Origin of the sequence: Burkholderia cepacia, assembly GCF_001039005.1 — a bacterium.
Lineage (GTDB): Bacteria > Pseudomonadota > Gammaproteobacteria > Burkholderiales > Burkholderiaceae > Burkholderia > Burkholderia theae.
This window is the reverse complement of sequence record NZ_LDWR01000009.1, coordinates 57433-115103: the sequence shown is the minus strand read 5'-3', so window position 1 is coordinate 115103 and position 57671 is coordinate 57433. Positions and strand designations below refer to the sequence as shown.

At 65.9% G+C, this 57671-nt stretch carries 50 protein-coding genes and 2 pseudogenes (2 of these 52 only partly in view); 13 read left to right on the top strand and 39 right to left on the bottom strand.

The window, feature by feature from the left end; all coding sequences use genetic code 11:
• The 10 genes and pseudogenes from VL15_RS04455 to VL15_RS04410 all read right to left on the bottom strand — a co-directional run.
• A protein-coding gene (locus tag VL15_RS04455; protein ID WP_053077582.1) for a CsgG/HfaB family protein crosses the window boundary here: on the bottom strand, positions 1-54 show its 5' end (the start). The gene continues 885 nt to the left of window position 1, outside the view; 54 of the gene's 939 nt are visible here — the first part of the coding sequence; the start codon lies at positions 52-54; the stop codon falls past the left edge of the window.
• Between the two features lie 23 nt (positions 55-77).
• Complete coding sequence (locus VL15_RS04450; RefSeq protein ID WP_048243348.1) at positions 78-506, bottom strand: curli assembly protein CsgF; 429 nt, start codon at positions 504-506, stop codon at positions 78-80.
• A gap of 37 nt (positions 507-543) precedes the next feature.
• Positions 544-1098, bottom strand: coding sequence for a CsgE family curli-type amyloid fiber assembly protein (locus VL15_RS04445; RefSeq protein WP_053077581.1), 555 nt, complete (start codon positions 1096-1098; stop codon positions 544-546).
• A 548-nt stretch (positions 1099-1646) separates the two neighbouring features.
• Positions 1647-1844: pseudogene (locus tag VL15_RS04440) on the bottom strand (aldehyde dehydrogenase family protein); the annotation flags it as partial.
• 56 nt (positions 1845-1900) lie between these two features.
• Positions 1901-2416, bottom strand: a complete 516-nt coding sequence (locus VL15_RS04435; protein ID WP_155420112.1) for a c-type cytochrome — start codon at positions 2414-2416, stop codon at positions 1901-1903.
• A 32-nt stretch (positions 2417-2448) separates the two neighbouring features.
• Complete coding sequence (locus tag VL15_RS04430; protein WP_048243342.1) at positions 2449-2949, bottom strand: c-type cytochrome; 501 nt, start codon at positions 2947-2949, stop codon at positions 2449-2451.
• Positions 2946-3494, bottom strand: a complete 549-nt coding sequence (locus VL15_RS04425; RefSeq protein ID WP_048243340.1) for a methylamine dehydrogenase light chain — start codon at positions 3492-3494, stop codon at positions 2946-2948. Before VL15_RS04425 ends, VL15_RS04430 begins: the two co-directional genes overlap by 4 nt.
• 39 nt (positions 3495-3533) lie before the next feature.
• Positions 3534-4160 carry a methylamine dehydrogenase accessory protein MauD gene (mauD, locus tag VL15_RS04420; protein WP_048243338.1) on the bottom strand — a complete coding sequence of 209 codons (627 nt, stop codon included), beginning with the start codon at positions 4158-4160 and terminating at the stop codon, positions 3534-3536.
• Positions 4157-4711, bottom strand: a complete 555-nt coding sequence (locus VL15_RS04415; RefSeq protein ID WP_048243335.1) for a MauE/DoxX family redox-associated membrane protein — start codon at positions 4709-4711, stop codon at positions 4157-4159. The genes mauD and VL15_RS04415 overlap by 4 nt, the downstream gene beginning before the upstream one ends.
• A gap of 7 nt (positions 4712-4718) precedes the next feature.
• Positions 4719-5876, bottom strand: a complete 1158-nt coding sequence (locus tag VL15_RS04410) for an amine dehydrogenase large subunit (RefSeq protein WP_048243333.1) — start codon at positions 5874-5876, stop codon at positions 4719-4721.
• A gap of 244 nt (positions 5877-6120) precedes the next feature.
• On the opposite strand from VL15_RS04410, the gene VL15_RS04405 reads away from it, so the two are divergent.
• From VL15_RS04405 to VL15_RS04385, 5 genes are all read left to right on the top strand, one after another.
• A complete protein-coding gene (locus VL15_RS04405; RefSeq protein ID WP_048243331.1) occupies positions 6121-7083 on the top strand; it encodes a helix-turn-helix domain-containing protein in 963 nt (320 codons plus the stop codon).
• A gap of 125 nt (positions 7084-7208) precedes the next feature.
• Positions 7209-8153 (top strand): GlxA family transcriptional regulator, encoded by a 945-nt coding sequence (locus tag VL15_RS04400; protein WP_048243329.1) that lies wholly within the window; start codon positions 7209-7211, stop codon positions 8151-8153.
• Positions 8154-8627: 474 nt separating this feature from the next.
• Positions 8628-10340, top strand: a complete 1713-nt coding sequence (locus VL15_RS04395) for a M36 family metallopeptidase (RefSeq protein ID WP_048243327.1) — start codon at positions 8628-8630, stop codon at positions 10338-10340.
• A 79-nt stretch (positions 10341-10419) separates the two neighbouring features.
• Complete coding sequence (locus VL15_RS04390; RefSeq protein ID WP_048243325.1) at positions 10420-11673, top strand: M20/M25/M40 family metallo-hydrolase; 1254 nt, start codon at positions 10420-10422, stop codon at positions 11671-11673.
• Positions 11674-11921: 248 nt separating this feature from the next.
• The gene (locus tag VL15_RS04385; RefSeq protein WP_048243323.1) at positions 11922-12284 is read left to right on the top strand and encodes a YbjQ family protein; all 363 of its coding nucleotides are present in this window, start codon (positions 11922-11924) and stop codon (positions 12282-12284) included.
• Between the two features lie 6 nt (positions 12285-12290).
• Here the strand turns inward: VL15_RS04385 and VL15_RS04380 are convergent, their stop codons facing one another.
• From VL15_RS04380 to betC, 5 genes are all read right to left on the bottom strand, one after another.
• The gene (locus VL15_RS04380) at positions 12291-13541 is read right to left on the bottom strand and encodes an MFS transporter (protein WP_048243407.1); all 1251 of its coding nucleotides are present in this window, start codon (positions 13539-13541) and stop codon (positions 12291-12293) included.
• 250 nt (positions 13542-13791) lie between these two features.
• Positions 13792-15210 carry a cysteine--tRNA ligase gene (cysS, locus tag VL15_RS04375; RefSeq protein ID WP_048243322.1) on the bottom strand — a complete coding sequence of 473 codons (1419 nt, stop codon included), beginning with the start codon at positions 15208-15210 and terminating at the stop codon, positions 13792-13794.
• 388 nt (positions 15211-15598) lie between these two features.
• Positions 15599-16738, bottom strand: coding sequence for a porin (locus VL15_RS04370; protein WP_048243320.1), 1140 nt, complete (start codon positions 16736-16738; stop codon positions 15599-15601).
• 256 nt (positions 16739-16994) lie between these two features.
• Positions 16995-17960 (bottom strand): choline ABC transporter substrate-binding protein, encoded by a 966-nt coding sequence (gene choX / locus VL15_RS04365; RefSeq protein WP_048243318.1) that lies wholly within the window; start codon positions 17958-17960, stop codon positions 16995-16997.
• Between the two features lie 45 nt (positions 17961-18005).
• A complete protein-coding gene (gene betC / locus VL15_RS04360; protein ID WP_048243316.1) occupies positions 18006-19541 on the bottom strand; it encodes a choline-sulfatase in 1536 nt (511 codons plus the stop codon).
• A gap of 240 nt (positions 19542-19781) precedes the next feature.
• Here betC and VL15_RS04355 point away from each other — a divergent pair, with 240 nt between their 5' ends.
• Together VL15_RS04355 and purU are read left to right on the top strand one after the other, a co-directional pair.
• Positions 19782-20687 (top strand): choline sulfate utilization transcriptional regulator, encoded by a 906-nt coding sequence (locus VL15_RS04355; RefSeq protein WP_048243314.1) that lies wholly within the window; start codon positions 19782-19784, stop codon positions 20685-20687.
• Positions 20688-20860: 173 nt separating this feature from the next.
• Positions 20861-21745, top strand: coding sequence for a formyltetrahydrofolate deformylase (gene purU / locus VL15_RS04350; RefSeq protein ID WP_048243312.1), 885 nt, complete (start codon positions 20861-20863; stop codon positions 21743-21745).
• A gap of 32 nt (positions 21746-21777) precedes the next feature.
• Here purU and VL15_RS04345 read toward each other — a convergent pair whose 3' ends face one another.
• The 13 genes from VL15_RS04345 to VL15_RS04285 form a co-directional block, all read right to left on the bottom strand.
• Positions 21778-22770, bottom strand: coding sequence for a DMT family transporter (locus VL15_RS04345; protein ID WP_048243310.1), 993 nt, complete (start codon positions 22768-22770; stop codon positions 21778-21780).
• Positions 22771-22936: 166 nt separating this feature from the next.
• Positions 22937-23554 (bottom strand): TetR/AcrR family transcriptional regulator, encoded by a 618-nt coding sequence (locus tag VL15_RS04340; RefSeq protein ID WP_048243308.1) that lies wholly within the window; start codon positions 23552-23554, stop codon positions 22937-22939.
• A gap of 206 nt (positions 23555-23760) precedes the next feature.
• Positions 23761-25416 (bottom strand): APC family permease, encoded by a 1656-nt coding sequence (locus VL15_RS04335; RefSeq protein WP_048243307.1) that lies wholly within the window; start codon positions 25414-25416, stop codon positions 23761-23763.
• Positions 25417-25584: 168 nt separating this feature from the next.
• Positions 25585-26448, bottom strand: a complete 864-nt coding sequence (locus VL15_RS04330) for a glycine betaine ABC transporter substrate-binding protein (protein WP_048243305.1) — start codon at positions 26446-26448, stop codon at positions 25585-25587.
• A gap of 133 nt (positions 26449-26581) precedes the next feature.
• Entirely contained in the window at positions 26582-27730 is a 1149-nt protein-coding gene (locus VL15_RS04325) for a hybrid-cluster NAD(P)-dependent oxidoreductase (protein WP_048243303.1), read from the bottom strand.
• Between the two features lie 29 nt (positions 27731-27759).
• On the bottom strand, positions 27760-29001 hold the full coding sequence (locus VL15_RS04320; RefSeq protein WP_048243301.1) for an aromatic ring-hydroxylating oxygenase subunit alpha: 1242 nt from the start codon (positions 28999-29001) through the stop codon (positions 27760-27762).
• Positions 29002-29053: 52 nt separating this feature from the next.
• A complete protein-coding gene (locus VL15_RS04315) occupies positions 29054-29839 on the bottom strand; it encodes a drug:proton antiporter (RefSeq protein ID WP_048243299.1) in 786 nt (261 codons plus the stop codon).
• The gene (locus VL15_RS04310; RefSeq protein ID WP_048243297.1) at positions 29836-31002 is read right to left on the bottom strand and encodes an electron transfer flavoprotein subunit alpha/FixB family protein; all 1167 of its coding nucleotides are present in this window, start codon (positions 31000-31002) and stop codon (positions 29836-29838) included. The genes VL15_RS04315 and VL15_RS04310 overlap by 4 nt, the downstream gene beginning before the upstream one ends.
• 8 nt (positions 31003-31010) lie before the next feature.
• Complete coding sequence (locus VL15_RS04305; RefSeq protein ID WP_048243296.1) at positions 31011-32936, bottom strand: (Fe-S)-binding protein; 1926 nt, start codon at positions 32934-32936, stop codon at positions 31011-31013.
• Positions 32937-32938: 2 nt separating this feature from the next.
• A complete protein-coding gene (locus tag VL15_RS04300; RefSeq protein WP_048243294.1) occupies positions 32939-35002 on the bottom strand; it encodes an NADH:flavin oxidoreductase in 2064 nt (687 codons plus the stop codon).
• Between the two features lie 68 nt (positions 35003-35070).
• A complete protein-coding gene (locus VL15_RS04295) occupies positions 35071-35604 on the bottom strand; it encodes a DUF5943 domain-containing protein (protein ID WP_048243292.1) in 534 nt (177 codons plus the stop codon).
• A 139-nt stretch (positions 35605-35743) separates the two neighbouring features.
• Positions 35744-36715, bottom strand: a complete 972-nt coding sequence (locus tag VL15_RS04290; protein ID WP_048243290.1) for a dipeptidase — start codon at positions 36713-36715, stop codon at positions 35744-35746.
• Positions 36716-36755: 40 nt separating this feature from the next.
• Positions 36756-38030: a serine hydroxymethyltransferase gene (locus tag VL15_RS04285; protein ID WP_048243288.1), complete on the bottom strand. Its 1275-nt coding sequence runs from the start codon at positions 38028-38030 to the stop codon at positions 36756-36758.
• 445 nt (positions 38031-38475) lie between these two features.
• On the opposite strand from VL15_RS04285, the gene VL15_RS04280 reads away from it, so the two are divergent.
• A complete protein-coding gene (locus VL15_RS04280; protein ID WP_048243286.1) occupies positions 38476-39501 on the top strand; it encodes a GlxA family transcriptional regulator in 1026 nt (341 codons plus the stop codon).
• A 58-nt stretch (positions 39502-39559) separates the two neighbouring features.
• On the opposite strand, the gene VL15_RS04275 is transcribed toward VL15_RS04280, so the two are convergent.
• The gene (locus tag VL15_RS04275; RefSeq protein WP_048243284.1) at positions 39560-40972 is read right to left on the bottom strand and encodes a discoidin domain-containing protein; all 1413 of its coding nucleotides are present in this window, start codon (positions 40970-40972) and stop codon (positions 39560-39562) included.
• Between the two features lie 265 nt (positions 40973-41237).
• Here VL15_RS04275 and VL15_RS04270 point away from each other — a divergent pair, with 265 nt between their 5' ends.
• Together VL15_RS04270 and VL15_RS04265 are read left to right on the top strand one after the other, a co-directional pair.
• Complete coding sequence (locus VL15_RS04270; protein WP_048243283.1) at positions 41238-42659, top strand: PLP-dependent aminotransferase family protein; 1422 nt, start codon at positions 41238-41240, stop codon at positions 42657-42659.
• A gap of 262 nt (positions 42660-42921) precedes the next feature.
• Positions 42922-43680 (top strand): hypothetical protein, encoded by a 759-nt coding sequence (locus VL15_RS04265; RefSeq protein WP_048243282.1) that lies wholly within the window; start codon positions 42922-42924, stop codon positions 43678-43680.
• Between the two features lie 93 nt (positions 43681-43773).
• On the opposite strand, the gene fdhA is transcribed toward VL15_RS04265, so the two are convergent.
• From fdhA to VL15_RS43075, 3 genes and pseudogenes are all read right to left on the bottom strand, one after another.
• The gene (gene fdhA, locus VL15_RS04260; RefSeq protein ID WP_048243281.1) at positions 43774-44970 is read right to left on the bottom strand and encodes a formaldehyde dehydrogenase, glutathione-independent; all 1197 of its coding nucleotides are present in this window, start codon (positions 44968-44970) and stop codon (positions 43774-43776) included.
• A gap of 197 nt (positions 44971-45167) precedes the next feature.
• A complete protein-coding gene (locus tag VL15_RS04255; RefSeq protein WP_048243280.1) occupies positions 45168-45926 on the bottom strand; it encodes an SDR family NAD(P)-dependent oxidoreductase in 759 nt (252 codons plus the stop codon).
• Positions 45927-46100: 174 nt separating this feature from the next.
• Positions 46101-46286, bottom strand: a pseudogene (locus tag VL15_RS43075) (hemolysin secretion protein D); the annotation flags it as partial.
• A 91-nt stretch (positions 46287-46377) separates the two neighbouring features.
• Between VL15_RS43075 and VL15_RS04250 the strand changes: the two are divergent.
• Together VL15_RS04250 and VL15_RS04245 are read left to right on the top strand one after the other, a co-directional pair.
• A complete protein-coding gene (locus VL15_RS04250) occupies positions 46378-46935 on the top strand; it encodes a PAAR domain-containing protein (RefSeq protein WP_048243279.1) in 558 nt (185 codons plus the stop codon).
• Positions 46936-46937: 2 nt separating this feature from the next.
• Positions 46938-47558: a type VI secretion system amidase effector protein Tae4 gene (locus VL15_RS04245; protein WP_048243278.1), complete on the top strand. Its 621-nt coding sequence runs from the start codon at positions 46938-46940 to the stop codon at positions 47556-47558.
• 957 nt (positions 47559-48515) lie between these two features.
• Here VL15_RS04245 and VL15_RS04235 read toward each other — a convergent pair.
• From VL15_RS04235 to VL15_RS04205, 7 genes are read right to left on the bottom strand one after another with little or no spacing between them, the layout of a single operon-like run.
• Positions 48516-49706: an efflux RND transporter periplasmic adaptor subunit gene (locus VL15_RS04235; protein ID WP_048243276.1), complete on the bottom strand. Its 1191-nt coding sequence runs from the start codon at positions 49704-49706 to the stop codon at positions 48516-48518.
• A complete protein-coding gene (locus VL15_RS04230; protein ID WP_048243275.1) occupies positions 49706-51526 on the bottom strand; it encodes an efflux transporter outer membrane subunit in 1821 nt (606 codons plus the stop codon). The genes VL15_RS04235 and VL15_RS04230 overlap by 1 nt, the downstream gene beginning before the upstream one ends.
• An 8-nt stretch (positions 51527-51534) precedes the next feature.
• Positions 51535-52473: a glycosyltransferase family 2 protein gene (locus VL15_RS04225; protein ID WP_048243405.1), complete on the bottom strand. Its 939-nt coding sequence runs from the start codon at positions 52471-52473 to the stop codon at positions 51535-51537.
• 10 nt (positions 52474-52483) lie between these two features.
• Positions 52484-54079, bottom strand: a complete 1596-nt coding sequence (locus VL15_RS04220; RefSeq protein ID WP_048243274.1) for a DHA2 family efflux MFS transporter permease subunit — start codon at positions 54077-54079, stop codon at positions 52484-52486.
• On the bottom strand, positions 54076-55359 hold the full coding sequence (locus VL15_RS04215) for a glycosyltransferase (RefSeq protein ID WP_048243273.1): 1284 nt from the start codon (positions 55357-55359) through the stop codon (positions 54076-54078). Before VL15_RS04215 ends, VL15_RS04220 begins: the two co-directional genes overlap by 4 nt.
• Before the next feature lie 17 nt (positions 55360-55376).
• The gene (locus tag VL15_RS04210; RefSeq protein ID WP_011547084.1) at positions 55377-55946 is read right to left on the bottom strand and encodes a methyltransferase family protein; all 570 of its coding nucleotides are present in this window, start codon (positions 55944-55946) and stop codon (positions 55377-55379) included.
• 58 nt (positions 55947-56004) lie between these two features.
• Positions 56005-56904, bottom strand: a complete 900-nt coding sequence (locus VL15_RS04205) for an alpha/beta fold hydrolase (RefSeq protein WP_048243272.1) — start codon at positions 56902-56904, stop codon at positions 56005-56007.
• 721 nt (positions 56905-57625) lie between these two features.
• Between VL15_RS04205 and betI the strand changes: the two genes are divergently transcribed.
• Positions 57626-57671, top strand: the start of a protein-coding gene (gene betI, locus VL15_RS04200) for a transcriptional regulator BetI (RefSeq protein ID WP_048243403.1). Its footprint extends 539 nt past the window's final position; only the first 46 of its 585 coding nucleotides appear in the window; it begins with the start codon at positions 57626-57628; its stop codon lies off the right edge, out of view.

The following is a 57671-nucleotide window of genomic DNA, read 5'->3' as shown; positions in this document are numbered from 1 at the left end:
TGCGGCGCGCGTCATCCCCGTCGCGCCGCGCGCGATGTCGATCATTTTTTTCATGGTCTGCTCGGTTGCTTTTCGATTTATTGGCCGTTGCTTACGATGAACGTCGAGGTCGCCCCGGTCGTCTTGTCCGTCGTCGTCACCTGAAGGTTGCCGTTGCCGGCCTGGCTCACGACGATCGTGAAGTTGCCGGTGCTGATGGTCCCCGGCTTGAGCTCGCCGTTGGTCCCGACGATCGAGTTCGTCACCGAGCCGGCGACGCGTGACAGGATCGCCTGCTGCAACTGCGCGTTGAACTGATCCAGCGACGACTGGGACGTCGACGGAGACGACGACAGCGACGGATCGGTGTGCTTGTTCTGCGCGTTGGCCTCGTTCAGCAGGTTCGGGCCATTGGCAGGATTGCCGCCGAAGTTCGGATTGTTCGGCGTATAGACGAGCGCTGAAGCCGACGCGAACGTCGACGCCGACATCATCGCCATCAGTACAACTAATTTCTTGGTTTTCATATCAGTCCTCTCCTCGTTCCTTCACAACATTTTTTGGTTAAATCTCGTCCTTCGCGAGGTCGACGTCGGGGAACAGCAGATTCGACAGGTCGTCCTGAATGACGGTTTGAAAGGCCAGATTGGCGGCGCTCTCCGCCACCCCGCGGACATTGGAGCGCGCGATCGGCAGGAAGGTCTGAAACACGCGCTTTTGCTGATACTCGACCCAGATCAGGCTGCCGTACCGCCCCGACGGGCGTTCGTGAATGGCAACCACATAACGCTCGCTCAACGGAATCTCCGTCCATGCGCGCGAGAAGTATGTAAAGAAGTCGCGGCCGGCGAGCGTCACGGCGTCAGTGGTGACCGTGCCCCCGAGTCGATCTTCAGGAAGCGGCTTGCGGGGTGCGGGTGTGATGGCGCGCGATGCGGCGCCGGTGGCCGGCTTCGCCGCGACCACGCCCGGATTCGCGGCCGGCGGCGGCGGTTCCATGACGCGTTCGGCGTTCAGCAGCGTCGAAGGCGGTGCGATGGGGTGTCCGACGGGCGCTGCCGACGGCGACAGGTCGATCGTGTCCTGGGCGCCGGCCGTCGCGCAGAGCGACAGGCACAACAGCGCCCCTCCCGCAGTTCGCAGGCGTGAACTCGAAATCATTTTCCCCAACCCCCGGTTGACTTGTACTAACTATGACGCCGGTCTGTCTTTCGTTTTCACCGGACTGCGTCTAGCGTGATGCGGCACATGGGTCGTTGAAGGAGCAAGAGGCATGCCTGACGAGAATTTATTGACGGCGCCGTTATTTTCTCGAAAGGCGATTATTCCGCATTACATATTTTCTTCACGTAAAACGTTTGCGATCCTGATTCCATTAAAAAGCATTCTTGTTTACCCGCCCCTTCCGGATCGTAATGTCATACGAATATCCGAATTTTCCTGAACCCGATTATGCCGGGCCGCGAAACGTAACGTCCCAATACGAACACATCCGTAACGACACGCCGTAACGTCCTGTCACGGGATGATAATTGTCCGATGAAAACCGGTTTTTGTATGACGTGAACCCGAACGGACGGTCGATTATCGTTTGCCAATCTTATAAACGTGTTGCAGGTCAAGTGCTTTCGGTTTGCGCGGCAGCGGTGCGATTATCGTTTTTCTAATTAATACGCCAGCGCTTTAAATCGCAGTGAGATCAGGTGTGTTTCGCTTTCGGTGTACGGGGCGATCACCGCGCGACCGAACTCACGCCCGAAGCCCGACTGCTTCATCCCGCCGAACGGCATCGCGTCGTCGAGCAGCGAATGGCAATTGACCCACGCCGTGCCGGCTGCGATACGCGGAATGAGTTGATGAATCGCGAACGGCAAGGTGCCGTTCGTCTCCATGTCCGCTCTTGATTCCTTGAACGAGTCGGTCAGTAGCGCTCCGTGACGCCGTCGATCCCGCGCGCCTGCAACGCGCGGACGAGACCGGCGCGCACGGTCGCGACGTCGGAAAAAGCGGGACGGCGGTGTGCGGCGACTTCAGCGGCCGTATAGGGCTTGAAGTCGCGCGGCAGCGCATCACGGTTCATGGTCGTGAGCACCCAGTTGAGTACGTCGGCCAGATCCTGATCCGACAGCGCCGAGTTCGACGCGCCGGGCACCCGCATCACGTACTCGCGCCCCGCCGGCAGATACGTGAAATAGCCAAGCGAGTTCGCGAGCGGCGGCACCTTGCCGGGAATGCCGCCACCCGTCGCCGTGTGGCAGCCCATGCAGTTGAGCACCCAGTGCTGCCGCGCAAGTGCCGCGTCGGCCACCCCGTCGGCATGCGCCGGCGCGGCGGCCACGCATGCCGCTGCGACGGCAAACAGCAGCAACGACGACAGGCGACGCGACAGGCCACCGATCCGCGCAGCAGCCTTCGACGTGCGCCGTGCGCCCCGCATCGGCTCGCCAACACGCGATGCACGGGCGCCGTTCACAGTCCCAGCCCCTTGATCACCACGTCGCGTTGCACATGAACCGCTGTGCCGTCCATCTCCTTCGCACGCGCCGCGCGGATCTCGGCGGCCGTGAACGGCTTCGCGTCACCGTGCTGCGCGTTGAGGTCGAACACGACGTAGTTGAGCACGTGCGCGATGTCGTCGTCGCTCGCGCTCGCAAACGACGGCATCTTGAAGTTGTAGCTCTTGTCGCGCACCGTGATCTCGCCGAACATCCCGTGCAGCAGCGTCGCGACCAGTTGCGCGCGTCCGGCGTCGGCCGCCGCGTACTTGCCCGGATATTCAGTGAGCGGCGGCGCGAGGCCGTCCTGCCCCTTGCCGCCCGCCTGATGGCACACCGCGCACTGCGCGTCGAACATGTTCTTGCCGGCCGGGTAATGTGCGGCCTGCTGCGCGCCGGCGATGCCCGGCAACGCGATGGCCGCGACGGTCGCCACGCATGCGACCACGCGCCTTCCTGCTTGCTTCACTGTCATTGCTTTGCTGCTCCCAGCAGAACCGAAACCGAACAGTGGTAATTCGAATTACCGTTCGCCATGCACCAGTTGATGTCGTTGTTCAACGACAGCTTGTACAGCGGCTTCTCGCGCTCGTTGCGATTGCAGAAGCACTTGCCGCACGACGTCTTGCCGCAGCAATCGTTGTACGACACGATGTAGTCCGACCCGTCGTGCGGATTGCGGCAGGTGCCGATCCACGTGATCGGCGAAGGCGTCGTGCCCGGCGGGCAACTGCTCGACGTGCCGCCGCAGCAGCTGCAGAGCCAGCCGTCGATCGCGCAGTATTTCCAGTAGTCGCAGCTCATCGGGTCGTCGCTTGCACCCGCTGCGGCCGCGCCGCCGGACGCCGCCGACGCGCCGGACGCCGCATCGGCCGCATACGCGGTGCGATCGACGGGCAGCAGCGGCAGCATCGCCGATCCCACCAGCACCTTGCCGAGCTTCGCCATCGCGCTGCGCCGCGAACTGTGCTGCGCGACGCCGCGCGCCGATCGCTCGAACCATGAATCAAACAGGCCCATGTCGTTGTTCTCCCATGACGTTGAAAGGGGTTCGGCCGGTCAGGCGTGCTGCGCGTGGGCGTCGTGGCTGTGATCGCCGTGCACGAACTGCTGCAGCGACGCGATGCCGCGCTCCTTCGCCTCGAACAGGCTCTCGAGATGCTCGCGCGTGTTGACGAGCCCCTTCGCGCGCACCGTGCCGGTTTCGTCGAGCAGCACGGCATACGGCAGCTTGCCGATCTGGTAGGCGAGGCCAAGCTCCTGCGACAGCACGTACGGGAAGCGACCGAGGTTGTGCTTCCGCGCGAAGCGCGTGTGCTCGTCGACATCGCCGTCGCTCGCGAGCACGATGTTCACCGGCGTCGATTCGCTCGCCTGCAGCGACGGCAACAGCGGCAGCAGCTTCTTGCAGACGGGGCACGTCGGCGACAGGAAGAACAGCAGCGTCGCCTTGCCCGACGCGTCGATGCCGCCGACCTTCACCTGCGCGCCGCGAATGTCGGTCAGCTCGAACGTCGGCGCGATCGCACCGACCGCCGGCCCCTTGTCGATCATCAGCGCGCCGGCCGGCATGATGCGTTCGTACAGGATGCCGATCTGGCGCACGAGCGCGAGACAGATCGCGCCGAGCGCGAGGACGGCTATCCACAGCAAAGCGGTGGAAACGGTGAGAGCGGTTTGCATCATGAATTCCTCAGGTGGGAAAGGCGCGGTACGTTGGCGAGCAGCACATCGACGGTGAGCAGTGCGCAGACGATCAGCAGCACGGAGAAGAACAGCGTCAGGTAGTCGAACCACACGACCGCGCGGGTGCCCGGTTCGACGAGCGCGGTCGCGGCCAGCGCGACAAGCAGCAGCACGCGGCCGACATGCAGCCAGCCGATGCCGCGCGGCGCATCCGTGCGTGCTGCCGTGAAGCCGGAACAACCGCAGTCGATGTCGGTGTGGCCGCGCAGCAGGTTGATCGCGATGCCGGCGGCGAACGCCAGGAGCAACGCGATCAGGCCGAGCGCGCCGGCCGTGCGCGTATCGGGAAACAGCAGCGCCGCGGCGCCGACGGTTTCCGCGAGCGGAATCGCGAACGCGACGGGCGCGGTCAGCGCATCGGGCAGCAGCCGGTAGCCGGCGAGCGCCTGGCGAAACGCCGCGGGCCGGCGCATCTTCGCGAAGGCACCGAGCAACACGACGACGGCCGCGCCGGCCTGCGCGCTGGTGGCGAGTACGGGATCGAGCGTCATCGCGGCCTCACGGGTTGACGAGCAGCGACGACGTATTGCCGATCTGCTTCTCGACGTTCTGCAGCCGGCCGGTGCGCGCATCCATCACGACGAGGTCGGACGTCGCCGTCAGCCCGTAGAACAGCGGCTTGTCGTCCTCGCTGACCTGGATCGACACAAGCGGATCGACCTTCTGCTGCGCGAGATCCCAGCGCGCGACGCGCTGCTTCGACTTCAGGTCGACCACCCACACCTGCGTGCCTGGATCCTTGTGCGAACCGTCGACACCCTTGTGCATCAGCACGTAGTAGCGGTTCTGCTTCGCCTGCACGGCCGTCTGCTGCATGCCGCCCGGACGCCAGCCTTCGGCGCGCTCGGCGTCCGTCAGCAGCGGCCACGGCTTGCCGAACGCCGGCTTGTCGCCGCTGAAATCGGCGCTGCGCACGTTGCCGCCGTACGTCGTGAACAGATAGTCGCCGTGGTACCGCGACGCATTCACGAACGCCGGATCCTTGTCGACGTCGATGAACGCATCCGACATCACGCGCTTCGTTTCCTTGCCGTTCGCGTCGAGCGTGACGGTCAGCGCCTTGCCGCTTTCGCACAGCGCGGTGAAGCGGTCATTCCCGGACGGATACGCGAGCACGCAAGCGGCCGTGTCGATCTCGGAGAGCACCTTCTTCGAAACCGCGTCGATCACCGTCACCGATGCGGCCGGCGTGATGTTCGCGACGTACAGCCGCTTGCCGTCGGTGCTGAACGCGGTGTTGTACGGCGACGGCACATGCTGCCCGTGCTTCGGCGGGATCACGATCTCGCCCGCGTGATCGAGCGTCGTGTTGTCCGTCATCTCGACGACGTCGGTGCGCGTGCCGTGCGAGCCGCGCGAGAAGTAGGTCGTTGCGACGAAGCTCGTCTTGTGGTCGGGTGAAATCGCGAAGCCGGGGCCGAAGCCGCCGTCGATCTGGCCGAGCAGCTTCTTTGCGTCGGCGTCGTACACGTAGATGCGCCCGTCGGTCATCGACGGCATCGAGATGTCGACGATATAGACCTCGTGCGGATGCCACGGCGGCATCTTCTGCACGACCAGCTCCTCCGGCTTTTCCGTCGCTTGCGCATTGCCGATCCATGCCGCCGCGAACGCCAGCGTCGCCGCGAGCGCCGCGGTTCGTCGCCTTGTCCTCATGTCGCCTCCAGTTGGGGATTCACGTGATGTGGGGCGACTGTAGTTCGACAATAAATGCCGTCAGCACCCGGACCGGCAACGCGTGCGTGCCGATTCGGGATATTGGAAATGCACGTGAAAGGCGCCTGCGCCCGCGGCTTCCGACCCTCTGACCCATGCGCGCCGAATCGCACTCCTCCTTATTGCGCCGACCGCGCGGTCGGTTTAATCTTGCGCGGTCCTGCTCGACATCCCCGGAGGCGCTGTGTTCGTGTTCCACGAGAAGTTCGACGACGCGGACCGGCATGCCGAGGCGCTGCGCGGCTGGAACCAGCGCTACGACCAGATCGGTTCGGGCTCGTACCGCAGCGCCGTCAAGCACGCCGTGCTCGACGGCATGCAACTGTTTCAGGAAGCCGCGAACGTTCGCATCATCCAGCGCGGCCGGCTCCCGCCCGGCCATACGGTATTCGGCATGCCGCTCACCGGCTCCGGCGCGTTCGCATTCGGTGGCGCGCGCATCGAACGCGGCACGATGGTGATGGCGCGCGGCGGCGCGCCGTTCGAACTGCATTCGCCCGACGACATGTCGCTGATCGGCGTCGTCGTCGATGCCGCACTGACGCAGCAGATCGAGGATGCGGCCGATGTGCGGCTCGACGAAACCACGCTGCGGCGCGGCGTCGTCGACATGCCGACCGCCGTGCTGATGCGCGCGAGCCTGCAGGTCGCGACGCAGCTCGAACGCGTGCTCGCGGCGCCCGACGCGTTCGTCGACGCGCGCGCGCAGTGCGAACTGCGCGGCGACATCGGCAACGTGCTCGTCGATCTCCTCACGTACCGGATGCCCGAACCGCCGAACCGGCTCACGCACGCGTGCCGCGCCGACATCGTGCGCCGCGTGCACGACCATGTGATCGAGCACCCCGAGGCGCCGGTCGACATCCTGAGCCTGTGCGCGCAGCTGCGCGTGAGCCGGCGCACGATGCAGAACAGCTTCCAGTCGGTCGTGCAGACCAGCCCGCTGAACTACGTGCGCTCGCTGCGCCTGTCGCAGGTGCGGCGCATGCTGCTCGACACGCGGCAGGCCGACCTGCCGATCAGCGACGCGGCCGCGCGCTGGGGCTTCATCCATCTCGGGCATTTCGCGAACGCGTACAAGGCCCAGTTCGGCGAGCTGCCGTCGACCACCGCGCGCCGGTCCGTGCGCGCCGCAAAAACACGCTGAACCCCGCAAAACCCGCGATAATCTCCCGCTGACCGTTCGGCGACTGCGAACCGGCCGCGGCGTGTGCCCGTCCGATCGCCGCCCCCGCACTGCGTGACGACCACCGGATTCCATCCCCTGCCCCGATGCCCGAGGATTTCCACTTCCTGTTGCTGCCCGGCTTCTCCGCGCTCGGCTTCATGTCCGCGGTCGAACCGCTGCGCGTCGCGAACCGCTTCCGCACCGAGCTCTATCGCTGGCACGTGATCAGCGCCGACGGCGCGCCCGTCGCCGCGAGCAACGGCATTCCGGTCGCCGCCGAAGCCGCGTGCGCGGACGTCGCGCAGGTCGATACGGTGTTCGTCGTCGCGGGTTTCGATCCGCTCGTGTGCTACACGCGCGCGCTCGGCGACTGGCTGCGCCGCCAGCACCGGCACGGCGCGACACTCGGCGGGATCGACACGGGCAGCTTCGTGCTCGCGGAAGCCGGGCTGTTCGACGCGTCGCAGCCGCTCACGCTGCACTGGGAAGCGCTTGCCGCGTTCCGCGAGCGCTATCCCGGCCTGAACGCGACGCAGGAGCTGTTCGAGATCGACGAACGGCGCATCACGTGCGCGGGCGGCACCGCATCGATCGACATGATGCTCGACCTGATCGGGCGCCGGCACGGCGCCGATCTCGCGGCGGCGATCTCCGAGCAATTCGTCGTCAGCCGCATCCGGCAGCGCTCGGACAGCCAACGGCTCGAAATCGCCGCGCGCTACGGCGTGCACAACCGCAAGCTGATCCAGGTGATCGGCACGATGCAGCGGCACATGGAAAATCCGCTCGGCTCCGATGCGCTCGCGCAGGACGTATCGATCACGCGGCGCCAGCTCGAACGGCTGTTCAGCGCGACGCTGAACGACACACCGACGCGCTTCTACCTGAACCTGCGCCTCGATCGTGCTCGCGAGCTGCTGCAGCAGACCGACATGAGCATCACGTCGGTCTGCGTCGCGTGCGGGTTCGAATCGCCGTCGCATTTCTCGCGAACGTATCGCGCGCGCTTCGGCGTGAGCCCACGCAGCGACCGACGCGCGACGCGCTGATCGTCGCGGCTTTTAATCACAATCCGGCGCGGTATTACGCGTTCCAGCAGCGCTTCCCGCCGTTCGCTGAACAATGCCGGCGATTGATCGACGGACCGAAGCGATCATCGAAAATAATTTGCAATGTCGTTGAAAATATTCTGTAACATATCCTGAAATTAGATAGGCAGCCTAACGAGACGCGCTTGGGTTCGATGCACATCGAGCCGCGCGGGCTGCCCACCGATATCGATTCCGATCCGAGGGGTATGACATGACGATGCTCGATTCGCCGTCGCCGCACCTGCCTGCCGTTCGCTTCTCCACTTCTTTTCCCGCCTATTTCTTTTCGACCTGACATTTAGGTTTCCTAAGTCAGTCGACACCCCAACACCGCTTCGTCGCTCCGGTTCCATCGAACCGGCGCGCGGGCCGTGTCGTGCCTGCGCGCCACGAGCGCGCGGGCGTGTCCAACCGTTGAGATGAGGATCACGTATGCAGACATCACGCAAAGCATTGCCGCTCGCCCTGGGTCTCGCGCTCGGTTTCGGCATCGTCGGCGGCACCTCGGCCGATACGAAAGTCTCGAACCCGCAAGCAACGAGCCTGCGCGAAAGCCTGACGCGCGGCGTCGCGCCGCCGGCCACGAAAGCCGATACGGCCGGCGGACAGTTCCGTGCGGACGGCGTCGCCGTCACGCTGTACAACCCCGCGTATCGCGTGAAGAAGGCCGCCACGACGCCCGGCGCCACCGCGCGCGACTTCGTCGCGTCGCAGGCCACGCAGCTCGGGCTCGACCCGGCCGCGCTCGCGAGCCTCGTCGTCACGTCGGAGCGCAACGACGCCGACTTCACCGTCGTGCGCCTGCAGCAGCAGGCAGCCGGGCTGCCCGTGTACGGCAGCGACATCGCGGTGACGATCGCGAAGGACGGCCGCATCCTGTATGTGGCGAGCAACACGATCAACGGCGTGGTCGCGACATCGCGCAAGTCGCAGGCCGTCGACCAGCAACAAGCGCTCGACCGTGCCCGCGCGTATCTCGGCGTGAGCGGCTTCACGAATCTGGACGCGCAACTCGTCGCGTTCGTCGACAAGACCGGCACGCACACCGCGTGGAAGGTGCGCGGCCGCCCGCAGGACGGCCCGAAGGGCGACTGGGAACTGCTGATCGACTCGGGCAGCGGCGAAGTGCTGCGCGCCGAGGACAAGGCGTTCTACGCCACCGACGGCACCGGCTTCGTGTTCCGGCCCGACCCGCTGTCGTCGACGAAGAGCAGCTACGGCAGCGCGGGCTACAAGGACAGCAACGACGCCGATTCGTCGCAGCTCACCGCCGCGCGCGTGCGCGTGACGCTGAAGGATCTCGCGCAGTCGGGCTCGCGCTATTCGCTGTCGGGCCCGTACGCGGTGTGCGTCGATTTCGATGCGCCGCTCGACAAAGCGTGCCCCGTGCAGTCGACGCCCGCGTTCGAGTTCACGCGCGGCAACCTGTATTTCGAGGCCGTGAACGCGTACTACCACATCGACACGTTCCTGCGCTACGTGAACCAGACGCTCGGCATCAAGGCACTGCCGTACCAGTACACGGGCGGCGTGCAGTACGACCCGCACGGCGAATCGGGCGACGACAACTCGTCGTACTCGTCGAGCAGCGGCCGGCTGACGTTCGGGCAAGGCGGCGTCGACGATGCGGAAGATGCGGACGTCGTGATTCACGAGCTCGGCCACGGCATCCACGACTGGGTGACGAACGGCGGCCTGTCGCAGCAGGAAGGGCTGTCCGAAGGCACGGGCGACTATCTCGCCGCTGCGTACAGCCGCGACTTCAACCAGTGGAGCCCGTCGGATGCGCAGTACCACTGGGTCTACAACTGGGACGGCCACAACGAGTTCTGGGGCGGCCGCGTGACCAACTGGAACGTCGGACGCACCTATGCGCAGGCGCGCGGCGCGGAGATCCATACGGCCGGCCAGTACTGGGCCTCGTGCAACCTCGTCGCGCGCGACGCGATCGGCGCGCAGGCGATGGACAAGGCGTTCCTGAAGGGGCTGTCGATGACGAACAGCTCGACCAACCAGAAGGCCGCCGCGCAGGCCGTGCTGACGGCCGCCTCCGCGCTCGGCTACAGCAACGCGCAGCTCACCGCGATCGGCAATGCGTACAACAAGAGCTGCACGTACGGCGTGACCGTGCCGCAGAAATCGTAATCCCGCAGCAGGCGGGGGCGCATCGCACGACCTGCGGCACGCCCTCTTCCTCGACATCGCTACCCTCACGAGATCGAACATGCCTACTCTGAAATTGACCCGCCTGAGCGCCGCGCTGGGCGGCATGCTGCTGACCGCCGCCGCGCACGCGACGCCCGTGTGGATCACGCTCGGCGACGCGTCGTTCCGCCAGCTTCAACGCATCGATGCGAGCGCAACCGCGCAATACAGCACGACCGTCGACGCCGGCAAGTCGGCCGACGGCACCGCGCGCCGCGAAACCGTTCACGTCGTCGAGATCGACGACGCGCGGCTCGGCGAACTGGCTCACGCAGTCCACCATACGCGCGGCCACGGGCCCGGTTACGTCGTGCACGATTCGTTCGACGAAGCACGCCAGGCGCTGCAGCCGTTGCCTGCCGCGCTCGCGAAGCAGGCGGCCGCACCCGTGTTCAAGGCATCGAACGCGCCGCAGATCAGCACCTGGATCCAGCAACTGCAGGCCAGCAACATCGTCGGCACGATCACGTCGCTGTCCAGCTTCACGAACCGCTACTACACGACATCGCACGGCGTCGCCGCATCGGACTGGCTCGCGCTGCAGTGGAAGCAACTCGCGGGTTCGCGTGCCGACATCACCGTCGAGCAATTCGCGCACACGGGCTTCCCGCAGAAATCCGTAATCCTGACGATCCGCGGCAGCGATCCCGCCGCGGGCACCATCGTGCTGGGCGGCCACCTCGATTCGACCGTCGGCCGCACGACGGAAAACACGCGCTCGCCCGGCGCGGACGACGATGCGTCGGGTATCGCGAGCCTCACCGAAGCGCTGCGCGTGCTGCTCGCGAACAACTACCGGCCGAAGCGGACGATCAAGGTCATCGGGTATGCGGCCGAGGAAGCCGGGCTGCTCGGCTCGAAGGCGATCGCGAAACAGTTCCGCGCGCAGAATGCGAACGTGGTCGGCGTGCTGCAGCTCGACATGACGAACTACAAGGGCGATCCGAAGGACATTTACCTGATCACCGACTACACGAACGCGGCGCAGAACACCTACCTGACGAATCTGGCGAAGACCTACCTGCCGGAACTCGCGATCGGCACGTCGCAGTGCGGGTATGCGTGCTCGGATCACGCGTCGTGGAATGCGCAGGGTTATCCGGCGTCGTTCCCGTTCGAAGCCGACCAGAACGACAGCCCGTATATCCATACCGTGAACGACACGCTGGAGAACTCGGATCGCCAGGCGAACCATGCGCTGAAGTTCGGCAAGCTGGCGCTGGCCTATGCGGTCGATCTCGGCGGGGATGGCGGTACGGCCGTGAAGCCCTGACGGCGCGCTGACGGATCGTTTGTCGGTCCATCCGTCCGTCCGGAAACGAAGGAAGCGTGTGCGCATCGTTCGCACACGCTTCTTTCCCGACGATTCCGGTCAGCATTCCGTCGAGACGCATGCACTAACAACCTTCGTGGAAGCCTTCATGGCAAGCCACCTGCCGCTCGATCGACTCGATCGAACCGGACGCGCGCGCGCATCCGGATAGAATCGTCACTCGACCACTCCGCTACACGCCTCCCGCCATGATCGACACCTCCCGCTCCATCGACGACCTGTCGCCCGCTCGCGTCACGACCGCCTTCGACCTGCCCGGCCATACGACCGTCCGCTCGCTCGGCGTCGCACAGGGCATCATCGTGCGCTCGCGCTCGATCGTCGGCTCGTTCGGCGCATCGCTGCAGACGATCTTCGGCGGCAACATCACACTCTATACGTCGCTGTGCGAGAAGGCTCGCCAGCACGCATTCGACAAGATGCTCGACGATGCGCGCAAGCTCGGCGCGAACGCGATCGTCGCGATGCGCTACGACTCGACCGAGATCGGCGCGGGCGTGACGGAAGTCATCTGCTACGGCACGGCCGTGCGCGTGACGCAGGACGCGTGATGCGCGTCAGACGTCGCGCTCGAGCGATTTCATGTTCGTGAGCTGCGGAAACAACCGCATCCATGCGAGCGCGACCGCGATCGTCGCGGCGCCGCCGACGACGATCGCCGTCGGCGCGCCCCACCATGCGGCCGTCACGCCCGATTCGAATTCGCCGAGCTGATTCGACGTGCCGATGAACAGCGAATTGACCGCGCTCACGCGGCCGAGCATGTCGTCGGGCGTGCGAAGCTGCACGAGCGACAGGCGCACGACGACGCTGACCACGTCCGACGCGCCAAGCGCGGCCAGCGCCACGAGCGACAGCGCGAAGTGCCGCGACACCCCGAACACGATCGTCGCGATACCGAACGCGATCACGCCACCGAACATCGCTCGGCCCGGCCGCCCCTTCAGCGGAAAACGCGTGAGCCACAGCGTGCCCGCGAGCGCACCGACCGCGGGTGCCGCACGCAGCGCGCCGAGCCCCCACGGGCCGACCTGCAGGATATCGCGCGCGTAGATCGGCAGCAGCGCGGTCGCGCCGCCGAACAGCACCGCGAACAGGTCGAGCGACAGTGCGCCGAGGATCGCCGGTTCGCGCCGGATGAACACGATCCCGGAGAACACCGAACGCAACGTGACCGGCTCGCGTGCGGGCGGCGCGCTGCGCAGCGGAATCGTGCCGCTCAGCATCGCCGCGATCGCGAACGCCACGACGCTCGTGCCGAACGCGGCGGGCGCACCGACTCCGTAAAGCAAGCCGCCGAACGCGGGCCCGAGGATCTGCGCAGCCTGGTTGGCCGACGTCGACAGCGCGGTTGCGCGCGGCAGGTCGGTGCGCGGCACCACGGCCGGCAGCAGCGACGACACCGACGGCGACTCGAACGCGCGGGCCGTGCCGACGATCGCCGCGAGCGCATACACGGCCGGCGCGGCCAGCCATCCTTGCACGGCACCGAGCAGGAACACGCCGGCGGCCAGCGCCTCGACGCCCTGGCAGATCGTCGCGATACGCCGGCGGTCGTAGCGGTCGGCTACCTGCCCGACGACGAGCGTCAGCGCGAACATCGGCACGAACTGCGCGAGGCCGACGAGACCGAGCGCGAAGGCGCTGTGCGTAAGCGCATAGACATACCAGCCGATCGCGACCGACAGGATCTGGAATGCCAGGGACGACATCACGCGCGTGCCCCAGAAGCGCTGGAACGGTGCGTGACGGAACAGGTTCGCGGGTAACGGGGATAAAGGACTGGGGTCGGGCACGGAGTCGGTCATCGAGGTCTGGGCAGTCGGCGCTACGCGCCGGTACCGTTCGGGAAAGCGACTGCGCACGCTGAGGCGTGCGCGCGACAACGGTGCCGACGCGGCCAAATCGCGATGATATGCCAACCGCGGAAAACGGGCCGGGGACATGCCCGGCAACATCGTCCGGACATCGGGGATGACAGTTCCGGCGGTCGCGTTGATCGCCGCCGCCGGAGGGGGCTCGGGCACCGGATCTTCCGATGCAGGCGGCCCGCAGGCTTCACCGCGGCGGGATGCCCGTATCGGTCGAGCCGATGCCGATGCCGATGCCGAACAGGCGTTGACCTTCCTGGGTGTCCTCGACTCTCCAGCCCTGGGCGCTCAACACTTCCCGAATCCGGTCGGCTTGCGCCCAGTCCTTGTCCGCCCTCGCGCGCTCACGATCGCCGAGCAACACGCGAACGTGTTCCGGCATGTCGAACGCAACCGGCCTCCATTCGCGCAAACCGAGGCCGAGCACGTCGTCGAAGCTGTCCACGGTCGCTTTCAAGGTTGCGGGTGGCAGGTTGCTCCTGGCCAGATCCCAGAGCACCGCGAGCGCCCTGGGCAGATTCAGGTCGTCGTTCACTTCCGCGTCGAATCGCGCGGAAAAATCCGTATCGATGCGCCCTCCGTCCGGCCAGCCGGCATAGAGGTGCCGAAGCCGGTTCAACGCGGTGTGTGCCGCATCGAGAGACGCCCACGTGAAATGCAGCTTGCTGCGGTAATGGGCGGTCAGGCACAGGTAACGGTACGCGAGCGGATCGACATTCCGGCTCTGCAAGGCCTGCAGACGGACGAAATCGCCGCTCGACTTCGACATCTTCGTATCGGCGTCGAGCGTCAGGAAGTGCCCGTGCATCCAGTAATTCGCGAGTCGCGTGCCGTGGGCCGCCCGAGTCTGCGCGATCTCGTTGCTGTGATGCACGGCGATATGATCCTCGCCGCCGCAATGGATATCGAACAACGTCCCGAGATACTTCGCCGACATCGCCGAGCATTCGATATGCCAGCCCGGAAAGCCGCGCCCCCACGGGCTATCCCATTCCATTTGCCGCTTGACGCCGGCCGGGCTGAACTTCCACAACGCAAAATCCGTGATGCTCCGCTTCTCGCCCAGCGCTACCCGCTTGCCCGCCTGCAACCCTTCGCGATCCAGCCGCGCGAGATAACCGTAGTCGTCCTGCCGACTGGTGTCGAAGTAGAGGCCATCGTCCGTCCGATAGACGTAGCCGGCCCGGTCGAGCGTATCGATGAACGCAATCTGTTCGGCGATGTGATCCGTGGCACGGCACCAGACCGTCGGCTCGAGCAGGTGGAGCATGCGCCAGTCCCGGACGAAAGCGTCGGTGTAGCGCCGGGCGATGGCCCACGCCGATTCGCCGGTCCGACGGCTCCCCTTTTCCATCTTGTCTTCGCCTTCGTCCGCATCCGAAGTCAGGTGGCCGACATCGGTGATATTGACGACGTGCCGGACCTCGTATCCGTTGCGCATCAGTACGCGCCGCAGGAGGTCCTCGAACACGTAGGTTCTCAGGTTGCCGATGTGGGCATCGTCGTAGACCGTGGGGCCGCAGCAGTACATGCCGACCTGCCCGGCACGGATTGGCGTGAACGGGCGCACGGTACGCGACCAGGTGTCATACAGCGCAAGCGGCATCGAGTTTCTCCGTCCCGAAAGTGTCGGCCCAAAAACAAAAAGGCCGCCTGTTTTGCATCACAGGCGGCCGGAAGGCGATTGCTTGAAAGTTTAGCGAGTTCGCTAGACGCAATTTCCCCCTGGCACGTTCTGACAACATGCACGGATCAGCGAGGAGAGGAAATGGGCGCGATTAAGCATGCGGACGATGCTAGCGCCTATGGACGGCACGGGTCAATACCATCGAGCGGCCGATCCCGGTGACGATGCCGGTGCGGTGGCCAGGCAGCCGGCCTTGACCGGACGGATCTCATGCCGGCTCACACCCGTCAAGCAAAAAAAAGCGCGAACCACAGTTCGCGCCAAAGAGAGACCTCGCTGAAGACGTCGCTGCTCCAAACCACCCTGCTCAGAACGAATGCCGCATCCCGATCCGCACGTCGGCCTGCGTCTGCGTCGTCGACGGCGTGAAGCTGTAGCCGATCACCGCATCGACGCCCTGCGACGCGCGCAGGTAATCGCCGGAGATGTACACGTCCGTGCGCTTCGACAGCATGTAGTGCAGGCCCGCCGTGCCCTGGTTCCAGTGATGGCCTTCGAAGCGCGTGTGCTGGTAACCCGCGATCAGGCTCAGCGCCGGCGTGAACTGGTACGAGCCGCCGCCTTCATACACCTGCATGTGCGACGACTGGCCGAAGCCCTTGATCGTCGTGTACGAGAAGTTGGCGTCGAGCGTCAGCTTGTCGATCGTGTAGCTCGAGCCGATGCCGAACGTGCCCTGGCTGTCGACGTCCATCGGCGTGTTCGCAAACAGGTCGGTGCGCGCGCCGGTCGCCGGATCGACGGTGACGGTCTGCTGGCCGAGGAACGTGTGCGTGCCGATCATCGCGTACGGGTCAAACGCATAGATGCCGTTCGGGTTGTTCAGGCGCGTGTACGCGGCGCCGATCGAGAAGTCGCCCTTCGTGAAGCTCGCGCCCGCGCTCCATGCGCTGTTGCGATGGAAGTTGCCCGCGACGTTGCCGAACGAGTACATCGCACCGAACTTGAAGCCGCTGAGATCGTTCGACAGGAACTTCACCGAATTCGGCAGGCGGTCGCCGTTGAAGCGGTCGAAGTCGCCCTGGTGGATCGCATAACCGCTGCCCCACGCCGAGATGTTGTAGATCGACACGAGTTCGTTCGTGATGTCGAGCTGGTTGCCGAACGACAGCGTGCCCCAGTCGTTCTGCAGGCCGACATACGCCTGCCGGCCGAACTCCGAGCCACCGAAGCCGAGTTGCCCGGTGCCGAGGCGGAAGCCGCTTTCGAGGGTGAACACCGCCTTCAGGCCACCGCCCAGGTCTTCCGTGCCCTTCAGGCCGAAGCGGTTCCCGTACGCGACGCCGTCGTCGAACTTGACCACGTGCGAGCCGCCGGTGTTGTTCACATACGTGATGCCCGCGTCGAGAATCCCGTACAGCGTCACGCTGCTCTGGGCATGCCCGATGGCGGGAATGCTGGCCGCGCATGCAAGCGCGGCGGCTACGGCGACTTTCGTGTGCTTCATTATCGACCACCCTCCCTGAACCGTTCGATGGAAAGAACCTCGTCCCGGCGCGTACCCCGATGCGCCGGTGGATTCGAATTCAGTGCGCCCGCTGGCTCCGGCATTTCGTTTTTCGCAATAACGCAGCCATTGGCGAAAAATACAAACCCATATTTCGGGTCACCCGTCTGAAGGCGACACCAAATGGTCACGATGCGACCGGTCGGGAAAACACGTAGACAGGCGGCGCGGCAAAAACCGGCCGCCAGAGGGGTGGTCAATGGCTGTCGAGGGCCGCGCGCACGGCCGGCAGGCCCGGTGCGCCGGCGGCGGTCGTCACGCCATCCAGCCAGCCGGCGACCAGCGCCGGGTCGGCCTTCAGCGCATGCTGCGCCGCAAGTGCGGGCGAGGTTTTGTGGTCGAGCATGTCGGCGATCATCCGGTTCTCGACGTCGACGGAGAACGTCATCTGCCGGAACAGCCGCGCCAGGTTCGCGCACTGGCCGGCAAACCCGGCACGCGTAACCGTGTTGACCGTCGCGCCACCGTAGTTCGGGCCGAAATAGGTATCGCCGCCGGACAGGTAGGTCAGGTGGAACTTCGTGTTCATCAGGTGCGGCTCCCAGCCGAGAAACACGATCCAGCGCTTGTCGCGCACCGCGCGCTCGACCTGCGTGAGCATGCCCGTCTCGCTCGATTCGACGAGCGACCAGTTCGCCGGGCCGAGCGCATGGTCGGACAGCATCCGCTTGATGTTCTGGTTCGCGGGCGCACCGGGCTCGATCCCGTAGATCTTGCCGCCGAAGCGATCGGCGTAGCGCGCGAGATCGGCGAACGTATGCACGCCCGCGGCCGCCACGTAGTCGGGCACGGCGAGCGTGAACTTCGCGCCGCTCAGGTTCGCGTGCAGCACGTCGATCGACTTCTCGTCGACGAACGGCTTCACGAGCGGCGCCTGCGCGGGCATCCAGTTGCCGAGGAACACGTCGACCTGCCCTTTCTTGAGCCCCTGGTACGTGATCGGCACCGACAGGTTCGCCACGTCCTGCCGGTAGCCAAGCGCCTTCAGCACGACGCCCGCCATCGCGTTCGTCGCGTCGATGTCGGTCCAGCCGGGCGCCGCCATCTTCACGTCGCCGCACGTCTGCGGGTCGGCCCCGTGCGCGCCCTGCGTCGTCATCAGGCAGGCGGCCGCGGCAAGCGCCGCGCCGATCCGGATTGCTGTTTTGCATTGCCGTTCCATCGTCCGCTTCCTCCGTCGTTCGTTCAGGTTCGCGATGCGGGACACTCAGCGCCCGACACGCGGAAAACGCGCCATCGCCTCGAGCGTGTCGAGTTCGATGTGATTGCGCATGTAACGCTGGCTCGCGTCGGTGAACGGCTGCCAGTCCCACGCGTGGATGCGGCCCTGCGTCGTCGCCGCGTAATGGAAGCGCCGGCGCCGCTGGCTCGCGCGCACCTGCCGGTCGAGTTCGGGCAGGTTCCAGCGTTGCGCGGCTTGCGCACGGAACGCGGCGAGCACGTTGGCGGCTTCCGGTGTGCCGGCCAGGTTCGTCAGCTCGCGCGGGTCGTCCGCGACGTTGTAAAGCTGGTCGGGATCGGCCGGGCAATGCACGTACTTCCAGTCGCCGCGGCGAATCATCACGACCGGCGCGACCGCGCCTTCCGCGAGGTATTCGCCGAGCGCGACATCGTGCGCAGGCGTGCCGTGCAGGTGCGGCACGAGGCTCGCACCGTCGACAGGGTCGGGCCAGCCTCCGGCGGGCGCTGCGCCGGCCAGGTCGACGAGGGTCGGCAGCAGGTCGACGTGCGACACGGGGCCGTGCACGCGCGCAGCGTTGAAACGGCCCGGCGCATGGACGATCAGCGGCACGCGGCAGCCGCCTTCGAAGAACGTCATCTTGTACCAGAGCCCGCGCTCGCCGAGCATGTCGCCGTGGTCCGACGTGACGATCACGATCGTGTCGTCGGCGAACCCGCACTGCTCGAGCGCAGCCAGCACGCTGCCGAACTGCGTGTCGACGTAGGACGTCGCGCCGTAGTACGCACGGCGCGCGGCGCGGATCTGCGCGTCGGTCGGCGGCGTGCGGTCGTTCTCGCAGACGAAGCGCAGCCGCTGCGAATGCGGGTCGCTGTCCGCCGCGCCGAGCCGCACGGCCGGCATGTCGATCTCGTCGTCGCGGTACAGGTCCCAGTATTCGCGCGTGATCGCATACGGGTCGTGCGGATGGGTCAGCGACACGACCATGCAGAACGGCCGTGCATCGTGGCCGGCCGCGCGTTCGCGCGCGACGTCGTACAGCTTCTGCTTCGCGGCGAACGTGACCTCGTCGTCGAAATCGAGCTGGTTGGTGCGCACGCACGGGCCGGCCTCCAGCACCGAACTCATGTTGTGATACCAGCTCGGCCGCTCGGCCGGGCTGTCCCAGTCGGGCACCCAGCCGAAATCGGCCGGATAGATGTCGGTCGTGAGCCGCTCCTCGAAGCCGTGCAGCTGGTCGGGCCCGCAAAAATGCATCTTGCCGGACAGCATCGTCCGGTAGCCGCCCGCGCGCAGGTAGTGCGCGAACGTCAGCGTTTGCGCCGGCAATTCGGCGGCGTTATCGTAGGCGCCGATCCCCGATGGCAGCTTGCCGGTCAGCAGCGAGAAACGCGACGGCGCGCACAGCGGGCTCGCGCAGTACGCGGCGTCGAACACCACGCCTTGCGCGGCGAGCCGGTCGAGCGTCGGCGTGCGCGCGACGCGGTTGCCGTACGCCGGCAGCGCGAACGGCGTGAGCTGGTCGGCCATCAGGATCAGGATGTTGGGTGTCGGGTTCGTCATCGGCGGTCGTGGGGAAAGCGGTGTTCGAATGGAACGGCGCGCCGCTCGGGCAGCGAGACGTCCGGCATGACGGACGCGGCCCGCAGAAAGTGCCGCGCGTGCCCGTCGCGACTGGCTAGAATCGCGGAAGGCCGGGTGCTGCGGCCGTGAAGCGCGCGTGCCGTGCCGTCCGATGCACTATCACCCGCCCGAATTCGGGCGGGTAGGCGTCCTGCCCTTATGGGGCCATTAGAGGGGCTTATGTCGAAATCCGAACCGTTACCGTCGATGCAGGCGCTGCGCGCGTTCGAATCGGCTGCCCGGCTCGCGAGCTTCACGGCCGCCGCGCGCGAGCTCGGCTCGACGCAGCCGGCGGTGAGCCAGCAGGTGTTCCAGCTCGAGGCCGAGCTCGGCGTGCCGCTGTTCGAGCGCAGCCCGCGCGGCGTCACGCTGACGGCCGACGGCGAGTGCCTGTACGAAGCCGTGCGGCTGAGCCTCGACACGCTGCGCGGCGCCACCGCGACGCTGCGCGCGCGCCGCGAGCATGGCGCGCTCACGATCGTCACCGACTTCGGCTTCGCGACCTACTGGCTGATGCCGCGCCTGGCGGGCCTGAAGCGCGTGATGCCGGATGTCGACGTGCGCGTGGTCACGTCACAGGATTACGACGCGCAGCGCGACCACGGCGACATCGCGATCCTGTTCGGCGACGGCCACTGGCCGTCGTGCACGGCTGCGCGGCTCTTCCCCGAATCCGTCACGCCCGTGTGCTCGCCCGCGTTCCGCAATGCGCACCCGCACGTCGCGCGGGCCGACCAATTGCTCGCGCTGCCGCTGCTGCACGTGCAGCCGACGCGCCCCGAGCGCTGGCTGTCGTGGTCCGGCTGGTTCGACGCGCACGGCCTCGACACGGCCGCCGCCGCGCGCGGCGTGACTTTCAACAGCTACGCGCTCGTGATCCACGCGGCGCTGCTCGGCGAAGGCGTCGCGCTCGGCTGGTCGCCGCTCGTCGACGAGCTCGTCGCGTCCGGCCAGCTCGTGAAGCTCGTCGACGCGCCCGTCGTCACATCGCGCGGCTACTTCCTGGTGCGGCCGCCGCAACGGCCCGAGCCGGACGCGACCCACGTGTTCCGGCGCTGGCTGCTCGACGCGTGCGCGAGCGCCTGACGCGCCGAGCCTGCCCCCTCCGCGCGCTGGCGCGCCGATACCAGCCACACGGCGCGTTGGTTCTATCCTCCCCAAAATCGTCCTGATTTACTTGAGCCTCCCGCCAACCGCGCGGCGCGGCGCTTTCGTGCGCCGCCGCACGGCCGTGCGCCCCATGCAAACCGAGGAGTCTCATGACCGCCGAGCACCGCCCCGATCAATTCGTCCTGACACTGTCGTGCCCGAGCGCGGCCGGCCAGGTCGCCGCCGTCGTCGGCTTTCTCGATCGCCATCGCTGTTATGTCGATGCGCTGAACGTGTTCGACGACGATCTCAGCAACCGTTTCTTCGTGCGCTGCGTCTTTCATCCGACGGATGAAACGCTGCAGATCGACGCGCTGCGCCAGGAGTTCGCGCCGATCGCGGCCGCGCTCGGCGGCCACGACGGCGACATGCAATGGGCGATCCACGACGTGAACGCGCGGCCGAAAGTGATGATCATGGTGTCGAAGCTCGAGCACTGCCTCGCGGACCTGCTGTTCCGCTGGCGGATGGGCGAACTGAAGATGGATATCGTCGGCATCGTGTCGAACCATCCCGACTTCGAGCCGCTCGCCGCGCAGCACGGGCTGCCGTTCCGGCATTTCCCGATCACTGCCGACACCAAGGCGCAGCAGGAAGCGCAGTGGCTCGACTTCTTCGAATCGAGCGGTGCCGAGCTCGTGATCCTCGCGCGCTACATGCAGGTGCTGTCGCAGGAAACGAGCGCGAAACTCGCGAACCGCGCGATCAACATCCATCACTCGTTCCTGCCCGGCTTCAAGGGCGCGAAACCGTATCACCAGGCGCATGCGCGCGGCGTGAAGCTGATCGGCGCGACCGCGCACTTCGTCACCGACGATCTCGACGAAGGCCCGATCATCGAGCAGGTCGTCGAGCGCGTCGATCACGCGCTGCGGCCGGAGCAGCTGCTCGCGGTGGGGCGTGACGTCGAATCGATCACGCTCGCGCGTGCAGTGAAGGCATTCATCGAGCGACGCGTGTTTTTGAACGGCGATCGGACGGTGGTGTTTTCATAAGCGGGTACGCTACGCGCCGGATGGGCCGTCCGTCACGCGGAAGCCGACGGCATGCGCGCAGTCGCTGGCGCGAGTCGCCGCGCGCGGCGCCGCAAGTACAGGTTGTTGAGGATCAGCGCCACGCCCGTCAGCGCGGCGCCCACGATCTGCGCGCGATTGGGCACCACGCCCGTGAAGGCAGACACGATGAATGCCGTGATGGGCACGATGTCCATGAACAGCACGCCATTCATCGGCCCCAGGTTCCGGTTGCCGGTCATCCACAGCAGGATCGCGCCGAAGCCGGCCACCGGCCCCATGTACGCGAGATGCGGCAGGACCGCGTGCACCTCGGCCAGTGACGGCGCGGCGATCCGGTGCGTGGCGACCAGCACCAGATTGACCGCGACGATCGTGGTCAGTCCGAGCCACGTCGTGACGGTCGTGTATTTCAGTGCCGACCAGCGGGTGAAGCGCGCCGCGCCGAACGTATAGACGACCCAGCACAACGCACCGACGATGATCAGCGCATTGGCCGCGTAGTGCTGCGGTGCGTGCAGCGCGGCCATCACGCCGCCGCGCGTGATGACGAGCGCAACGCCGGTAAAGGACAGCACGACGAACAGCACCGATACCAAGGCCGGCGCGACGCGCCGCACCAGCGCGTTGAGCAGGAGCCCCATCATCGGCTGTGTCGCCATCATGATCGACGCGGTCAGCGCGCCTTCGTCGCCGGCCAGTTGCTGGCCCAGGAACACGAACGATCCGAATCCGCAGAAGCCGATCGAACCGAGCAGCCACGCGAACGGCACGGACTCGCCGGCAGGCCGGAACGCACCCGGCCCTTCGACGATCCGCAGCAACACGATGAAGCCGGTACCGGCGACCAGGTAACGCAGCGACGTGAACGTGAAGGGATCGATGTACCGCAACGCATCGGTCATCACCGGGAACATCACGCCCATCAGGATCGTCGCGGTCACGCATGCGACGATACCTTTCCCGTACGCGCTCGCGGCGGGCATTGCGATATGCGTATTATTCATGAACGATCGTTCCCAAATTAATCGAAAGATGATGCCGGTGCGACGGTGCGCAGCGGCGGCGGTTTGTTAATTTTCTTGCCGGTTTTGCCTGCCCTTCACGGTCTCGATGGAGGCATGGGGAATGCCTAATATTTGAAACCGATCATTCTCAAAATAATCAAAAAAATCAGGTCAGTGCCCGCACCGCGATATCGACGATCGATGTTAGCTCCGCCTCCGACGCACTCGACTTGCCCAGCACGCGCATGCCCTGGATCAGGCAAAGCAGGAACCGGCCGACGTCTTCCGGATCGAGGTTCCGATCGAAGTCGCCCGACTGCTGGCCGCGCGCCACGGCGAGGCTCAGTTGCGTGGCGATGCGCAGCAGCGTCGACTCGATGTGCGGGCGCAGTTCGTCGTCGCCGGGCAGCAGTTCGATGGCCGCGTTCGTGATGAAACAGCCGCGACGCTCCGACAGGCGCGCACCGACTTTCGTATAGTGCATGAGCGCCTCTCTGAGCGCCTGCCGCGGCTGGAGATCCGCCGCGAGACGCTCCTTGAGCCGTGCCACCGCGCCTTCCGCATAACGGTCGAACGCGGCGACCAGCAACCCGTGCTTGTCGCCGAACGTCCGATACAGGCTGCCGCGAAACACGCCGGTCGCGTCGCACAATGCGTCGATCGACGTCGCGTGATACCCCTGCTCCCAGAACACGCGCGCGGCGGCGTCGATCACCTCGTCGGTGTCGAATTCGCGTGGACGCCCCCTGTCGCGGGAGCCGGAAGGAGTCGGGATCGGGCTCATGAGAACGGATATTAGAACCGATCATTCCCAAAATCAAGCGGTCTCGATTGCGTGAATACACCGCCCATGCCGGCAACGCTGCCGGCCCTGAACGACGAAAGCCCGACCGCTTGCAAGCCGGTCGGGCTTCGTTGCCTGCCACGAGATCGATCGCAGCGTCCGTGTGCGGTTTCCGGACGCTGCGCACCGTTACACGGACAGACGCGTCACTTCGCCCACGCGAAGTAATACGACAACCAGATCGTCAGCCCCGCACCGATCAGCGCTGCATAAGGCATCAGATTCAGCCACATCGCGCGCTTCGGCACTTCGAGCTCCATGTCGCGCTGCATCTGTGCGGGGAACCGGCCGCGATCCTGCCAGTAGTGACGATAGAGGAACACCGGCACGATCAGCAGCATCGCGATCAGCCCGTTGCGCAGTGTGCCGTCACCCTGCAGGTTCGCGCCTGCGCCGACATAAACGAGGTTCGCATAACCGCAGATCGCGCCGCCGACGAGCAGCCAGGTCGGGCAGCGGAACGGCCGATCCCAGTTGCCGCGATCCATCCGGTGAATCCAGCCCGACTGAAGATTCAGGAATACGAACAACATGTAGCAGACGTTCGAGATCGACAGCACCGTCATGTAGTCCGACATCATCAGCAACACGAGGTTGAAGCCGAGATCGGTCCACATCGCGCGCGTGGGCGAGCCGTGCTCGTTCACGTGCGACAGGTACTTCGGCAGCCAGCCGTCGACCGACGCCTGATACAGCGTGCGCGACGAGCCCATCATCGACGTCATCACGATCAGCAGGATCGACAGCATCAGCATCACGACGACCGCATTCGCGACCCATGCGCCGCCGCCGACGATCTTCGCCATCGCGGCCGCCACGCCGGTGCCATCACCGATCGACGGATCGAGCATCGCCCGCGTGCCGAGCGCGCCCTGGAACGCCAGCGGCACGAGCGTCATCACGACGAGGCACAATGCGCCCGACCAGAAGATCGCCTTCGCGGTGTCACGGCGCGGATCGCGGAATTCGCGCGTGTAGCACACGGCCGTTTCGAAACCGTACGACGCCCAGCCGGCCATGAACATCGCGCCGAGCGCCATCGTGACGCCTTGCCCGTTCCACGAGCCGAACGTCGCGGTCGTGAGGTTGCCGTGCGCGTCGTGACCGAGCGGCAGCAGCGGAAGCAGGTTCGACATCGGCACGTCGCCGGTGACGAACGGCACGATGCCGACGATCAACAGCGGCGTGAGCGACGCAATGCCGAGAATACGCTGCGTGCGCGCAGCCTTCGATGCACCGCTGTGTTGAAGCTTGAACGTGATGAGAAGCAGGATCGTTGCGATGATGAACGTCGCGTTGATCCGCAGGGACAGACCCGGCTTGATGAACCCGAGATCCGCAACCTTGAGCTGCCAGTGCAGCACCGCCGCGTTGGCGGGAAAGAGACTCGTGAGCGCATAACTCGCCGCGAGGCCGCAGCCGAGCGCGAGCATCGGCGACCACGCGAGCCAGTTGCACCACACGGACACCGGGGCAATCAGCTTGCTGTAACGGACCCAGCCGATCGCGCCATACACCGACGCGCCGCCCGATTTATGGGGAAATAGTCCCGATATTTCCGCATAAGTCGCGCTTTGAATCAGCCCCATCGTGATCGCGGCGATCCAGATCGCCCACGCGGGCTGGCCGATCGTCGCGCATACGCCGCCGATCGTGAACAGCACGCCTGCCGGCACGCCGCTCGTTACCCAGAATGCGTCTTTCCAAGTCAGGCCACGATGCAGCGTGTGGCCCGTCGAATCATGTGAGATGGTTGCCTCAACATCACTGGTGCGGTTCGCACGCAGTCCTGCCTGACTCATCCAATTCCTCCTGTGATGACTCCGCACAAGAGGCGCAGTGTAACAACCTTTGCGCATTCTTGCACAATCATCAAAAAAATTCCGGGATATGGTTGGATAGTTTCCAATTTCATTAGGAATCCTTCCAACCATCCCCGGACTGCTTGTTTTAGGGATTCTTGTGACGATTTACTGCGCGCCTTCCGTCCACGCATTCACGCGGTCGGCATGCGCCGCAATCCACGCATCGGCGGCCGCTTCCGGCTTCGAACCGTTCTGGATCGCCAGCATCACGCTGTCGATTTCACCCGGCTTCCACTGGAATTTCTTCAGGAACGCGGCGACCGGCTTGGCCTTCGTTTCAAGCGACGGATTCGCGACGCTATCGACGTGCTCGGCGCCGCCAAACACCTTCTTCGGATCCTCGAGGAAGCGCAGCTTCCACTTCGCGAACATCCAGTGCGGCGCCCAGCCCGTCACGATGACGGGTTTGTTCGCATTGACCGAACGCGACAGCTCGGCCGTCATCGCGCTGCCCGAACTCGGCATCAACGTGTAGTTCAGCCCGTAGCTCTTGATCGCTTCGTCGGTCTTGCGCATCACGCCGGCGCCTGCATCGATGCCGACGATCCGGCCGCCGAAATTGGCCTTCTCCGCGTTCAGGTCGTCGATGCTCTTCGCCTTCACATACGCAGGCACGATCAGGCCGATCTTCGCATCCGGGAAATTCGCGCCGAGGTCGACGACCTTGGCCTTGTACTCATCCCAGTACGAGCCGTGCGTCACCGGCAGCCACGCGGACAGCGTCGCATCGAGATCGCCGCGCGCCACGCCCTGCCACATGATCCCGGCGGCCACCGGCACGAGCTGCACCTGGTAGCCGAGTTTCTTCTCGATCACGCGGGCCGCGACGTTCGACGTCGCGACGCTGTCGTCCCAGCCTTCGACGTAGCCGATCTTCAGCGTCGGTTTCGTGTCGGCGAGCGCCGACGCACTCAATGCCACCATTGCCGACAGCGCGCCGGTCCAAATCAGTTTTCCGAACAGCTTCATGGTCGATCTCCTTGATATGCGCCTGCGCGCGTTGTCTCTCTAGGTTCTTCAACCACAAATCCGCGGTATCGTTGTTTTCCGACGGATGCTTGTCCGGACGCGACGCGTCCGGACAGCCGATGGCGAGTTGCGACTACTTGTCGATCACGAGATCGGACAGCGGCTTGCTGCAGCACAGCAGCACCATGCCCTGATCGATCTCGCGCTGGCGGATGCCGCCGTTGTGCTTCATCTCGACCTGCCCCGACACGAGCTTCACCTTGCAGGTGCCGCACATGCCCTGCGTGCACGACGCCGGCAGCCGCACGCCCGACTGGCGTGCCGCGTCGAGCACGTGCTGCGCCGAGCCGCACGCGATCTCGCGGTTGCTCTTCGCGAAGCTGACCGTGAACTGCTTCGTCGCGGCGTCGCCGTCGTCGGCCGGCGGTGCGAGATCGGCGAGCAATTCGTCGCTCGCGGTCTGCGCGAGCGTCTCGAACGAGAAGCTCTCCTCGTGATACTGCTTGCGATCGAAACCGGCTTCGTCGAGCAGGTCGCGCACGGCCTTCATGTACGGCGCGGGGCCGCACGTGAAGATCTCGCGTTCCATGAAATCCGGCGCGATCAGCTTCAGCAGCGGCAGCGTCAGGAAGCCCGTGACGCCCGGCCAGTTGGTGCGCGCACCCAGGCGCTCGACGACGAACGACGTGCGGAAATTCGTATGATTCGACGCGATCAGGTCCAGCTCGCGCGCGAAGATGATGTCGTCCGGCGTACGCGCGCTGTGCACGAACAGGATGTCGCGATCCTCGGCGAGATCATGGTGTGCGCGGCTCATCGACATCAGCGGCGTGACGCCCGAGCCGGCCGACAGGAACAGGTACTTGCGCGCCGGATGCCGCGCGCACGTGAATTCGCCGGCCGGGCCGAGCACGCGCACCGGCGCGCCCGGCTGCAGGTTGTCGTGCAGCCAGTTCGACACCTTGCCGCCCGGCACGCGCTTGACGGTGATCGACACCGTGTGCGGCCGCGCCGGCGACGACGAGATCGTGTAGCAGCGGTTGATCGTTTCGCCGTCGATGTCGAGCTCGAGCGTGAGGAACTGCCCGGGTTCGAACGAGAACGAGCGGCCCTGCGGCGAACGGAAGAAGAAACTCTTCACGTCGTGCGTTTCCTGCCGCACCTGGCAGCACACCAGTGTTTCCTCGACGTCGCTCGTCCAGCGCTCGGGAAGCGCGTTCCAGAACGCCGGGCGCGTCACCCGGCTGTCCGTCGGCTCGAAATTGGCCGCATCTCGCATCATGTCTTGCTCCGCTTTTACGCTGCTGGATACTATTCGCCGGTTTTTTCGGCGAGCCGGCCGATGTACCAGGCCGAGAATTTTTCGACGAGACCTTCCGTGAACGGCGAATACGGGCCCGGCTCGTACGCGCTGCTGTTCGCGCCGCGCTGCGAGAATTCGACGAGCGCGCGATCCTGGTCGTTGGTCGCGTTCCACACGGCCGTGAGGTTCTTCACGTCGTAGTCGATGCCTTCCTTCGCATCCTTGTGCACGAGCCACTTCGTGCGCACGAGCGTCTTGCCGGCCGACAGCGGGATCACCGAGAACGTCACGATGTGATCGCTCATGAAGTGGTGCCACGAGTTCGGCTGCGTCCAGAACGACAGCCCGCCGAGGTCGGCCTTGTCGAAACCGCCGAGCAGCTTCTTCGATGCAACCTTCGCATCGAGCGTCTGCGATTCGCCGTGGCGATCGAGCGGCAGGCGCTGCGTGCGGAAGCCCGTCACGTCGAGCAGCTTCTCGATCTCCGCGGACGGCAGGCCCATCTCGGCCCACTCCTTGCCGCGTCGTACGCACGTCTCGGCGAACGCATCCATGCCTTCGGCGTTGGCGTCGGAACGCTGGTAGCCGAAGCCGTATTCGTACAGCGAGATCGTCAGCTCCGGATGGTTCGCGACGCAGTGATAGCACTCGCGGTTGTTCTCCATCGTGAGCTTCCAGTTGCCTTCCTCGATGATGTCGATCTGCGCGGCGATCTTCGTGCTCGGCAGGTCGTGCGGCAACAGGTACGGCTCCATCTCGGCGCGCATCTTCGCGAAATCGACCGGCGGTTCGTCCGCGAGGCAGATGAAGATCAGGCCCGCGAGGTTCTCGACGTGCACCGACTTCAGGCTGTGCTTGCAGCGGTCGAACTTCTCGCCCATGTGCTCGGCGAACATCAGCTGGCCCGTCAGGTTGTACGTCCAGCTGTGGTACGGACACACGATGTTGCCGACCGAGCCCTTATCCTCGTTGCACAGGCGCGCGCCGCGGTGACGGCACACGTTGTGGAACGCGCGGATCGCCATGTCGTCGTCACGCACGATCAGGATCGAATCGCTCCCCAGTTCCACCGTCACGTAGTCGCCCGGCTCGGGAATGTCCGGCTCGACCGCCACCTGGATCCAGTGCTGGCGGAAAATCGCCTCCATGTCGAGCGCGAAGATGTCCTCGCTCGTGTAGAACGGCGCGTCGAGGCTGTGCCCTTCCTTGCGCCGCTCGATCAATGCACGAATGTCTGCCGATACTTTCATCGTTTGCTCCGGATTCCTTGCATCCCTGGGTTCTTGCCGACAGGCATCAAAATCAGTAGTCGATGAGCTGATGCTCGCGCAAATACGCGAGTATCACTTGTGCTTTTTCGACCGAACTCCCTTCATTTACGACGTTGCCGCCACGGCTTTCGGTCGTCGTCGCGGACAGCATCCGGGCATGCCCGGAGCGCTTCTCGGCGGCGACCAGTTTTACGGGTTTACGCTCGACCGGGCCGACCGTCCACGCGGCCGCGTCGGCGTCCGCACCGGGCGCCGCGAGCGCCGGCCGGATCGCGCCGGCACGCAGCCGCGCATACGCGTAGCGCGGCTCGGCATTGGCGAGCGGATGGACGGCGACGACAGCCGGCAGCGCCGCATCGACGCGCCGCCGCAAGCCTTTCGGCAAAAATTGCCGGACCGCCGCGCGGCCGCCTTCGACCGTCACGTCGACCGCCGAGCCGACGAGCGGATAACCAAGCGCGGCGGCGACGCGATACGGCAGCATCCCGGTGTCGTACGCGCCCTCGGCGCGCGTGCCGGTCAGCACGAGGTCATAGCCTTCGACGCGTGCGGCAAGCGCGTGTACGGCATCGTCGTCGTCGCGGCAGGCCAACACTTCGACGTCCCGCGCACCGAGCGCGAGATATTCGGCAAGCGCCGCATTCGCGGGGTCGCCCGCATGGATCACGTCGAGCCGCGCGCGATGCCGTTCGGCGAGCTGGCGGCCGGTTTCGAGCGCGGCCGCATCGTTGCGGCTGTAGCGCGCGATGCCGCTGACCGGATGCCGGCCGACGGACACGAGCACCGCGATGCGTTGCAACTGGCGGGGGGCGTTCATGCAGCGACTCCTTCCGGTTCACGGGTGCCGACCGCGGCCGGCGATTCGCCGCGCGCGGCACGCGCGGCCTGCACCTGTTCGATCAGCGCCGTGATCGTCGCCTGCGCGTCGCCGACCACCGTCAGGTTCGCGCGCTTCGCGATCGGCGCGCTGCCGTCGAGGTTCACCGCGATCACATGACGGCAGTCCTTGATCCCCTGCAAGTGCTGCACCGCGCCCGAGATGCCGAACGCGATGTACACGCTCGCCTCGACCGTCTTGCCGGTGGCACCGACCTGCTTGTCGCGCGTGAAGTGGCCGTTGTCGACCGCGACGCGGCTCGCGCCGATCGCCGCGCCGAATGCGCCGGCCAGCCGTTCGAACGCGCCGATGTCGGACACGCCGTTGCCGGCCGACACGATGAAATCGGCTTCCTCGAGTGCGACCTGGGCCGCATCGATTTCGTCGAGGCCGAGATCGCGATACGGCTGCGCGGCGTCGCCCGCCGGGCGGATGAAGTCGGCGGCGAGGCGCTCGCCCGCGCCGACGAACGGCAGCTTCGCATCGACCGCGTTCTGCGCGAGCAGGATCACGTCGGGCAGCCCGCGCGTCGCGAACGCACGGCCGGCCTGCGCATACGCGCCGACATGCTTTGCGTCGATCTCGACGACGTTCGTCGCGACGCTCGCGCCGGCGGCCGCCGCGTAGCGCCGGCCGAGATCGCCGTCGCCCGTCGCGTTGTCGGGCACGAACACATGCTTCGGCGCGAGTGCCGCGACACACGCCTGCAATGCTTGCAGCTCGCTTTCAGGATCGAATGCGCGGCGATCGAAGCCGGCGAGTTCAACCAGCTTGTCGACGCCGAGTTCGGCCACGTCGTCCTTCAGTTCGCCGAACGCGAGCAGCGCGACTTCGGTTTGCGCATCGGCAAGCAGCGCGGCGGCGGCGATCGCCTGCCGCGAATGGTCGTCGAGCGCGCCGCGTTCGCTGTGCGCGACCACCAGCATCACGTGCTTCGGGTCCTGCACCGCACGGCGCGGCTTCGCGGCCGCCGCATGACCGTGCGCGGACCAGTGCGCGGCGTTCGCGTCGGCGCTGCCTTCCTCGCCGAGCGTGATGCGCTTCAGGCCCGCGGCCGTGATGACGAACGGCCGGCGCGGATCGATTCGTTTGATCGTGTTCATCGATTCACTCACTCCAGCGACGCAGCAACGAGTTCGGCCACATCGAGCACGTCGGGGCGTGGGCCCACGACGCCTTCGAGCATCGCCGTGCAGTTCGGGCACGCAACCGCGACCACGTCCGCGCCGATCGTGCGGGCGTCGGCGATGCGGATGTCGGGAATGCGCTGCTTGCCGGGGATGTCGGTCAGCGGCGCACCGCCGCCACCGCCGCAGCAGCGGCCGCGCATGCCGTTGCGTTCCATTTCGACGACCTGGATGCCGATCGTCTTCAGCAGCTTGCGCGGCGCTTCCGTCTCGCCGTTGTAGCGGCCGAGGTAGCACGGGTCGTGATACGTGGTGCGCTTCTCGCGCAGCGCGTCGACGGCCTTCGGCGCGATCTTGCCGCTCTCGGCCAGTTCGGCGAGGTAGGTCGTATGGTGCTTGACCGTCACGCGCAGCCCGAGCGCACGGTATTCGTTGCGCAAGCTGTGCATCACGTGCGGGTCGGCCGTCACGATCTGCTTGTAAGACAGCGTGCCGAGCGTGCCGATCAGGCGCTTCGCCATCTGCTGGAACGTCGCTTCGTCGCCGAGCCGGCGCGCGACGTCGCCCGTGTCGGTCTCGGTCGAGCCGAGCACCGCGTAGTCGACGCCGGCCTTGTTCAGCACGCTGACGAACGCACGCAGCGTGCGCTGGTAACGCATGTCGAACGCGCCTTCGCCCGCGACGAACAGCACGTCGACCGGCTTGCCGGGCTGCGCGACGGGCGCGCTCAGGTCGACCGACCAGTCGTAGCGCGCGGCCGTGTCGTAGCCGCCCATCGTGCCGGTTTCACGCAGGTTCGCGAGCACTTCCTGGCCCTTGCCGGGCACCGTGCCGTGCACGAGCGTGCGGTTGCGGCGCATGTCGACGATCGCGTCGACGTGCTCGATCAACATCGGACATTCCTGCACGCAAGCGCGGCAGGTCGTGCACGACCACAGCGTCTGTTCTTCGATCAGGCCCGACACGATCGGGCCGTTCGGCTCGCCGCGATGCTGGCCGACCGCGAGGCCCGGCGACGGGCTGCCGGCGTAGGCCGCATCGGTGCCGCCCGCCATCCCGACGACGAGATCCTGGATCAGCTTCTTCGGGTTCAGCGGCTGGCCCGACGCGAACGCGGGGCACGCGGCTTCGCACTTGCCGCACTGCACGCACGCATCGAAGCTCAGCAGCTGGTTCCAGCGGAATTCGACCGGCTTCGCGACACCGTAGTCCTGCTGCTCGAGGTCCGGCAGCTTCAGCGCGGTCGGCGGCGTGGCCGTGCCGTTGCCGGTGAACGATTCGCGCGTCGCCGCGAAACGCTCCTGGCGCGGGTGGAATGCGAGGTGCAGCAGGCCGGCGATCGCATGCTTCATCGGGCCGCCCTTCGCGGCGCCGACCGTCATCGTGAACGCGCCAACGCCGATCAGCAGCGCGCAGAGCACCGCGAACGCACCCGACATCGCGCCGGTGGGCACCAGCATGAACAGCACGAGGCCGAGCGCGAACGAGCCGAGCAGCCAGGGCAGCGTATTCCACGGACCGCGCGACAGGCGAGCGGGAACATCCTTCGCCGCACGCCGGCGCCACACGAACACCGCGCCGACCAGCATCGCGAGCGCCGCGAGGAAAATCAGCTTGTCGAGCCACGGCGAGTAGATCGCGAGGCCATAGTTGACGAACACCAGCGCGAGCGCGCCGATCGCACCGCCAGCGGTCGCGACGTGCGTCTTCGCGATGTACGGATCGCGGGCGACCACATGGTGCAGGTCGACGAAGTAACGCTTCGGAATCGCAAACAGGTTCGCGATGCCGAACGAGCCGGGCGCCGTGGCCCGGCCGAGGCGCCAGTAGGACGAGCGCTTCGCGACCGCGAACGCGAGCCCCGCCACCGACAGCCACAACAGTGCGGTAATGAGGAAGGCCGGATTCATCTTCAGAAATCCTTCACGAGACGCAGCGAGTCGTAGATCGCGCCGTGGACGTTGTGCATCGAGATGCAGTCGCCGACACGGAACAGCAGGAAGCGGCCGTTGCCGAGGTCTTCCGACAGGCACGGCTGCGGCTCGGCCGCGAACAGCGTGTGCGGATCGATCTGGCCGCGATTCAGCGATTCCGGCTTGAGCTTCCAGTACAGCTCGTCGTTCGGCGACGAGCCGTTCTCGATCACCACCTGGTCGACGGCGCGCTCTTCCAGTTCCTCGGTGTATTCGTTGCGCAGCACGGCGATCGTCTTGCCGTCTTCTTCATAGACGCGGTCGAGCATCGTGTTCGGCGTCGGGATCACGCCGAACGCGTACAGGCGACGATAGAAGATCGGGAACGTCGTGCCGCCGCAATCGTCGGCCACCTTCACGTCCGGCGTGACGACCTCGACCTTCGAGCCGCGGCTCGCCATGAAGTCGGCCACGCCCGCGCCCGCATGGGTGCTCACGCCGTCGAACAGCAGCACGTTCTGCTTCGGCTCGACCTTGCCGGTCAGGATGTCCCACGAGCTGACGGCCAGGCCGTCGGCCACGCCCCAGCCCGGCACCTGCCACGTGAAGCTCGACCCGCCCGTCGCGAGCACGACGATGTCCGGCTTCTCGGCCATGATCATCTTCTCGTCGGCAGCCACGCCGAGACGACGGTCGACGCCCAGGCGCTTGGTTTCCATGTCGAACCAGCGGATGATCCCCGACATCTGTTCGCGCTGCGGCGCCTTCGCGGCGATCATCACCTGGCCGCCCACTTCCGCGTTCTTCTCGAACAGCACCACGTCGTGGCCGCGCAGCTTCGCGACGCGCGCCGCCTCGAGGCCCGCCGGGCCCGCGCCCACCACCACGACCTTGCGCTTCGGGCCGCGCGACTTCTCGATGATGTGCGGCATCGTCGCTTCGCGCGACGTGGCCGCGTTCTGGATGCACAGCACGTCGAGGCCGTTGTACTGGCGGTCGATGCAGTAGTTCGCGCCGACGCACTGCTTGATTTCGTCCTCGCGGCCGTCGCGGATCTTGATCACCATGTGCGGATCGGCGATCTGCGCGCGCGTCATGCCGACCAGGTCGATCATGCCGTTGGCGAGCAGACGCTCGGCCTGGCCCGCATCGCGAATGCTCTGCGCGTGCATCACCGGAATCTTCACCACCGACTTGATGCCGGCCGCGAGGTGCACGAACGGTTCCGGCGGCAACGCCATCGGCGGCATGCAGTTCGCGATCGTGTTGTGCGTATCGCCGCCCGACCCGACCACGCTCAGGTAGTCGATCAGGCCCGTCTCCGACATCGCCTGCGCGATTTCCTTCAGCGCTTCGTGATCGAGGCCGTCCTCGTGGAATTCGTCGCCGCACATGCGCAGGCCGACGCAGAAATCCTTGCCGACCGCCTCGCGCACGGCCGTCAGCACCTCGATGCCGAAGCGCAGGCGGTTCTCCAGGCTGCCGCCCCATTCGTCGGTGCGATGATTCGAACGCTGGCTCCAGAACTGGTCGATCAGGTGCTGGTGGGCGGCCGAGATTTCGATACCGTCCATGCCGGCCGCCTTCACGCGCTTCGCGGCCGCCGCGAAATCGCCGATGATGCGGCGGATTTCCTCGATCTCGATGATCTTCGCGTTGCCGCGGTGCACCGGTTCGCGCACGCCCGACGGCGACATCAGGTGCGGCCAGTGCTCGCCGTGGAACGACGAGCGGCGGCCCATGTGCGTCGCCTGGATCATGATCTTCGCGCCGTGCTTGTGCATCGTGTCGGCCAGCCGCGTGAGCGGATCGATGATCTTGTCGGTCGACAGGTTCACCGATTTCCACCAGCCCTGCGGGCTGTCGATCGACACCGGGCTCGACCCGCCGCAAATGGCCAGGCCGACGCCACCCTTCGCCTTTTCTTCGTAGTAGCGGATATAACGGTCGCCCGGCAGGCCGCCCGGCTCGGCATACACCTCCGCGTGCGCGGTGCTGACGATCCGGTTGCGCAGCGTCAGCTGGTTCAGCTGCATGGGTTTGAACAGGTGGGGATAACGCATCGCTGGCGACCTCTGGCGTTCGAATGTCTCGTGTTGCGGGTGTTGTTTTGAATCGGTGAGTCAGTGCTTCAGTGCGCGATCGGCGACACTTCGAAGACGCAGTGGTCGTGATGCTCGGCCGCGCACTGCACTTCCTTCGATTGCGCGCGCGGCGCGCCCTTGCCTTCGGGCGTCGTGTCGTTGACCCAGTCCATCGCACCGGCGAACCAGCCCGCGAACATGTAGCAGAGCTTGCCTTCCTTGCCCGGCTGCTGGAGCACGAACGACGAGTGGCGCAGCTCGATCTTCGCGCGCGCGCTGGCCGGATCGGCTTCGATGATCGAGAACAGGCCCCAGCCGCGCTGCGACAGGCGCTTCAGGTAGTGCTCGAACACCGCCATGCCGGTCAGGCCGTGCAGCTTCGCTTCCTTGTCGCACCAGTGATACGCGGACTTGTAGCCGGCCTTGTAGAGGATCTCGGCATACGCGTCGACGCCGAGCGCTTCCTCGACGGCGACGTGGTTGTTCGTGAAGAAGTGACGCGGCACGTACAGCATCGGCAGCGCATCGGTGGTCCAGACGCCGGTATCGGGATCGACGTTGATCGGCAGTTGCGGTTGCATCGTGGTGACTCCGTGAGGAAAATTGGCCGCGCGGCTCGGGCGCAGGCACGACATCGTCCGCGCGCCCACGCGGCTTGCGCGGGCACGTCCCGGTTTTTCTAGTGTTGATCGTTGGTGGCTGTCCGGCCCGGCGTGGCGCTTACGCGCCCCACACGTCCTTGAACACGCGCACCCAGTTCTCGCCCATCAGCTTCCGAATGCGCGACTCCTTCCAGCCGGCGCGTTCCATCGCCGCGGTCAGGTTCGGGAATTCGCCGATCGTGCGGATGCCGTCCGGGTTGATCACCTTGCCGAAGTTCGTCAGTTGGCGATAACGACCCTTGTCGTGCGTCAGCATGTCGAAGAATTCCTTCGCGAAATCCTGCGTGAAATCCGTGCCGATGCCGACCGCGTCTTCGCCGATCAGGTTCACGACGTAATCGATCGCTTCGATGTAGTCGTCGATCGTCGCCTCGATCCCGCGCTTCAGGAACGGCGCGAACATCGTCACGCCGACGAAGCCGCCCGCATCGGCGATCTCCTTCAGTTGGGCATCGCTCTTGTTGCGCGGATGCTCCTTCAGGCCCGACGGCAGGCAGTGCGAATAACACACCGGCTTCTTCGAGAACGCGATCGCTTCGGACGACGTGTTGCCGCCCACATGCGACAGGTCGACCATGATGCCCACGCGGTTCATCTCGGTGATCACTTCACGGCCGAAATCCGACAGCCCGCCGTCGCGTTCGTAGCAACCCGTGCCGACCAGGTTCTGCGTGTTGTAGCAAAGCTGCACGACGCGCACGCCCATGTCGTGGAACGCCTCGATGTAGCCGAGGTTGTCCTCGAACGCATGCGCGTTCTGGAAGCCGAGGATGACCCCGGTCTTGCCTTCCTTCTTCGCGCGGAAGATGTCGTCCGTCGTGCGCACCAGCGTCAGCAGCTCGCTGTTGTCGCGAATCTTCTTCTTCATCACGCCGATGTTGTCGACGGTCTTGGTGAAGTTCTCCCACACCGACACCGTGCAGTTCGCGGCCGTGATGCCGCCCTTGCGCATGTCCTCGAACACCGGCTTCTCGAACTTCGAGATGTTCAGTCCGTCGATGATGATGCTGTCCTGATGCAGCGTGCTCATATCAGCCTCTCGCTCCAGTCTCTGTTCTCGTGGGGGTCGATCAATAAATCGGAAAGCGCTCGCAGAGCGCGAAGATCTCGCGGCGCACGCGCTGTTCGGTGGCTTGATCGCCTTCCGGATTCGCACGCAGCGCGTCGAACACCTCGAGGATCAGGCGACCGACTTCGCGGAACTCCGCGACGCCGAAGCCGCGCGTCGTGCCGGCCGGCGTGCCGAGGCGGATGCCCGACGTGACGGTCGGCTTCTCGGTGTCGAACGGAATGCCGTTCTTGTTGCAGGTGATGCCCGCGCGCTCCAGCGCCTGTTCGACCGGCGCACCCTTCAGGCCCTTCGGGCGCAGGTCGACCAGCAGCAGGTGGTTGTCGGTGCCGCCCGTGACGAGGTCGACGCCGCCTGCCTTCAGCACTTCGCCGAGCGCTTGCGCGTTCGCCAGCACGCTGTCGATGTAGGTCTTGAAGTCCGCATGCAGCACTTCGCCGAACGCGACGGCCTTGCCGGCGATCACGTGCATCAGCGGGCCGCCCTGCAGGCCGGGGAACACGGCCGAGTTGATCTTCTTCGCGATGTCCTCGTCGTTGGTCAGCACGAAGCCGCCGCGCGGGCCGCGCAGCGTCTTGTGGGTGGTCGACGTGACGACGTGCGCGTGCTCGACCGGATTCGCGTGGCGGCCCGCGGCGATCACGCCGGCGATGTGCGCCATGTCCACCATCAGCTTCGCGCCGACGCTGTCGGCGATCGCGCGGAAGCGTGCGAAGTCGAGCGCGCGCGGATACGCCGAGAAGCCGGCGATGATCAGGTTCGGCTTGTGCTCGTGCGCGAGCGCCTCGACCTGGTCGTAGTCGATCAGCATCGTGTCGCGATTCACGCCGTACTGAACGGCGTTGAACCACTTGCCCGACAGCGCCGGCTTCGCGCCGTGCGTCAGATGGCCGCCCGCATCGAGCGACATGCCGAGCACCGTGTCGCCCGGCTTGGCCAGCGCGAGCATCACCGAGCCGTTCGCCTGCGCGCCCGAGTGCGGCTGCACGTTTGCATAACCGGCGTTGAAGATCTGCTTCACACGCTCGATCGCCAGCGCCTCGACTTCGTCCGCGAATTCGCAGCCGCCGTAGTAACGCTTGCCGGGATAGCCTTCCGCGTACTTGTTGGTCAGCACCGAGCCCTGCGCCTCGAGCACGGCGCGCGACACGATGTTTTCCGACGCGATCAGCTCGACCTGCGACTGCTGACGCTCGAGTTCCTTCAGGATGGCGCTGCGCACCGGCGCGTCGCGCTCGGCAAGGGGCTGCGAGAAGAAAGGCTGGTTGTTCGACATAGTGCGTCCGTGACGAAGAATAAAGGGCTGAAACCGAAGCTCAAGGCCCGCCGTGCCTGGGTTTCCCGCTTGCCCAGTGCAAGGCTGCCGACGGCTCTATTCTTGTCGTTCGGATTTTCGGCGGATTGATGAATTTAGACGCGTTCTTTGCCTTTTCCGCCATGCACGTCCGTTTTATACAAGTGACCGGTCGTGCTTTTCCGGTTGACCTGCAAAAACGGTGTCGGCTGTTCACCTATGGACACGCACTCCGGCAGTGCCTGTGCCGCCCGGTCGGAGTGCAGCGCGGCCCGTATACGGTGCAGTGCAGCATGCGGCTTTCAGCCATACAACGTATGGAGCTAGGGTTTAGCCGTATGGCACGCTTGTTGCGCTGGCTCACACAATACCGCAGCCCGTTTCGTGCCTCGGGCCTATAGCTATTAGAGATTCCAGGAAGCTCCCCATGTCCCCCGACCGCACAGCGTCGCTGTCCCACTTCGCGTTCATGCCGTTACCGAACTTCACGATGATCGCGTTCACGAATGCGATCGAGGTGCTTCGGATGGCGAACTACCTGAGCGGCCAGCCGCTCTACCGCTGGTCGGTGATCAGTCCGGACGGCGGCCCGGTCACGGCGAGCAACGGCCTCACGGTCGACACGGGCCCGGCCGAATGCGTCGGGCAGCCCGACATCGTGTTCGTATGCGGCGGCGTCGACGTGCAGCGCGCGACCACGCCTTCCCATCTGTCGGCACTGCGCCGCTTCGCGCGTTCGGGCATCCCGCTCGGCAGCCTGTGCACGGGCACCTATGCGCTCGCGAAGTCGGGGCTGCTCGCGGGTTACGCATGCGCGATTCACTGGGAGAACATGTCGGCGCTGAAGGAAGAGTTTCCGGATACGCGCTTCCTGAAGGAACTGTTCGTGATCGACCGCGACCGCATCACGTGCACGGGCGGCGTCGCGCCGCTCGACATGATGCTGAACCTGATCGCCGCGCGCGTGGGCACCGCGCGTGTCACGCAGATCGCCGAGCAGTTCATCGTCGAACATGTGCGCGATACGAGCGCGCAGCAGCGCATGCCGCTCGTCGCACGCCTCGGCTCGGCGAACAAGTCGCTGTTCGAAGTGATCTCGCTGATGGAGAACAACATCGAGGAGCCGCTGTCGCGCGAAGAGCTCGCGCGGCTCGCGAACATGTCGCAGCGGCAATTGCAGCGCCTGTTCCGCGAACATCTCGGGATGACGCCGACGCACTACTACCTGACGCTGCGGCTGCGCCGTGCGCGCGAGTTGCTGCTGCAGACCGACATGTCGATCATGCACATCACGATGGCGTGCGGGTTCCAGTCCGCGTGTCACTTCAGCAAGAGCTATCGCGACTCGTTCGGCGTTGCGCCGACGAGGGAACGGCGCAAGCAGGTCGCGCCGCTTGCGCAGGGTGCGGCGAGTGCCGGGCCGGCGTTTCCGGCGCATGTGCTGCATGCGTGAAGCACGCAGCGACCGACACATGAAAAAAGCGGCCTAGAAGGCCGCTTTTTCTTTGCGCTTACGATCCCCACACCTGCATTTCGTACAACGAGTACCCCCACTGCGTCGCACGCTGCGTGCCGAGCATCCGCACGTAACGACCGCTGCCGTTGAGATTCGGCAGCGTGACGTGGGTATATGAACCACCGTTGCTCGTCGAATAGATCGTCGTCCAGTTGGCGTTGTCGTTCGACGTCTGGATCTGATAGACGAGCGCGCCCGCATCCCAGTACAGATCGACGTGATCGATGTGCTTCACCGCGCCGAGATCCACGGAGATCCATTGCGAACCGACACCGGCGCCTTCCGGCGAATCCCAGCGCGTGCCCGTGGTGTTGCCGTCGAACGCCTTGTCGGGCGTGAACGATGCGCTGTAGCTCGCCGACGCGGCAGCCGGATGCCCTTGCGACAGCAGCGTCGGCTGCGCGGCGGCCGGGCCGCCGTAGTAGCTCGAACCGAGCTTGGCCTTCGTCGTGTCGGCATTCACGCCGAACTGCGACAGGCTCCAGCGCTGGCCGGTCGTCACGTCGCCCACGTAGAGCTGATAACCACCGGCCGTCGTCGACGAGAAGAACAGGTAGTTCGTGCCGCTCACCGGTGCCGGGTCCGAGTTGTTGCTGATGCAGTCGTTAAGCGGCAACGCGTTCGGCGTCGACGCCGGGTCCGCGGTCTTCGAATAGATCTGATCGGCCGCACCGCTGTCTTTCCAGCGCGCGTAGAACACCATGCCGTCCGCGCGCACGATCGGGTAGTACGTCTGCAGCCCGGCCGGATGATCGAACACTGCCGTCACACCGGTCGCGATCGTGCGCTTCATCAGCCCCATGTTCGCGCCGGTGCCGGTCGCGTAATACACCGCGCTCGAATCCGGCGAAAGATACGGCATCGAGTATTCGGCGCCGGCCGGTGCGTTCGTCAGGCTCACGACCGACGTGAACACCGGGCCCGCGCTCGTGTACGACAGCGTGGCCTGCTTGACGTCGCCGTTCTGCTTGAACACGAGCGTCTTGCCGTCCGAGCTGAACTTCGGATCCTCGTTGCGCGTGGCGCCCGTGCTGTTCGTCAGGTTGACGGGCGGCGTGCCGGCACCGAGCTGCAGCATGAACACGTTCCATGCGCCGTTGCTGATGCCCATGAACGCGATCCACTTGCCGTCGGGGCTGAACACGCCGTTCATCGGATCGGTGATGCCCCACGTGCTCTTACTGAGCTGCGTCAGCGTATGAGCCGAGAAGTCGTAGAGGAACAGCTGGCTCGTGCCGTCGCCGTAGTTGACGTAGCTGTGATAGACGAGCTTGCCGGTCAGCGCGGCGGGAAACGTCGCGTTGGGCTGGGCTGCGGGGTTGCTGACGCAGGCGGCCGTGGCGGTGCCGCTGAACAGGTTGAGGGCGAGGCCGGCCACGAGGCCCGCGATGAGGGTCTTCGATTTCACGCTGAACGATTCCGGTAAGGTAAGGACGCCGCAGACAAGGTCGCGCGCGGGACGCGCAAGGGTCACGGATCAGCCGCCGGGCAGCGTGGACTCCTTCGTAGTCAGACGTCGGGAACAAGACTTGCGAGAGGATGCCCGCGCGTCAGACGAAAGAAAAGGATCAAAGCCCGTCAAAAACATGCGGATCAGCGATTGGGGCGCAATTGCATGCGACCGGTGCCGTGCTACTCTTTTTTCAGCAAGGCCCGAGGGCCGGAGGGCTGGCATGAAGCGATATGCGGCGCTGGCGCAGACGATCGCCGACGCGATCCGGCGCGGCGATCTGGCGCCCGGTGCGCGTATTCCCACCGTGCGCGCGGCCTGCCGCGCGTATGGCGTGAGCCCGTCCACCGTGTTTCGCGCGTACTACGCGCTCGAAAGCGAGGGTCTGATCGTCGCGCGTGCACGGTCCGGTTATTTCGTTGCGAACCTCGAAGACAAACACGTGCGGTTCGGTCACGATCCGCCGCGCAAGCCGGCCTCCGCGCAAACCGATGGCGACGATACGCTGTTGCGCCTGCTCGATTCGCTGAAGTGCGAGGACATCGTCCCGCTCGGCTCCGCATTCGCCAGCTATTCGCTGTTCCCGATGAGCAGCCTGTGGCGCTACATGGCATCGGCGGCCCGCAACATGGATCGCACGAAACTGCTGTCCGGCTTGCCGCCGGGTCACGACGCACTGCGCCGCCAGATCGCGTTGCGCTACCTGAATGCGGGCGCGGCGTTGCCGATGGACGAGATCGTCATCACGACCGGCGCACTCGAAGCGCTGACGCTGAGCCTGCAGGCGCTGACACGCCCGGGCGACATCGTCGCGATCGAGCGACCCGCGTTCCACGCGGTGTTGCAGGCCGTGCAGCGCCTGCACCTGAAGGCCGTCGAGATTCCGGTCGACCCACGCACCGGCCTCGACCTCGACGCGCTCGCCGAGGCGCTCGACACGCATCCGGTGCGCGCCTGCTGGTTCATGACGTCGTTCCACAACCCGACCGGCGCGTCGTTGACCGACGAGCGCAAGCACGCGCTGATCGATCTGCTCGCGTCGCGCGGCGTTCCGTTGATCGAGGACGACGTGTATGGCGAACTGCATTTCGGCACGGCGCCCACACGCCCCGCCAAACTGTATGACAACAGCGGGCTCGTCCTGCATTGCGGTTCGTTCTCGAAATGCCTCGCGCCCGGATTCCGGATCGGCTGGGTCGCGGCCGGACGCTACGTGCGGCAGATCCGGCAGGCGAAGGGCGCGAGCGCGCCGTCGGCCGACGTGCCCGCGCAGATGGCGATCTCGAGCTACCTGCGCGACGGCGGGTACGACCGCTTCCTGCGGAAACTGCGGCGTAATCTCGCCGCGCACCAGGCGCAGATGCTCGCGGCGGTTCGCGCGTATTTTCCGGCCGGCACCGAAGTGTTCGCGCCGCTCGGCGGGTATTTCCTGTGGATCGAACTGCCGCCGCGCGTGGATGCGATGCACCTGTTCGGCGATGCAATGGAAAGCGGCGTCAGTATCGCGCCGGGGCCGCTGTTTTCCGCGACCGGCGGATTCCGCCGTTATCTGCGGCTCAACTACGGCCGGCCGTGGACGCCGGCCGTCGAGCACGCGATGCAGACCATCGGGACGCTCGCGGCCCGGCAGCGGCACGACGGTTAGCACGGAACTTGCGGGGCGCACGCACGCGAATCGCGACCGCCGATATGCGCCTTGTATTTCGCGCGCCAGCGACAAAGAATGAAGCGGAAAGCGGCCGCGGACGAACGCGTTCCGCCCGTCCGATGTCATGGAGAAACACATGAGCACCACAAGCAAACGACGATCGACGACGCAAGCGCCGCACGATAGCGGCACGGACGAGCCGGAGTCGCGATGACCGGCGATCGTTCGCCCCGCTGACGACACCTGCCCGCTTCCGACGATGCGAATCCTGCCCAACCGGAACGTCCACCCCCGCGATGCCTGGCGCGCCGTCCTGAGCGCGCGGGCAGAATCGCGGCGCGCCGCTTGCTGTCGCTGCCGGGCATGCGGCTTCGTGGCATTCCGCGCACTCGAGCACTGCCCCGTCTGCGGCCAGTGGAACGGGCCGTTCGTACCGATTCGCCAGGCGCAGCACGACGCGCACGCGACGCACGCAGCGCAGCCCTTTCATACGTGGTCGTCACGCGTCGCGCGGACGCTTCGCAACGCGGCGTTCCGGCGGCCTCGCGCATCGAGCGCACCGATCCTGAGCATCCTGACACTCGTGCTGCTGGTCGGCGGCTATGTGACGGTCGACCGGACGTGCAAGGCCGATCCGGTTTGTCGCGGTTCCGATACGCCGACATCGACGGCGCTCGATGCCGGCCTGCTCGCGTCGAACGATCCGGTGCCGCCGGTCTTGCCGGTGCCCTTCTATTCGTTTCATTCGACTGACGGAACGCAGGTGGCGGTCGATCAACCGCACGGCGGCCCGAGTGCCGGCGAACCCGCTGGCGCGATGTCGGTCGCGCAGGCCGCGCCGTCGATGCGCTCGCCTGACCGAACGCACGGCGTTGCGGTTCGCCTGACGGACTGGCGAGGCAGTCGCGATCCCGCACATCGCGCGCATGCGATCCGCCGTGTGAGCCTGCACACCGGGCATGTGCGGCACGGTGCACCCGGCAACGCCGACATCGCGAAGCTCTATCGCGGCCACTGAGCGCGCGGTCCGGCCGTTCGCCCCAACAACGACAACGGGCGGCCCGTTTCCGGCGCCGCCCGTTTCGCGTTGCGCGTGTCGAACGTCAGCGCATCAGGCCGCCAGCAACCCGTGCGGGTCGATGACGAATTTACGCGGCGCGCCGCCGTCGAACTTCTTGTAGCCTTCCGGTGCCTGGTCGAGCGAGATCACTTCGACGTTGACGATCTTCGCGATCGGCAGCCGGTCGAACAGGATCGCCTGCATCAGGTTGCGGTTGTACTTCAGCACCGGCGTCTGACCCGTGAAGAACGAATGCGACTTCGCCCAGCCGAGACCGAAGCGGATGCTCAGGCTGCCGTGCTGCGCGGCCTTGTCCTTCGCGCCCGGATCGTCCGTCACGTACAGGCCCGGGATGCCGATTGCGCCGGCCGGCCGCGTGATTTCCATCAGCGAGTTCAGCACCGTCGCGGGCGCTTCCTCCGAGTGGCCCGACGAACCGTGGCCGTGCGCCTCGAAGCCGACGCAGTCGACCGCGCAATCGATCTCGGGCACGCCGAGAATCTGCTCGATCTGCTCGCCGAGCGACGCGTCCTTCGACAGGTCGACCGTCTCGAAGCCCATCGCCCTCGCATGCGCGAGGCGCTCCGCGTTCATGTCGCCGACGATCGTCACGGCCGCGCCGAGCAGGCGTGCCGAAGCGGCCGCCGCCATGCCGACCGGGCCCGCGCCCGCGATGTAGACCGTCGAGCCCGGCTTCACGCCCGCGCTCACCGCGCCGTGATAACCCGTCGGCAGAATATCGGACAGGCAGGTCAGATCGCGGATCTTCGCCATCGCCTGGTCGCGGTCGGGGAATTTCAGCAGGTTGAAATCCGCGTACGGCACGAGCACGTACTCGGCCTGGCCGCCAATCCAGCCGCCCATGTCGACGTAGCCGTAGGCGCCGCCGGCACGCGACGGGTTCACGGTCAGGCACACGCCCGTATGCGTGTCCTTGCACATCGCGCAGCGGCCGCATGCGACGTTGAACGGCACCGACACGAGATCGCCGATCTTCAGCGTCTCGACGTCGCGGCCCACTTCGACCACTTCGCCCGTGATCTCGTGGCCGAGCACGAGGCCGACCGGTGCGGTCGTGCGGCCGCGCACCATGTGCTGGTCGGAGCCGCAAATATTCGTGCTGACCACTTTAAGAATCACGCCGTGGCCGATCGCGCGGCCGCTCGGATCGACCATCTTCGGATAATCGATGCTCTGGACTTCGACCTGGCCCGGTCCAAGATAGACGACACCTCGATTGCTGCTCATCGTATTGTCTCCATGTCTCGTTGGATGGCGCTGTGGTGCGCCGGCGAATGCGGTGCACACGCAACGTGCTGTTCGAGAGTAGTCCCGGAGACGGGGGGGCCGATGTCTCAAACGCGACGTGCGTTTGAACAGCGCCGACATCGATGGCGGAAATGCGAAAGTCGGGCGGGAAACGACGGGAGGGCTTCAGCCGGCCGTCACCCCTGAACCGAATAACCGCCGTCCACGGGAATCACCGCGCCCGTCACGAAGTCGCACTCGCCGGCGCACAGCGCGACAGCGATGCCGGCCAGGTCCTGCGGCTTGCCCCAGCGCCGCAACGGGGTGCGCTCGAGGACGCTTCGTTCGAGATCCGGAAACAGGCGCTTGGCCTCGTCGATCAGCTCGGTTTCGATCCAGCCGGGCAGCAGCGTGTTGACCTGGATGTTGTGCGGCGCCCATTCGACGGCCCACGCCTTGCCCAGCTGAACGATCCCGCCCTTGCTGGCCGCGTAGGCCGCGCCGTAAGTCGTGCCGAATAGCGACAGCATCGAGCCGATATTGACGATCTTTCCGCCACCGGCACGCCGGAATGCGGGATGAATCGCCTGCGCGCAAAAATGGGCGCCGCTCAGATTCGTATCGATGATGCGATACCACTCGTCGGCGGTCAGTTCATGCCCTTGCTTGCGGATATTCATCCCCGCGTTGTTCACGAGGATGTCCAGCCTGCCGAAGTGCTGCTCCGCCTGCTCGACGGCCTTCACGCACGCGTCGCGCCGCGTGATGTCCGCCTGGATGAACAGGCCCCGTTCGCTGCCGCCCGGCAGCGATGCCAGCGCCGCTTCGCCCTTGGCGGGGTCGCGACCGACGAGAACGACGCGTGCACCGGCTGCGATCATGCCGCGCGCAATGCCGAGCCCGATCCCGCTCGCTCCTCCGGTGATGACGGCCACCTTGCCTGAAAGATCGAACACACGTGCCTCCGATTCGAGTTGCTGTCCAGATAGCGCGACAGCATAGCCGCGCGCAACACGTCGTTGCGCCGGTACAAGGCACGATATTTTCTGACACGGATCATGCCTTTTTCGAATCTTTCGGACATCGCCCGTCCGGCCGGTGCCTTCGACGTATCACGCTCCGGCAGACGATCAACCGCCGGCATTCTCGCGAATGACCACCGCGGCCGCCGCGTCCGCCTCGCTTGCCACACCGTCATGCACGCGCGTGCTGACGGCCGGCGTCGGCGGTTCACTGTCGAGCGCATGGCCGTTGCGGTCGTGCGTGTCGACGGTCGCACGCATCGACAACCCAACGCGCAGCTGATGCGCGGCGAATTCTTCAATATTTAATCGGACTGCAAACAAAATTGAGATAGCCCCAGCATCGTGGCGCTAGGATTATGGCTTTCCGCGGGAGACTCAAGGCATGATGCGACGAATCGCAGTAGTAGGCGACACGCTGTCGAGCGGCGGTCAGATAAGCACATATAGCGGGCCGGCGTTCAAGATCGGCAGTCATCAAGCCGCCCTGATCGGCGGACAGGCTTTCTGTACCGCATGCAAGCGTCCCGGAGTCATCGCCAAGTCTGGCGGGCCCTACCGAATAAAATTCATGGGCGAGGTGGCGCTAGACGAGGACATCGTGATCTGCGCATGCCCGACACCTCCGCACATAGTCGCATCGCTTGGCGGCGAAAAATGGTGTGATGACCGGGTAGAGGGCAACGGGAAGGTCGTTTCCAGCCTCACTGCAACTGGCGGCGTCGCGTCGGTCAAAAAAGGGGCATTCGACGAGCAAGTGAAGGCAACCGAGCATCAGGTGGAAGGCTTACCCTACTACATCGAAACGGCAGACGGTCGCGTGCATTCCGGCCGTCTTGGTACGGATGGAGTCTTGCCGCGAATCCATACCGGTGACAACCCCGACGACTACATCATCTACTGGGGCGACGATGCACTTGCGAAGCAACACGGGGAAAAATAACGATGCCGCATACCAAACCAACAAGGGTCCGGTCAAACGACACGCCGCAATCGCAGAAATCGATTCCTGTCGCCGCAATCACGTTCAAAGAGCTGTGGGATAACTTCCCGTCTGGCAACCCGTACGACAACCCAGAATACACGAACCAGTGCGCTATCCGTCTAAGTGTCACGCTGCATCGCGTTGGCGTCGATATGAAGTCGTTCAATGCGAAGACCGTCAAGCCGATGTCAGGCGCAAAGACAATCGGACGCATCATGCTTGATGGCAAGTCGACCGCAACACGCGCCGACGAACTAGGTACGTGGTTGCAGCTACAACCGTTTGCCGGTCTCCCGAAAGCCGAGAACATAACCGGTGCGGATTGGCAATCGAAGGTCAATAGCCGTACAGGCATCATTCAATTCTCACGATATTGGACACGAGACGGCGAGACAAAGGAGAATGCGAGCGGCGGTCATATCGACCTGTGGAACGGGTCGCGACTCACAGTCAGCAGCGCGCCCGGCGTCCTTGCAACGTATGGCCGCGTGTTTGGCCTGCAAGCGCTTTTGCCAGGTACGTCAATCGGATGGTCTGACCTTCGGAATTCGAAACAGATCCTCTTTTGGGAAATCAAATAATGCGACGCTTCTTTGGAACCGCAGGTTCCGCGCTCGCCGGACTAGCGAGTGTAGTTATGTGGACGTTGCTTGACAGCCATCTGTGTTCCGCCTTCTCTCGACTCTGCACCCCGCGCGCGGGGGAGTGCGGCGGCGGCGTAGATGCCTGCGCTGTGACCGCACAGAGCACAGTCGAGCTGTTCGCATACATCTTCGCCCCACCGATTCTGTTTGCAGCGCTAGGCTTCTACCTGTTTGCTCGACGCCGCTCGCCGCTTGTCATGACCGGATTTCTTGTTAGCGCCGTCGCCGTACATTGGCTCTTTTCATTCCTGAGTATCCGGGTTCTGCATATAGTGAACTGAGCGATGCCACACACGTTCCCGCGAGCGTCATCCTCCTTGATAAATCAAGCGAAACGACTTTCGGTATCGCTATGCGGCTTTCTGTTCGGGTTGCTCGTCACGTGGACTTTCTTCTACACGTTCAGTCATGTCCACGGGTCCGCAAGACCTGACCGCATCGCGACTGGCTGCAACGCGCTAGGAAAATGCGCGACGCCTTGGTGGGTTGCACCGGTATTGATTTCGTATCTTTGCGGCCCCGCTATAGCATTCTGCGCACTTAGCGCGGTTGCTTGGAAGCGATGGCCGGTCAGAAAGTGGGCGCTCTGGGGCATCGCGATTCTTGTCGTGACCGGAGCGCTATACCTCGCCGATTACTTCTCGAAGTAACCACGCAGCCCGCACAACTCGGGCCGCTTTTATTTTTCTCCGGCACGAACATCGCACCACAAACGCACCAAGCCATCGTTGCGTAACAAGTTGAGCGCGATTGTCACGCCAGGTGGGGAATGGCGTTCGTTTAACTCACCCTCTTCGTCGTGATGTTTCATCTCGCAACGTATGCAATACCTGCGTTGGGGCTTGTTGACTGACACGAGTCCGATTGCCTGCGACCAGTCGAGCGCCAAATCACTCACCCGCCCTGATTCTCCCGAATCACCACCGCAGCAGCCGCTTCCGCCTCGCTCGCGACACCGTCGTGCACGCGCGTGCTGACGGCCGGCGTCGGCGGCTCGCTGTCGAGCGCATGGCCGTTGCGGTCGTGCGTGTCGACCGTTGCGCGCATCGACAGCCCGATGCGCAGCGGATGCGCGGCGAGGTCGCGCGGATCGAGCGCGATCACGACCGGCACGCGCTGCACGACCTTGATCCAGTTGCCGGCCGCGTTCTGCGACGGCAGCATCGAGAACGCGCTGCCCGTGCCCGCCGAGAAGCCCTGCACGCGGCCGCGATAGGCGATGCGCGACCCGTAGAGGTCCGACACGATCTCGACCGGCTGCCCGACGCGCATGTGGCGGATCTGCCCTTCCTTGAAGTTCGCCTCGATCCACAACCGGTTCAACTGCACGATCGACATCAGCGGCACGCCAGGCCCGACTTGCTGGCCGACCTGCACCGAGCGCTGCCCGATCGTGCCGTCGACGGGCGCGACGATCGTCGTGCGCTTCAGGTTCCGGTACGCGAGCTTGAACTGCGCGGCCGCCTGCACGACGGCCGGGCTCTCGTCGACGGGCAGCTTGCTGCCGAGCGCGCGCGCCGCGTCGAGCTGCGCCTGCGCGGCCGCGAGATTCGCCTGCGCGCCGGCGACCGTCGCGCGTGCCCGCGCCAGTTCCTCGGGCGCGACGATCTCGACCGATGCACCCGAGCGCGCCACCAGCGCGCGCTGCGCGAGCGACAGGTCGGCACGCCGCGCATTCACGGCCTCGACGTACATCGTGTTCGAAATCTTCGCGTTCGCAACCTGCCGCACGGCCTGCGCGAGCTGCGCCTTCGCCTGCGCGAATGCAACGGACGCCTCGGTGTCATCGAGCCGCACGAGCGTCTGTCCGGCGCGCACGGCCTGCGTATCGGCGACCACCACGTCGGTCACGGCGCCCGGAATCTGCGCGGCGACCTGCACGATACTGCCCGCGACATACGCGTCATCGGTGTCTTCGTAATAGCGGTCGCTCAACAGCCAGAACGCGATCCACGCGAGCGCGGCCAGCAGCACGATCGCGAAAAACACGGTGAAGCGCTTGCGGCGCGTCGCACGGCGCGCGTCAAGTGCCGGGTCGTTCAGCGCGGCCGGCGGCGCGGCGGTATGAAGGTTGTCGTGGTGCATCAGTCGCTTTGCGTAACGATCAGACGATCGTGCTGGAAGACGGGTATCGTCGGCATGACCGACGGGCTCGCCGATGCCGCGCGCACGAGAACGGGCGTGCCGCGAGGTGTCGCGCCCGGGGGCGTCGTAGCGGAGGTCGAGGGCCGCGCCGCGTCGTCGCGTCGTGCGGGTCCGGCAGCCGGTGCCACGGCACCGCTACCCGGCAGCGCATCGGCCGACGTCCCGGCTGCCGCCCGGCTGGCGGTTGCAGCGGTCGCAGCACCCACAGCCGCCGTTGCCCCGCGCCGTGCCGCGCCGCTGCGCGTCTGATGCACGGCCGGCGCCTGCGCAACCGTTGCGCCCGCATCGAACCCGCCGCCAAGCGCACCGATCAACCCGACGCGCAGCGTCCGCTGCCGGCCGAGCAGCGCGATCATCTGCGCGCGCTCGTCGATCAGCGTGAGATCCGCGACATCGACATCCTTCTGCATCAGCACGCCGCGCCGGTGGCGATCGGCCGCGATCTGCACGATCTTCTGCGCGGCCGCCACCGCGTCCTGCTGCTGCGTAACGAGCGTCTGCGACGTTTGCAGCGACGTGACGATCTGCGCGACCTGCCCGAGCGCGTCGTCGACGGTCTTGTTGTACAGCCCGATCGCGACGTCGGCCTGCGCGACGTCCGCGCCGAGCTTCGCCTTCAGCCGGCCGCGGTCGAAGATCGGCAGCGAGATCGCCGGGCCGACCGACCCGGCGAGCGAATCGCGCGAGAACAGCGACGCGGGCGTCAGCGCGAACACGCCGCCGAGCGCGACGAGGTTCACGTCCGGATAGAACTGCGCGCGCGTCGAATCGGCATTCGCGAACGCAGCTTCGACGCGCAGCCGCGCGGCGACGATGTCGGGCCGACGGCCGAGCAGGTCGGCCGGCAGCCGCGCCGGCAGCGCACCGCCGGCAAACGCGCCGACGCGCGGCCGCTGCAGCGCGAGCCCGCGCTCGGGGCCGCGGCCCGACAGCACGCCGAGCTGCAGTTGAGCGAGCTTGATCTGCTCGTCGTTCAGCGCGATCTGCGCGAGCAGCTTGCTGCGCTTGATCGACGCATCGCTCGCGTCGTACGCATTGTCGAGGCCGCGCGCGGTGCGCTCGCGCAGCACGGTCGTTACGCGCTGGCTGACCTTCAGCTTCTGCTGCAGCAGATCCTGTGTCGCGTATGCCTGGTCGAGCTGGCAGTACACGGTGACAATCGCGACCGCGAGCGTGAGCCGCACCTGTTCGGCCTCGACCCCGGCCGCGTCGCGCAGCGACATCAGGCTCTTCGTCGCGGCGCGATTTTTACCCCACAGATCGAGCTGGTAGTTCAGCCCGACGAACACCGACGACGGCGATACGTTCGGATCGCCGAAGATCTCGACCGGTACACGATAGCCGCCGGCCGTCACGTCGGCGATGTCGCCGGGCTTCGGCATCCGCGCGCGGCTGACCGTCGCGCCGGCCGTGCCGGTCAGCCCGGTCAGCGAATCGAACTGCTGAAGCTGCGCCTGCGCGATCCGCAACCGCGCCCGTGCGACCTGGAGATCGGGGTTGTTGCGCGACGCGTCGGCCACCAGTTCGTCGAGTTGCGGATCCTGCAGCTGCTTCACCCAGTCGGGCGCCGGCCACGCGCCGTTCGCGCCGGGGCCGGCCGTGTGCGCGAGCGCATCGTCGGCCGGCGCGCGCAGCGACAGCGAGGGCAGGAACCCCGACGGCACGCATCCGCCCAACGCCAGCAGCACGGCCGCCGCCGCGATCATCGCGCTGCCCTGCACGCCCCGCGCCGGATTCGCCGCTTTCTTCACACGCCGCATCGCGCCCCTCATCCCTGCTGAATGCGCTGCGCACGCGCGGCCAGCCGCGGCCGCGTGCGTTCGAGCGGGCCGAGCCGGCCGAACAGGCCGTCCGCGACGCCGAACAGGATGCCCGCGAGCTTCGCGCGCTTGTCGCGTTCGACGAGCGCGATCTGCACGATCTGCCACACGGTCAGCAGGTTCGGCACGATCGCCACCGGAAAGCGCAGCCCGTATTGCATCCCGAGCTGCACCGCATTGCGCGCGCTGTAGTAGCGGCGTTGCCACGAGTGATTCATCGACGTCATTTCGAAAGGGCCGATCGCGTGGCGCTGCTTCGCGCCGATCCGGTGCGGCAGCACCAGCGACGGCACGACATAGAGCGGCACGTTGCGCGACAGCGCACGGAAGCTGTATTCGGTGTCGACGTGATCGATGAACAGCGTCTCGTCGAACCGGCCAAGCAAGTCGAACGCGTCGCGCGACACGACGCAGCCCGACGAGATCAGGAACGCGCAACGCTGCAGCGGCGCGCCCGGCTCGATGTGCAGGCGGCGCAGCCCGATGCCGTTGGTCGACAGTTCGGGCAGGAAGCTGCGCGCGTTCTCATCGAAAATGCGCGGGCCGGCCAGGAACGCACGCCCCGCGAGCCCGGCACAAACATCGCGCATCACCGGGAAATACGCGGCCGGCACCGATGAATCCTGGTCGAACAACGCGACCGCATCGATGCGGTCGCGAAACAACGCCACGAGCCCCGCGTTGTACGCGCCCGCGATCCCGCCGCGATTGCCGTGATGCAGCAGCGCGATGCCGTCGCGCGCACACAGGTCGCGTGCCCGTGCATCGGGCTGCGGCGTGTTGTCGACGACGAGCAATGCATCGCACGCATGCCGCCATGCACCGAGTGCTTCGAGCTGCGCATCGCTCGGGTGATACAGGATCACGAGTGCGCCGAGTGTCGTCATGTTCATCTCCTCAATGCCCGAAGGACGCCGCCGCGCCGCGCTTGGGTCGCGTCAGCCACATCATGGCCGCGAGCGCGAGGCAGGTCATGCTCGCCATCCAGAACATGTCGTTCGTCGCCATCATGTAGGCCTGCTGCATCACGACCTGGTGCAGCGTGCTCAGCTCGCGCACGCCGTCCACGCCCATCCCGTTCAGCGCATGCACGAAACGCTGCGTGTTCGCGGACGCATGCGTGACGGATTGCGACACGACGTCGTAGTGATAGGTCGCGCGGTTGTCCCACAGCGTCACGCTCATCGCGGTGCCGAACGCGGCCGACAGCGTGCGCAGAAAGTTCGACAGGCTCGACGCGGCGGCAAGCCGGTCGTCGGGAATGCGCGACAGCGTCGCGGCGGTCAGCGGAATGAAGAAGAGCGGCAGCCCGATCCCCTGGATCAGGCCAGGCGCGGCGATCTGCGCGAACGTCATCTTCAGCGTGAAATGCGCATCCCACGCGAGGACGCCCGCGAACACGAGGAAACCGACCGTCGCGAGCACGCGCGCGTCAAAATGATGCGCGTACAGGCCGACGAGGATCGAGAACACAAGCGCGAGCACGCCGAGCGACGCCGTCGCGAGCCCTGCATGAAACGCGTTGTAGCCCATCACGGCCTGCATCCACAGCGGGAACACGACGCCGACCACCGAGAAACTCATCATCCCGAGCGAGATGATCAGCACGCAAAACGAGAACGTGCGGTCGCGAAACAGGCTGAGATCGACGACGGGGTGCGCCTCGCCCGCCTCCCAGATCAGCAGCGACACGATCGAGATCCCCGCGACCACCGCGAGCGTGACGATCAGCGGCGAATCGAACCAGCCGCGATCGTGGCCGAGATCGAGCATCGCCTGCAGCGAGCCGACGCCGATCACGAGCAGCACGATGCCCGGCACGTCGATCGGGCCGGCCGCGCCGCGCTGCGCATCGGGGCGCAGCATCGCGGTGCAGACCGCGAACGAGAACAGTCCGATCGGCAGGTTGATCAGAAAGATCCACGGCCACGAGAAGTTGTCGACGATCCAGCCGCCGACCACCGGCCCGAAGATCGGCGCGAGCAGCACCGTCATCGCCCACAGCGCGAGCGCGATCGTGCGCTTGTCCGGCGGGAACGTGCGCAGCAGGATCGTCTGCGACAGCGGCACCATCGGACCCGAGCACAGCCCCTGCAGCGCGCGGCAGATCACCAGCACGTGCAGGTCGCGCGCGAGCCCGCACAGCAGCGACGTCAGCGTGAACAGCAGCACGGCGCCGACGAACAGCCGCAACTCGCCGACGCGGCGCGCGAGCCAGCCGGTCAGCGGCACCGCGATCGCGGCCGCGACCGAATACGAGCTGATCACCCACGTGCCCTGGCTGTTCGACACGCCGAGGCTGCCGGAGATCGCCGGCACCGCGACGTTCGTCACGGTCGAGTCGAGCACCTCGATGAAAGTCGCGAGCGACAGCGCGAACGTCAGCAGCGCGAGCCGAATACCGCGCACCGGCTGCGCGGCCGGCGCGGGGGCCGGCACGTCGAACGCGGACGGCGCGGCGGGCCCATCGTGAAGCGGCGACGCGGTGCTCATGCGCCCGCCACCGCGACATCGGCTCGCGCGCCCTTCCGCCCGCGCTTCGGTGCGAACCGTTCGATGAAATCGGCGGCCGCGTGACAGCCGTCCGGCGCGGCAGCGATCAGCGCGCGCGTGCGCGCCGCATGCACCGCAAACGCGGGTTCGTCGAGCACGCGCGCCAGCGCCGCGCCGAGACGCGCGCCGTCGACGGGGCCGTCGACGCGCACGCCGCAGCCGCTCGCCGCGACGCGTTGTGCGTTGTCGAACTGGTCGTGCGCAAACGGCGTCACGACCTGCACGATCCCGGCCTCGCACGCGAGCGCCGCGGTGCCGATCCCGCCGTGATGCACGAGCGCACGGCAACGCGGCAGCAGCGTGCGCATCGGCACGAAGCGGCGCACCAGCAGCCGGTTGCCGTCCGGCGCCGCATCGTGCGGGGTCAGCAGGATGCCGCGCGCGCCGGTCGCACGCAGCGCGTCCGCCACCGCGCGCGCGTACGCCGCATGATCGACGAGCGTCGAGCCGGCCGTGAACACGACCGGCCGCTCGCCGGCCGCCAGAAACGCATCCAGTTCCGCATCTTCGTCGGGCGTCGTAATGTCGTTGAACAGCGGAAAACCGCTTTGCAGATGATTCGACGGCCAGTCGGGCTGCGCCGGCGCGAACCAGCCGGGAAACAGGCACAGCACGCCGTCGGTCGAGTGCAGCCAGCGGCCGAGCACGCGCCGCGCGGACGCGAGCCCGAGATCGCGGCGCACCGCGTTCAGCGCGGGGCCGCATACGCGGTCGAGCACCTGACGCTCGATCAGCGTCATCAGCGCCGACTTCACGGACAGCGGCCAGCGCGCGGGAATCGTCAGGCGCGGGTGCGTCGGCGGCGCATGCGCGGACAGCAGCGTCGACGGCGACACCTGCACCGACACATACGGCGTGCCGTGCAGCTCCTGCATGAAGCGTGCGGAGAATGCCCACAGCGTGCCGACGAGGACCGTATCGTCATCGGTCAGCGCCCGCAGCGCGTCGTAGTGCGGGCGCAGCATCGGCGCGATCACCTGCCACAGCGTACGGAACGACGTGCGCGGGTCCCACAGCGCGGGATTCGCCATCGCGGCCTCGTATTCGGCCGCGGTGCCGACCGGCACGAATGCGAAACCGCAACGGCGCACGGCCGCCTCGAACGGCGCGTGCGTGCAGAACACGACGTCGTGACCGCGCGCCGCGAGCGTGCGCGCGACGCCGAGCAGCGGATGCACGTCGCCCGCCGAGCCGATCGCGGTCACGATCATCTTCGCCATCGCGCGCCTCGCGGGGTTCAGTAGAAGCCGGGAATCAGCGCCGCGACCTCGCGGCGGTACTGCGCGTACGCCGGCCCGAAATACCCGGTGAGCCAGCTCTCCTCGACGCGCACCTTGTACGCGAGCGACGCGAACACGAGCAGCACGCCGATCGCGCCGCGCCATTCGCCGCCGATCAGCGCGGCGCCGACGAGCGCGATCAGGCAGCCCGTGTAGATCGGATGGCGCACGAGCGCGTACGGCCCCGTGCGCACGAGTTCATGGTCTTCCTTCAGCGTGACCGACACGCTCCAGTTCGTGCCGAGGTGCAGCCGCGCCCACACCGAGAACAGCAGGCCGGCGACCAGCACCGCGAGCCCGCACTGCGCCTGCAGGCCGAAGCGCTGCCAGTCGGGCACGAGCGCCTGCCATGACGGATCGGGCAGGATGATCAGCGCGCCGCCGACGATCAGCGGAATCGACTGCAGCGTGCGCGAGCGTGACGCTTCCTTGCGCACGGTCGTCTTCACGCCCTGCGACGTGGCGATCCAGTAGGCGAGCCATGCGGCCCACGGAACGACGATGGCGATGGTCTGAACGATATTCACGGCTGGCCTGCCTCGTTGGGATGGGAATTCGGATACGCCGGATGCACGATGCGCGGCGTCACGACGACAGCGCGTGCATCGGTGCGGACACACACGCCTGCGCGGCGGCAAGCGCCATGCCGGCCGCGGGCGCCCCGTCGCAGAAGAAATCGAGCAGCGTGGTACGGGTGTATTCGCGCTGCGCGCGGCCTTCGATGTCGAGGAAATGACCGGCGTCCGGCACCGTCGCGAACCGCGCGCGCTGCACGTGCGCGCCGAGCTGGCGCACGTCGGCCGGCGTCGTGTATTCGTCGCGCTCGCCGTTCAGGAACAGCAGCTCGCAGCCGATGTTCGAGAACTCGCTGAAGTAGCGCTCGGGCTGCAGCGACAGGATCTGGTCGACGTGGAACGCGACCTGGTCCTGCTCGTCGCGCGGCAGGCGCGTGAGATACCGGTAGTTGTACAGCTTCATGATGCGCGGCAGGTAGCGGCCGACGGTGTCGTTCAGCAACTGCGCGGCCTTCAGGTTCTCGCCGGCCGCGATGTGATCGCGGGCGCGCGTCACGTAGTCGACCATCGCGTCGTTCAGGAACGGCGAGAACGAGCAGATCGCCGCGCGCCGCACGCTCGGGCAGCCGCGCGCGAGTGCGAACAGCGACGCGACGCCGCCCCACGACACCGACACCAGGAACGCGGGCGCGAAGCGCTCGACCAGATGCTGGAGGATCGCGGCCTCGTCGTCCTTCGTCAGGATGAAGCAGCCCGGGTTGTGCTGGCGCGACTGCCCCGCATACGGCAGGTCGAAGCAGATCGTGTTGATCCGCTCGCCCAGATACTGGACGGTCTGCCCGAACGACGCGGTCGTCGCGAGCGCGCCGTTGACGAGCATCGCCGTGTCGAAGGCCGGGTCGAACACGTTCCGTTCGACGTAGACCTTCAGACCATTCGGCAGCGGGACCACGTGTTTTTCGGTCGGCATCGTCGTTCTCCGGTGGATGCGGCGTCTCGACGTCGCGGCATGCTGCAGGTGCGCAATGGCTGGCGCCGGCCCGGCGCACGGCCTGTCGCCGAGCCCATAACCGACGCACCGCGGCAAATACCCGCGGCGCCCATTCATTCCTCGTAGTGCGGCGCCATACTAATACGGACAATATTACTTACTCAAGTCATTCCAACGAGCCCCTCTACTCAGTTGGGAAATGGGCCGGATTCAAATTTTTTTATCATTTTCTATGGTATGCGGGATCGCCAGGAAGGTGATGGCAATCGTTTGCGAGCGCCCTTCATCGGCATACATAGACCATATATTTTTCTTTTTATTCAACGATATACAGCATTTAAATCGACTGATTGAAACGGATTTTTGGAGTTTACCGACCTTCACCATCCGCATTCACAATTTCACATCGCGGTGAATATCACACACCTCGACACTCTTTCGTTTCGTAATAGAAACGAGGCCAGAAATTTTCCAGTGCATTGCACCATCTTTTCACGAGCCGTTTTAAACATAATTCTCGTTATTCAACATTCTTTCAATTCGTTTTTCCGCACCTGCACATCGCCGCACGTGGTCGATCCGCGACACCGCCGCCCCCCTCTTCATCGTCGGACCCCGATTTTTTGTTGATTGAACGATCAATAAAAAACCGCTAAGCTCTCGACTTCCATGCATGCCCGCCCGGGCGAAGGGAGTCGCGATGCCGAAAGTCGGAATGCGGGAGATTCGCCGCGCCCAGTTGATCG

Excerpts from the sequence above, each read along its gene's own strand:
- VL15_RS04380 (WP_048243407.1), bottom strand. The coding sequence starts at position 13,541 with ATGACCGACTCCGTGCCCGACCCCAGTCCTTTATCCCCGTTACCCGCG.
- VL15_RS04220 (WP_048243274.1), bottom strand. The coding sequence starts at position 54,079 with ATGAGCACCGCGTCGCCGCTTCACGATGGGCCCGCCGCGCCGTCCGCG.
- VL15_RS04265 (WP_048243282.1), top strand. The coding sequence starts at position 42,922 with ATGCGAATCCTGCCCAACCGGAACGTCCACCCCCGCGATGCCTGGCGC.
- VL15_RS04250 (WP_048243279.1), top strand. The coding sequence starts at position 46,378 with ATGATGCGACGAATCGCAGTAGTAGGCGACACGCTGTCGAGCGGCGGT.
- VL15_RS04280 (WP_048243286.1), top strand. The coding sequence starts at position 38,476 with ATGTCCCCCGACCGCACAGCGTCGCTGTCCCACTTCGCGTTCATGCCG.
- purU (WP_048243312.1), top strand. The coding sequence starts at position 20,861 with ATGACCGCCGAGCACCGCCCCGATCAATTCGTCCTGACACTGTCGTGC.
- VL15_RS04400 (WP_048243329.1), top strand. The coding sequence starts at position 7,209 with ATGCCCGAGGATTTCCACTTCCTGTTGCTGCCCGGCTTCTCCGCGCTC.
- VL15_RS04230 (WP_048243275.1), bottom strand. The coding sequence starts at position 51,526 with ATGCGGCGTGTGAAGAAAGCGGCGAATCCGGCGCGGGGCGTGCAGGGC.
- VL15_RS04295 (WP_048243292.1), bottom strand. The coding sequence starts at position 35,604 with ATGCAACCGCAACTGCCGATCAACGTCGATCCCGATACCGGCGTCTGG.
- VL15_RS04270 (WP_048243283.1), top strand. The coding sequence starts at position 41,238 with ATGAAGCGATATGCGGCGCTGGCGCAGACGATCGCCGACGCGATCCGG.
- VL15_RS04395 (WP_048243327.1), top strand. The coding sequence starts at position 8,628 with ATGCAGACATCACGCAAAGCATTGCCGCTCGCCCTGGGTCTCGCGCTC.
- VL15_RS04330 (WP_048243305.1), bottom strand. The coding sequence starts at position 26,448 with ATGAAGCTGTTCGGAAAACTGATTTGGACCGGCGCGCTGTCGGCAATG.
- VL15_RS04305 (WP_048243296.1), bottom strand. The coding sequence starts at position 32,936 with ATGAATCCGGCCTTCCTCATTACCGCACTGTTGTGGCTGTCGGTGGCG.
- mauD (WP_048243338.1), bottom strand. The coding sequence starts at position 4,160 with ATGATGCAAACCGCTCTCACCGTTTCCACCGCTTTGCTGTGGATAGCC.
- VL15_RS04205 (WP_048243272.1), bottom strand. The coding sequence starts at position 56,904 with ATGCCGACCGAAAAACACGTGGTCCCGCTGCCGAATGGTCTGAAGGTC.
- fdhA (WP_048243281.1), bottom strand. The coding sequence starts at position 44,970 with ATGAGCAGCAATCGAGGTGTCGTCTATCTTGGACCGGGCCAGGTCGAA.
- betC (WP_048243316.1), bottom strand. The coding sequence starts at position 19,541 with ATGACGAACCCGACACCCAACATCCTGATCCTGATGGCCGACCAGCTC.
- VL15_RS04435 (WP_155420112.1), bottom strand. The coding sequence starts at position 2,416 with ATGCGGGGCGCACGGCGCACGTCGAAGGCTGCTGCGCGGATCGGTGGC.
- VL15_RS04315 (WP_048243299.1), bottom strand. The coding sequence starts at position 29,839 with ATGAACGCCCCCCGCCAGTTGCAACGCATCGCGGTGCTCGTGTCCGTC.
- VL15_RS04370 (WP_048243320.1), bottom strand. The coding sequence starts at position 16,738 with ATGAAGCACACGAAAGTCGCCGTAGCCGCCGCGCTTGCATGCGCGGCC.
- VL15_RS04340 (WP_048243308.1), bottom strand. The coding sequence starts at position 23,554 with ATGAGCCCGATCCCGACTCCTTCCGGCTCCCGCGACAGGGGGCGTCCA.
- VL15_RS04310 (WP_048243297.1), bottom strand. The coding sequence starts at position 31,002 with ATGAACACGATCAAACGAATCGATCCGCGCCGGCCGTTCGTCATCACG.
- VL15_RS04425 (WP_048243340.1), bottom strand. The coding sequence starts at position 3,494 with ATGGGCCTGTTTGATTCATGGTTCGAGCGATCGGCGCGCGGCGTCGCG.
- VL15_RS04290 (WP_048243290.1), bottom strand. The coding sequence starts at position 36,715 with ATGAGCACGCTGCATCAGGACAGCATCATCATCGACGGACTGAACATC.
- VL15_RS04245 (WP_048243278.1), top strand. The coding sequence starts at position 46,938 with ATGCCGCATACCAAACCAACAAGGGTCCGGTCAAACGACACGCCGCAA.
- cysS (WP_048243322.1), bottom strand. The coding sequence starts at position 15,210 with ATGCCGCTTGCGCTGTATGACACCTGGTCGCGTACCGTGCGCCCGTTC.
- VL15_RS04225 (WP_048243405.1), bottom strand. The coding sequence starts at position 52,473 with ATGACGACACTCGGCGCACTCGTGATCCTGTATCACCCGAGCGATGCG.
- VL15_RS04415 (WP_048243335.1), bottom strand. The coding sequence starts at position 4,711 with ATGACGCTCGATCCCGTACTCGCCACCAGCGCGCAGGCCGGCGCGGCC.
- VL15_RS04325 (WP_048243303.1), bottom strand. The coding sequence starts at position 27,730 with ATGATGCGAGATGCGGCCAATTTCGAGCCGACGGACAGCCGGGTGACG.
- VL15_RS04300 (WP_048243294.1), bottom strand. The coding sequence starts at position 35,002 with ATGCGTTATCCCCACCTGTTCAAACCCATGCAGCTGAACCAGCTGACG.
- VL15_RS04335 (WP_048243307.1), bottom strand. The coding sequence starts at position 25,416 with ATGAGTCAGGCAGGACTGCGTGCGAACCGCACCAGTGATGTTGAGGCA.
- VL15_RS04430 (WP_048243342.1), bottom strand. The coding sequence starts at position 2,949 with ATGACAGTGAAGCAAGCAGGAAGGCGCGTGGTCGCATGCGTGGCGACC.
- VL15_RS04235 (WP_048243276.1), bottom strand. The coding sequence starts at position 49,706 with ATGCACCACGACAACCTTCATACCGCCGCGCCGCCGGCCGCGCTGAAC.
- choX (WP_048243318.1), bottom strand. The coding sequence starts at position 17,960 with ATGGAACGGCAATGCAAAACAGCAATCCGGATCGGCGCGGCGCTTGCC.
- VL15_RS04355 (WP_048243314.1), top strand. The coding sequence starts at position 19,782 with ATGTCGAAATCCGAACCGTTACCGTCGATGCAGGCGCTGCGCGCGTTC.
- VL15_RS04390 (WP_048243325.1), top strand. The coding sequence starts at position 10,420 with ATGCCTACTCTGAAATTGACCCGCCTGAGCGCCGCGCTGGGCGGCATG.
- VL15_RS04215 (WP_048243273.1), bottom strand. The coding sequence starts at position 55,359 with ATGGCGAAGATGATCGTGACCGCGATCGGCTCGGCGGGCGACGTGCAT.
- VL15_RS04345 (WP_048243310.1), bottom strand. The coding sequence starts at position 22,770 with ATGAATAATACGCATATCGCAATGCCCGCCGCGAGCGCGTACGGGAAA.
- VL15_RS04410 (WP_048243333.1), bottom strand. The coding sequence starts at position 5,876 with ATGAGGACAAGGCGACGAACCGCGGCGCTCGCGGCGACGCTGGCGTTC.
- VL15_RS04320 (WP_048243301.1), bottom strand. The coding sequence starts at position 29,001 with ATGAAAGTATCGGCAGACATTCGTGCATTGATCGAGCGGCGCAAGGAA.
- VL15_RS04385 (WP_048243323.1), top strand. The coding sequence starts at position 11,922 with ATGATCGACACCTCCCGCTCCATCGACGACCTGTCGCCCGCTCGCGTC.
- VL15_RS04450 (WP_048243348.1), bottom strand. The coding sequence starts at position 506 with ATGAAAACCAAGAAATTAGTTGTACTGATGGCGATGATGTCGGCGTCG.
- VL15_RS04285 (WP_048243288.1), bottom strand. The coding sequence starts at position 38,030 with ATGTCGAACAACCAGCCTTTCTTCTCGCAGCCCCTTGCCGAGCGCGAC.